The 55,577-nt window shown below is 40.8% G+C and carries 47 protein-coding genes; 22 read left to right on the forward strand and 25 right to left on the reverse strand.

The features are described from left to right. On the forward strand, positions 1–1,877 hold a 1,877-nt coding region (gene rpsA, locus JWR23_RS10525), incomplete at its 5' end, for a 30S ribosomal protein S1 (protein ID WP_299515908.1). A gap of 219 nt (positions 1,878–2,096) precedes the next feature. Here the strand turns inward: rpsA and JWR23_RS10530 are convergent. Next, on the reverse strand, positions 2,097–4,052 hold the full coding sequence (locus tag JWR23_RS10530; RefSeq protein ID WP_299515910.1) for a tetratricopeptide repeat protein: 1,956 nt from the start codon (positions 4,050–4,052) through the stop codon (positions 2,097–2,099). Between the two features lie 357 nt (positions 4,053–4,409). Here JWR23_RS10530 and pyrR point away from each other — a divergent pair, with 357 nt between their 5' ends. The 4 genes from pyrR to JWR23_RS10550 are packed head-to-tail and all read left to right on the forward strand — an operon-like array spanning position 4,410 to position 8,626. Further along, complete coding sequence (gene pyrR / locus JWR23_RS10535) at positions 4,410–4,955, forward strand: bifunctional pyr operon transcriptional regulator/uracil phosphoribosyltransferase PyrR (protein ID WP_299515994.1); 546 nt, start codon at positions 4,410–4,412, stop codon at positions 4,953–4,955. After that, positions 4,955–5,881, forward strand: a complete 927-nt coding sequence (locus JWR23_RS10540; RefSeq protein ID WP_299515912.1) for an aspartate carbamoyltransferase catalytic subunit — start codon at positions 4,955–4,957, stop codon at positions 5,879–5,881. Before pyrR ends, JWR23_RS10540 begins: the two co-directional genes overlap by 1 nt. 11 nt (positions 5,882–5,892) lie before the next feature. Then, on the forward strand, positions 5,893–7,323 hold the full coding sequence (locus JWR23_RS10545) for a serine hydrolase (RefSeq protein WP_299515914.1): 1,431 nt from the start codon (positions 5,893–5,895) through the stop codon (positions 7,321–7,323). A 1-nt stretch (position 7,324) separates the two neighbouring features. Then, positions 7,325–8,626, forward strand: a complete 1,302-nt coding sequence (locus JWR23_RS10550; RefSeq protein WP_299515916.1) for a BNR repeat-containing protein — start codon at positions 7,325–7,327, stop codon at positions 8,624–8,626. 8 nt (positions 8,627–8,634) lie between these two features. Here the strand turns inward: JWR23_RS10550 and JWR23_RS10555 are convergent, their stop codons facing one another. From JWR23_RS10555 to JWR23_RS10575, 5 genes are all read right to left on the reverse strand, one after another. Next, positions 8,635–9,765 (reverse strand): efflux RND transporter periplasmic adaptor subunit, encoded by a 1,131-nt coding sequence (locus tag JWR23_RS10555; RefSeq protein WP_299515918.1) that lies wholly within the window; start codon positions 9,763–9,765, stop codon positions 8,635–8,637. Further along, on the reverse strand, positions 9,746–13,000 hold the full coding sequence (locus JWR23_RS10560) for an efflux RND transporter permease subunit (protein WP_299515920.1): 3,255 nt from the start codon (positions 12,998–13,000) through the stop codon (positions 9,746–9,748). Before JWR23_RS10560 ends, JWR23_RS10555 begins: the two co-directional genes overlap by 20 nt. An 18-nt stretch (positions 13,001–13,018) precedes the next feature. Then, positions 13,019–14,422, reverse strand: a complete 1,404-nt coding sequence (locus JWR23_RS10565; protein ID WP_299515922.1) for a TolC family protein — start codon at positions 14,420–14,422, stop codon at positions 13,019–13,021. Positions 14,423–14,629: 207 nt separating this feature from the next. Further along, the gene (locus tag JWR23_RS10570; RefSeq protein WP_299515924.1) at positions 14,630–15,289 is read right to left on the reverse strand and encodes an MBL fold metallo-hydrolase; all 660 of its coding nucleotides are present in this window, start codon (positions 15,287–15,289) and stop codon (positions 14,630–14,632) included. Between the two features lie 87 nt (positions 15,290–15,376). Then, positions 15,377–16,021, reverse strand: coding sequence for an HAD family hydrolase (locus JWR23_RS10575; RefSeq protein WP_299515926.1), 645 nt, complete (start codon positions 16,019–16,021; stop codon positions 15,377–15,379). A 107-nt stretch (positions 16,022–16,128) separates the two neighbouring features. Between JWR23_RS10575 and JWR23_RS10580 the strand changes: the two genes are divergently transcribed. Together JWR23_RS10580 and JWR23_RS10585 are read left to right on the forward strand one after the other, a co-directional pair. Then, positions 16,129–16,800: a response regulator transcription factor gene (locus JWR23_RS10580; protein WP_299515927.1), complete on the forward strand. Its 672-nt coding sequence runs from the start codon at positions 16,129–16,131 to the stop codon at positions 16,798–16,800. 1 nt (position 16,801) lies between these two features. Beyond that, positions 16,802–18,082 (forward strand): HAMP domain-containing sensor histidine kinase, encoded by a 1,281-nt coding sequence (locus tag JWR23_RS10585; RefSeq protein ID WP_299515928.1) that lies wholly within the window; start codon positions 16,802–16,804, stop codon positions 18,080–18,082. A gap of 3 nt (positions 18,083–18,085) precedes the next feature. On the opposite strand, the gene JWR23_RS10590 is transcribed toward JWR23_RS10585, so the two are convergent. After that, on the reverse strand, positions 18,086–19,759 hold the full coding sequence (locus JWR23_RS10590; protein WP_299515930.1) for a glycosyltransferase family 39 protein: 1,674 nt from the start codon (positions 19,757–19,759) through the stop codon (positions 18,086–18,088). 144 nt (positions 19,760–19,903) lie between these two features. Here JWR23_RS10590 and JWR23_RS10595 point away from each other — a divergent pair, with 144 nt between their 5' ends. Further along, positions 19,904–20,761: an alpha/beta hydrolase-fold protein gene (locus JWR23_RS10595; RefSeq protein WP_299515932.1), complete on the forward strand. Its 858-nt coding sequence runs from the start codon at positions 19,904–19,906 to the stop codon at positions 20,759–20,761. Positions 20,762–20,827: 66 nt separating this feature from the next. Here the strand turns inward: JWR23_RS10595 and lpdA are convergent, their stop codons facing one another. After that, entirely contained in the window at positions 20,828–22,231 is a 1,404-nt protein-coding gene (lpdA, locus tag JWR23_RS10600; RefSeq protein ID WP_299515934.1) for a dihydrolipoyl dehydrogenase, read from the reverse strand. 187 nt (positions 22,232–22,418) lie between these two features. On the opposite strand from lpdA, the gene JWR23_RS10605 reads away from it, so the two are divergent. The 4 genes from JWR23_RS10605 (at position 22,419) to JWR23_RS10620 (ending at position 27,295) form a co-directional block, all read left to right on the forward strand. Further along, a complete protein-coding gene (locus JWR23_RS10605; RefSeq protein ID WP_299515935.1) occupies positions 22,419–24,314 on the forward strand; it encodes a CocE/NonD family hydrolase in 1,896 nt (631 codons plus the stop codon). 358 nt (positions 24,315–24,672) lie between these two features. Then, complete coding sequence (locus tag JWR23_RS10610; RefSeq protein WP_299515937.1) at positions 24,673–24,804, forward strand: hypothetical protein; 132 nt, start codon at positions 24,673–24,675, stop codon at positions 24,802–24,804. A gap of 25 nt (positions 24,805–24,829) precedes the next feature. Further along, positions 24,830–26,512 (forward strand): M1 family metallopeptidase, encoded by a 1,683-nt coding sequence (locus JWR23_RS10615; protein WP_299515938.1) that lies wholly within the window; start codon positions 24,830–24,832, stop codon positions 26,510–26,512. 60 nt (positions 26,513–26,572) lie between these two features. Continuing rightward, positions 26,573–27,295 carry a head GIN domain-containing protein gene (locus JWR23_RS10620; RefSeq protein WP_299515939.1) on the forward strand — a complete coding sequence of 241 codons (723 nt, stop codon included), beginning with the start codon at positions 26,573–26,575 and terminating at the stop codon, positions 27,293–27,295. A 108-nt stretch (positions 27,296–27,403) separates the two neighbouring features. Here the strand turns inward: JWR23_RS10620 and JWR23_RS10625 are convergent, their stop codons facing one another. Both JWR23_RS10625 and JWR23_RS10630 read right to left on the reverse strand, forming a co-directional pair. Further along, complete coding sequence (locus tag JWR23_RS10625; protein WP_299515940.1) at positions 27,404–28,438, reverse strand: hypothetical protein; 1,035 nt, start codon at positions 28,436–28,438, stop codon at positions 27,404–27,406. An 11-nt stretch (positions 28,439–28,449) separates the two neighbouring features. Next, a complete protein-coding gene (locus JWR23_RS10630; protein ID WP_299515942.1) occupies positions 28,450–30,165 on the reverse strand; it encodes a glycosyltransferase family 39 protein in 1,716 nt (571 codons plus the stop codon). Positions 30,166–30,269: 104 nt separating this feature from the next. On the opposite strand from JWR23_RS10630, the gene JWR23_RS10635 reads away from it, so the two are divergent. Further along, positions 30,270–30,725 (forward strand): DinB family protein, encoded by a 456-nt coding sequence (locus JWR23_RS10635; RefSeq protein ID WP_299515945.1) that lies wholly within the window; start codon positions 30,270–30,272, stop codon positions 30,723–30,725. A gap of 516 nt (positions 30,726–31,241) precedes the next feature. On the opposite strand, the gene odhB is transcribed toward JWR23_RS10635, so the two are convergent. The 3 genes from odhB to JWR23_RS10650 all read right to left on the reverse strand — a co-directional run bounded on the left by odhB (position 31,242) and on the right by JWR23_RS10650 (position 37,253). After that, a complete protein-coding gene (odhB, locus tag JWR23_RS10640; protein WP_299515947.1) occupies positions 31,242–32,495 on the reverse strand; it encodes a 2-oxoglutarate dehydrogenase complex dihydrolipoyllysine-residue succinyltransferase in 1,254 nt (417 codons plus the stop codon). An 80-nt stretch (positions 32,496–32,575) separates the two neighbouring features. Further along, positions 32,576–35,374 carry a 2-oxoglutarate dehydrogenase E1 component gene (locus JWR23_RS10645; protein WP_299515950.1) on the reverse strand — a complete coding sequence of 933 codons (2,799 nt, stop codon included), beginning with the start codon at positions 35,372–35,374 and terminating at the stop codon, positions 32,576–32,578. 586 nt (positions 35,375–35,960) lie between these two features. Beyond that, the gene (locus tag JWR23_RS10650; RefSeq protein WP_299515952.1) at positions 35,961–37,253 is read right to left on the reverse strand and encodes a DASH family cryptochrome; all 1,293 of its coding nucleotides are present in this window, start codon (positions 37,251–37,253) and stop codon (positions 35,961–35,963) included. Between the two features lie 143 nt (positions 37,254–37,396). Between JWR23_RS10650 and JWR23_RS10655 the strand changes: the two genes are divergently transcribed. Both JWR23_RS10655 and JWR23_RS10660 read left to right on the forward strand, forming a co-directional pair. Further along, positions 37,397–38,053 carry an HAD family phosphatase gene (locus JWR23_RS10655; RefSeq protein ID WP_299515954.1) on the forward strand — a complete coding sequence of 219 codons (657 nt, stop codon included), beginning with the start codon at positions 37,397–37,399 and terminating at the stop codon, positions 38,051–38,053. A gap of 35 nt (positions 38,054–38,088) precedes the next feature. After that, complete coding sequence (locus JWR23_RS10660) at positions 38,089–38,400, forward strand: Dabb family protein (protein ID WP_299515956.1); 312 nt, start codon at positions 38,089–38,091, stop codon at positions 38,398–38,400. 54 nt (positions 38,401–38,454) lie between these two features. Here the strand turns inward: JWR23_RS10660 and JWR23_RS10665 are convergent, their stop codons facing one another. Next, the gene (locus JWR23_RS10665) at positions 38,455–39,771 is read right to left on the reverse strand and encodes an FAD-dependent oxidoreductase (RefSeq protein WP_299515958.1); all 1,317 of its coding nucleotides are present in this window, start codon (positions 39,769–39,771) and stop codon (positions 38,455–38,457) included. Positions 39,772–39,822: 51 nt separating this feature from the next. Here JWR23_RS10665 and JWR23_RS10670 point away from each other — a divergent pair, with 51 nt between their 5' ends. The 3 genes from JWR23_RS10670 to JWR23_RS10680 all read left to right on the forward strand — a co-directional run bounded on the left by JWR23_RS10670 (position 39,823) and on the right by JWR23_RS10680 (position 42,668). Then, positions 39,823–41,499 carry an amidase gene (locus JWR23_RS10670; RefSeq protein ID WP_299515960.1) on the forward strand — a complete coding sequence of 559 codons (1,677 nt, stop codon included), beginning with the start codon at positions 39,823–39,825 and terminating at the stop codon, positions 41,497–41,499. A 17-nt stretch (positions 41,500–41,516) separates the two neighbouring features. Continuing rightward, complete coding sequence (locus tag JWR23_RS10675; RefSeq protein WP_299515962.1) at positions 41,517–42,050, forward strand: YfiT family bacillithiol transferase; 534 nt, start codon at positions 41,517–41,519, stop codon at positions 42,048–42,050. 180 nt (positions 42,051–42,230) lie between these two features. After that, entirely contained in the window at positions 42,231–42,668 is a 438-nt protein-coding gene (locus tag JWR23_RS10680; RefSeq protein WP_299515964.1) for a hypothetical protein, read from the forward strand. Between the two features lie 3 nt (positions 42,669–42,671). On the opposite strand, the gene JWR23_RS10685 is transcribed toward JWR23_RS10680, so the two are convergent. From JWR23_RS10685 to JWR23_RS10710, 6 genes are all read right to left on the reverse strand, one after another. Then, complete coding sequence (locus JWR23_RS10685) at positions 42,672–43,685, reverse strand: ferredoxin--NADP reductase (RefSeq protein ID WP_299515966.1); 1,014 nt, start codon at positions 43,683–43,685, stop codon at positions 42,672–42,674. 4 nt (positions 43,686–43,689) lie between these two features. Beyond that, positions 43,690–44,685 (reverse strand): zinc-binding dehydrogenase, encoded by a 996-nt coding sequence (locus JWR23_RS10690; protein WP_299515968.1) that lies wholly within the window; start codon positions 44,683–44,685, stop codon positions 43,690–43,692. A 121-nt stretch (positions 44,686–44,806) separates the two neighbouring features. Continuing rightward, the gene (locus tag JWR23_RS10695; RefSeq protein ID WP_299515970.1) at positions 44,807–45,418 is read right to left on the reverse strand and encodes a superoxide dismutase; all 612 of its coding nucleotides are present in this window, start codon (positions 45,416–45,418) and stop codon (positions 44,807–44,809) included. Between the two features lie 470 nt (positions 45,419–45,888). Next, entirely contained in the window at positions 45,889–46,356 is a 468-nt protein-coding gene (locus tag JWR23_RS10700; RefSeq protein WP_299515972.1) for a nucleoside deaminase, read from the reverse strand. A gap of 5 nt (positions 46,357–46,361) precedes the next feature. Further along, positions 46,362–46,730, reverse strand: coding sequence for an SdpI family protein (locus JWR23_RS10705; protein ID WP_299515974.1), 369 nt, complete (start codon positions 46,728–46,730; stop codon positions 46,362–46,364). Between the two features lies 1 nt (position 46,731). Beyond that, complete coding sequence (locus tag JWR23_RS10710; RefSeq protein ID WP_299515995.1) at positions 46,732–47,067, reverse strand: tRNA-binding protein; 336 nt, start codon at positions 47,065–47,067, stop codon at positions 46,732–46,734. A 126-nt stretch (positions 47,068–47,193) separates the two neighbouring features. On the opposite strand from JWR23_RS10710, the gene JWR23_RS10715 reads away from it, so the two are divergent. Further along, entirely contained in the window at positions 47,194–47,598 is a 405-nt protein-coding gene (locus JWR23_RS10715; protein WP_299515976.1) for a hypothetical protein, read from the forward strand. On the opposite strand, the gene serS is transcribed toward JWR23_RS10715, so the two are convergent. Next, on the reverse strand, positions 47,595–48,866 hold the full coding sequence (gene serS / locus JWR23_RS10720) for a serine--tRNA ligase (RefSeq protein ID WP_299515978.1): 1,272 nt from the start codon (positions 48,864–48,866) through the stop codon (positions 47,595–47,597). The two genes, JWR23_RS10715 and serS, sit on opposite strands and share 4 nt — an antisense overlap. A gap of 129 nt (positions 48,867–48,995) precedes the next feature. On the opposite strand from serS, the gene rsmI reads away from it, so the two are divergent. The 3 genes from rsmI to JWR23_RS10735 all read left to right on the forward strand — a co-directional run bounded on the left by rsmI (position 48,996) and on the right by JWR23_RS10735 (position 51,731). Continuing rightward, complete coding sequence (gene rsmI / locus JWR23_RS10725) at positions 48,996–49,676, forward strand: 16S rRNA (cytidine(1402)-2'-O)-methyltransferase (RefSeq protein ID WP_299515980.1); 681 nt, start codon at positions 48,996–48,998, stop codon at positions 49,674–49,676. A gap of 108 nt (positions 49,677–49,784) precedes the next feature. Then, positions 49,785–51,431 carry an apolipoprotein N-acyltransferase gene (gene lnt / locus JWR23_RS10730; protein WP_299515982.1) on the forward strand — a complete coding sequence of 549 codons (1,647 nt, stop codon included), beginning with the start codon at positions 49,785–49,787 and terminating at the stop codon, positions 51,429–51,431. A gap of 12 nt (positions 51,432–51,443) precedes the next feature. After that, positions 51,444–51,731, forward strand: a complete 288-nt coding sequence (locus JWR23_RS10735) for a GIY-YIG nuclease family protein (protein WP_299515984.1) — start codon at positions 51,444–51,446, stop codon at positions 51,729–51,731. Positions 51,732–51,811: 80 nt separating this feature from the next. On the opposite strand, the gene JWR23_RS10740 is transcribed toward JWR23_RS10735, so the two are convergent. The 4 genes from JWR23_RS10740 to JWR23_RS10755 all read right to left on the reverse strand — a co-directional run. Beyond that, positions 51,812–52,666 carry an N-acetylglucosamine kinase gene (locus JWR23_RS10740; protein ID WP_299515986.1) on the reverse strand — a complete coding sequence of 285 codons (855 nt, stop codon included), beginning with the start codon at positions 52,664–52,666 and terminating at the stop codon, positions 51,812–51,814. Continuing rightward, positions 52,663–53,043, reverse strand: coding sequence for a response regulator (locus JWR23_RS10745; RefSeq protein WP_299515988.1), 381 nt, complete (start codon positions 53,041–53,043; stop codon positions 52,663–52,665). Before JWR23_RS10745 ends, JWR23_RS10740 begins: the two co-directional genes overlap by 4 nt. 30 nt (positions 53,044–53,073) lie before the next feature. Continuing rightward, positions 53,074–54,393 (reverse strand): TolC family protein, encoded by a 1,320-nt coding sequence (locus JWR23_RS10750; RefSeq protein WP_299515990.1) that lies wholly within the window; start codon positions 54,391–54,393, stop codon positions 53,074–53,076. A 167-nt stretch (positions 54,394–54,560) separates the two neighbouring features. After that, positions 54,561–55,577 (reverse strand): efflux RND transporter permease subunit (locus tag JWR23_RS10755; RefSeq protein ID WP_299515992.1); only part of this gene is annotated, 1,017 nt, incomplete at its 5' end.

Genomic DNA, 55,577 nt, shown 5'->3' on the forward strand with positions numbered 1-55,577 from the left:
CAGAAGCTGATTCAATCTCTATCGAGGAGATCAAATCAAAGATCACAGCAGCAAACGAAGATTTCGATTGGGATGCTGATGAGAAAAAATTTGGCAATTACAGCGACAGCGACCGTGAGAAATTAGAGAAAATGTATGATGGAACATTCAGTTCTATCACCAAAGGCGAAATCATCACCGGTACAGTTGTAAATGTTAACAACAAGGATGTAGTATTAAACATCGGTTTTAAATCTGATGGTTTGGTATCTGTATCTGAATTCCGTGATACACCTGATCTGAAGATCGGTGACACCGTTGAAGTTTTTGTTGAATCGCAGGAAGATGCTAACGGACAGTTGGTACTTTCGCGCAAACGTGCAAAAACTCAAAAATCGTGGGAACGTATTAATTCTGCATTGGACAATGATGAAATCATCACTGGTTTTGTTAAGAGCAGAACTAAGGGTGGTTTGATTGTAGATATAATGGGCGTTGAAGCCTTTTTACCAGGTTCACAAATTGACATTAAACCTATCAGGGATTATGACATTTATGTGGGCAAAACAATGGAATTCAAAGTTGTTAAGATCAACCACGAGTTTAAAAACGTAGTGGTATCGCACAAAGTGCTGATTGAAGACGATTTGGAAAACCAAAAAACCGAAATTGTTGCCAAACTTGAAAAAGGCCAGGTATTGGAAGGCACAGTTAAAAATATTACCGACTTTGGTGTATTTATTGACCTTGGTGGTGTTGACGGCTTATTACACATTACAGATATTTCATGGGGCCGTATTGAGCATCCAAGAGAAGTTTTGGCATTGGATCAAAAAATCAACGTTGTTGTTTTGGATTTTGATGACGAGAAAAAACGTATCGCTCTTGGCTTGAAACAATTAACTCCTCATCCTTGGCAAAGCCTTGACGAAGGACTGCAAATTGGTTCTAAAGTTAAAGGTCGCATAGTTACCGTTGCTGATTATGGTGCTTTCTTAGAGATCATCCCGGGTGTCGAAGGCTTGATTCACGTGTCAGAAATGTCATGGTCTCAAAACCTGCGTAATCCTCAGGAATTCCTGAAAGTTGGTGACGAAATTGAAGCACAAGTATTGACATTAGATCGTGATGAGCGTAAAATGTCATTAGGCATCAAACAATTAACCCCTGATCCTTGGCAAAATGCTGCCGAACGTTATGCTGTTGGTACACAACACGTAGCTACAGTTAAAAATATGACCAACTTTGGTGTATTTGTTGAACTGGAAGACGGCATTGACGGATTAATTCACATCTCTGACCTTTCATGGTCTAAAAAAATCAATCATCCTAATGAATTCACTAAAGTAGGTGAAAAATTAAACGTGATTGTTTTAGAGCTTGATGTTGATAACCGTAAATTAAGCCTGGGCCACAAACAACTAGAAGAAAACCCTTGGGATACTTTTGAAACCATCTTCACTATTGATTCAATACATGAAGGTACCGTGTTAAAAGTAACTGATAAAGGTGCTATAGTTGCTTTACCTTACGGTGTTGAAGGCTTTGTGCCGACCAAACACCTTGTTAAAGAAGATGGCAAGAGCTTGAAAGGCGAAGAAGTTGCTGAATTCAAGATCATTGAATTTAACAAGGAAAACAAACGTATAGTTATTTCACACTCACGTATATGGGAAGAAGCTCGTGCCGATGCTCGTGTACAGGAATTTGAAAACCGTAAAAAAGAAGCAAAATCTGCTAACAACGCGGTTAAGAAAGTGAAAGAATCGGTTGAAAAATCAACTTTAGGTGATTTAAGTGTACTTGCCCAATTGAAAGAACAAATGGAAGGTGCAGAAACTAAAGCTGCTGTTAAAAAAGCAGCAGCAGCTAAAAAATCTGAAGAAGAAGCTAAATAAGCTTTAACCAAATATTTTTAAAAAGCCCTATCGATTGTTCGATAGGGCTTTTTTGTTTGACTTATCTTATCTTGCGCGACGACCTTGCCTAAACCTATAAGATTTACCGCTATCGCTCAAAAACAATACAGGTATTTTTTGATTTAGATTAACAACGTTCTTTTGTATTCATTTTGTAAATACCCAAATTAACGCTCGAAATAACAGTAAGGATTAACGTTATTGCTTTGCCGCTGGAAAAGAAAAATAAAAGGTAGTACCTTTTCCGGGCGTGCTTTCCAGCCATATGCGGCCATTGTTTGCCTCAAGAAACTCTTTGATTAGGCTCAAGCCAAGGCCACTTCCTTTTTCACCTTTAGTACCGTAAGAGACCTGGAGGTTTGATTTTAAAAACAGTTTTTGTTGATCTGGACCCATACCTATGCCTGTATCTTTAACAGAAAAAATTACTTCACCATTAGCTTTTTGTGCATCCAGATCTATACGTCCGGTTTCGTAAGTGAATTTAATAGCGTTGGATATTAGATTACGAATAATAAAATCAAAATGATTCAGGTCGCCCATAATTTCGGTTCTTTCAGGCACATGATTACTGACAATAATATTTTTCATCTCTGCCTGTCTTGAAAGCAAATGAATGTTCTTAGAGATTATAGATTTTGCATTCAACGTTTTAGGCTGTACTTTAATTCCCTGCAACTGGGCGCTTCCCCACTCAAACAAAGTTTGCAGCAATTCAAATGATGCCTCGGTTTGTTTTCGCAGGTCAGAGATCATGCTTTTTAATTCCGCTTCAGTAAACTCCTCGGTTTCCATTAAGGCAAAGAGTTGTGCCGCACTTCCCGCCGGGCCCTTTAAATCATGCCCTATTACAGAGAACAGGACATCCTTAACCTGATTAGCTGCTTTAAGCTCTTTATTTAACCGCCGTATCTTTATCAAATACAAATAGGCAAGTACCAATAACGCTAAGATCGCTATCAATATAGCCAGGCTCATATCCAGCTCTTTTTTTTCCTTTTTTGTAACTTGTTGCAAATTGCCTATCTTTTCCCTTGAACTTTCTAAAGCATAGCTGCTATCTATAGCTGCAATTTCTTTTGTAGTATCAGCATTCAGCAAACTATCCAGTAAGCGATGATTTTCTTCCAGGGCCACCATAGCTTCTTTATAATCCTTTTCCTGTTGATATACACCGGCCAGGGCCGCATAAATTGTAGCTTCTAAACGGGGTTGCCTAAGGCTATCGGCTATCTTAAGGGCGCGTTTCAGGTCATTTAAACTTTGGGTTGAGTTTCCCTTTTTTAATATCCCTGCAATATTTATTAATGCCTGTGCCTGTTCTTCCGGCTGGTTAAATTTTTTCGCTTCTGATAGTGCTTGTTTGTAGTAGGCTAATGCATGAGCTTTTTGTCCATCCTGCTCGTATATCTTCCCTTCTTCATTTAACATGGTGATCTGTGTATCGCGTTCAGAAGATGTGTTGCTATTTCGTATGCCCTCTTCTAAATATTTGAGTGCAGTATGGCTGTCGCCTTTTTTCAAATACAAATGGCCAATACGATCTAACAATATAAAATAAGCTTCCGGCTTTAGTTTCCGATGTTCATATTGCACCAATATCCGCAGGTAATAAGTAAGTGCCTTTTCTATATCCCCTTTTTCCTCATATACTTTTCCAAGCCCGTTATAAGTTTCCAATATGCCCAAACTATCATGGCTATCTCTATAAAACTCCATCGATCTGCCAAAGTCTTCTATAGCAGCGCTTATATTTTTTTGTTGCCCGTCAAGCAATCCTAATTGGTCATAAGCAAGGGTTATACCTTCAGACTGATGCAGGTTACGGAATATGAATAGCGCTTCGTTAATAAACCTCCTTGCCAATTCTTCGTGATGGTGCAAAATATTAATGCGGCCCAATTCAATAAGTAACAGGCCCTGGCTATTGCGGTCGCTCAGGCCCTCTGCCAGTTTCATAGCCTGGTTACAATAATGCACGGCGGAATCCGGCTGATCTGCTGCATAAATTTTACTTATCTCCAGATAGGTATTGATCTTTGCCGACTCCGATTCTGCGCGAAGACGAGAATGCAGAACCGAGATTGATTGCTGCGCAAAGGCAGCACAGCTTAAAAATAAAAATAATAAGAGTAAATATATAGCTTTAGGCATAACAGGGGGTATGTAAATAGGTATAAAGCTCATTGTATAATCTTAGCATATTTGAATGCTATATTTTAAAAAAAATAGCTAATTAAAAGACCGAAAAGTTTAATAATCACATTGCCAATAATTAATATAAGTATTAATCCAAACAAAAATTGTAATAAATTTTCGTAAAAACGGTTACGTACTGGCACAATGTTATTGGTTAAATAAGGTAAGCGCTATAAATTTATAAAATATTCCCAGAAGGAATAATACTTTATATTCTTACAAGTCTAATTTGGGAATAACTTATACACTAATATCTAATCACTATTCAACTAATCACTAAAATTATTACCTTTGCCCAAATCCACCCAAACGATGCAAAACCTTACGCTGCTCGACGGTCAAAAATTTCAAATCACAATTCAGCGTTTATGTCGTCAGTTAATTGAAAATCATAATGATTTTTCAGGATCTGTATTGATAGGCATTCAACCCCGGGGTATATACTTGGCAAAGCGTGTAGCCGAAGAACTTCGCAAAATATTACCGGATAATATCATTGAACAAGGCGACCTCGATATTACCTTTTACAGGGATGATTTCCGCAGGCGCGAATCGCCGCTGGTACCCAATCAAACTAAAATAGATTTTATTATTGAAGGCAAAAAAGTAATTATGATAGACGATGTGCTTTGGACAGGCCGTACTATACGCGCAGCAATGGATGCCATGCTTGCTTTTGGAAGGCCCGAAAAGATAGAACTATTAACACTGGTTGATAGACGTTACTCGCGCCACATACCGGTAGCTGCCGACTATGTAGGCATAGAGGTTGATTCAATTGCATCGCAAAAAGTGGTAGTTAGCTGGAAAGAAACAGATGGGGAAGATAAAATAGTTTTATTATCGGAAGTTAAATAATGGCAGGACTGAGCACACGACATTTATTAGGAATAAAGGATTTGAACACGACAGATCTTCAATTGATCTTTGAAACTGCCGATAATTTTAAAACGGTATTAAACCGGCCAATAAAAAAAGTCCCTTCCCTGCGTGATGTAACCATTGCCAATATATTTTTTGAAAATTCTACCCGCACCCGCTTATCATTTGAGCTTGCCGAAAAACGCTTATCAGCCGATGTGGTAAATTTTGCCGCGTCTTCATCATCAGTAAGTAAAGGCGAAACATTGATTGACACGGTAAACAATATACTGGCCATGAAGGTAGACATGGTGGTAATGCGCCACCCGTATGCAGGCGCGGCAACCTTTTTATCTAAACATGTAAAGGCCCAGATAGTAAATGCCGGCGACGGCGCCCATGAACACCCAACGCAAGCTTTGCTCGACGCTTTTTCTATACGCGAAAAATATGGAGATGTTGCCGGGAAAAAAGTTGTTATTGTAGGCGACATTTTGCACTCGCGCGTTGCACTGTCAAATATTTTATGCCTTAAACAATTAGGTGCCGAAGTTATGGTTTGCGGGCCAACTACACTTATCCCCAAATATATCAGCGCATTAGGTGTTAAGGTAGAAAACAACCTTATAAAGGCCCTTAACTGGTGCGATGTAGCCAATATGCTGCGCATACAGCTGGAAAGGCAGGACATTAAGTATTTTCCATCTCTGCGTGAATATACCATGTTGTACGGCTTAAACAAACAAATACTCGACTCGTTAGATAAAGAGATAACCGTAATGCACCCCGGCCCCATTAACCGTGGTGTTGAAATTACCAGCGATGTTGCCGACAGCAAGCAATCTATTATATTAGACCAGGTAGAAAATGGCGTTGCCATACGTATGGCTGTGTTATATTTACTGGCCGGGCAAACCCCATAAATTTGAGCGGTATGAAACCTATACGCAGTTTAGTATTTATTGTGTTTGGGATATTTGCATCTTTAAACATGTCTGCCCAAAGCCTGCGGCTACAAAAAACAGATTCTGTATTAACACTGGTTAAAAAACACTTCAAATCCAAAGATGCCGATGGGATATACGCTTTAACGGGCGCAAATTTCAGGAAAGCATTAAGCATGGCTGCATTTAGGGATATTTGCTCGCAGCAGTTGTTCCCATTGGGCGAAATAAAAAAGGATTCGCTGCTAAGCTTTGTAAATAACAAAACAGCCACTTACAAACTTCAATTTGATGCAGTAACTATGCAGTTGCTCATGAACCTTGATCAGGATGATAAAATAGAACTGTTCCTATTTCAACCCTATAAAGATGAATCGGCTACCAAGCCCGAACCGGTTGCCACCTCCAACCCCTTAAAGTCAGACATAGATAAAAAAATTAATGCAGAGGCAAGAAAGTATATACAAAAAGCAAATACCGTTGGCTTAAGCATCGGCATTATTAAAGATGGAAAAGTTAGCACCTATAATTATGGGGAAACAACAAGGGGCAATAAACGCCTGCCCACTACAAATACTATATTCGAAATAGGCTCTATTACCAAAACATTCACCTCTACCCTATTAGCTTATTATGTTAATGAAGGGAAGATAAGTTTAACAGACCCCATAACCAAATTTTTGCCGGATTCTGTAGCCCGCAACCCTGAGCTTAAAAACATCACTTTGCTAAATTTAAGCAACCATACATCAGGCTTACCAAGCTTGCCCGATAACTTTTCTGCACAACGGCCCTACAATAAAATAAATCCCTATAAAAACTACAATAAGCAGTTACTGTTTGCCTACCTGAAAAAATGCACCCTAAACAGCAGGCCCGGCGAACAATATGCCTACTCTAATTTAGCGGCAGGATTGCTGGGCACTATTTTAGAACAGGCAGGCGGCAAGGGCTTTGAACAATTAGTTTGGGAAATTATTTGCTCACCATTACAAATGAAAAGCACGGTACAGCATTTGACCCCCATGATATCCACACGCTTCGCTACAGTTTATGACGATAACGGGCAACAAACCCCTGCCTGGGACTTTGACGCGCTGGCTCCTGCCGGGTCACTAAGATCAACAGTTAACGACCTATTGCTATATGCAAAGGCTAATATGACAAAAAGCGACAGTAAACTATCCAAAGCTTTTGAGCTAACCCATCAGATCACCTTTAATACGGATACAAAACTGGGCCTGGCCTGGCATATAATTGAGGTGAATGGGGTTAGCTACTATTTTCATAATGGCGGCACTTATGGCAGTAGTAGTTTTCTTGCTTATAACATAGAGAAAAATATTGCCGTTATTATATTATCAAATGCCAGCCCGGGTACCGACGTATTGGGCGTTAGCATTTTAAAACAATTGCAATAAAATGGTAAAAGCACAACGATTGTTTCTGCTTGTATTTTTAATCTTATTTTCTGCGGTAAGCTTTGCTCAACATACCATTTATGTGGCTAATGGCTGGGCAAAAAATTCTGTAAATGCTGTTATAATGAGGCATAACTCATTAACCACCTATCGGGATACCCAGTTTATTGCTTACTATAATGGTCAGCAGCAGTTGGTATTAGCCAAACATAAAATAGGATCTGGCAAGTGGAAATTTCGCACAACGCCCTATAAAGGAGATGCTACTGATGCACATAGATCGATCAGTATTATAGCTGATGGCGAAGGTTACCTGCATGTTTCATGGGATCATCATGGTAACCAGTTAAATTATTGCAAAAGCCTGGGTCCCGGCTCGTTAGAACTAAGTGAAAAACTAAATATGACCGGGTTAAAAGAAACTAAAGTAACCTACCCCGAGTTTTACAATTTAACAGACGGTAACTTACTATTCCTGTACCGTACAGGCCAATCAGGCAATGGCGACCTGATGATGAATCGTTATGATGTAAAAACAAAAAAATGGGAACAAGTTCAGGATGCTTTTATAAATGGCGAGAACCAGCGCAATGCCTATTGGCAGTGCTGTGTGGATAATGCCGGCACCATTCATTTATCATGGGTATGGCGCGAAAGCGGTGATGTAGAAACTAATCATGACATGTGTTACGCAAAGTCAAAAGACGGCGGTAAAACCTGGGAAAAAAGCACCGGCGAAAAATACAGTTTACCTATTACTATCGCGAACGCCGAATATGCTGCCAGGATCCCACAGAAAAGCGAGCTGATTAATACTACCTCAATGGCTGCGGATAATTCAGGACATCCCTATATAGTTACTTACTGGCGCGCTGCAGATGCTACAGTGCCGCAATACCAATTGATCTATAATAACGGCGCCGGCTGGCTAACTCAGCGAATAACCAATCGTAAAACACCTTTTAGTTTGTCAGGAAGTGGCACTAAACGTATACCTGTTTCCAGGCCTGTTATATTACTAAACAATACAGGTAAAGCGCAGAAAGCTTATGTAATATATCGCGACGAGGAGCAGCAAAACAAAGTAACCGCTGCTATTTGCGATGATATAAAGCTGGGTAAATGGACTATAAAAAATATTAGCAAAGAAAGCGCAGGCATGTGGGAACCTACTTATGATACAGAGTTGTGGAAACAACAAAAAATGGTAAACTTGTTCCTGCAAAATGTTGAGCAAGGCGATGGTGAAAAAACAAAGGATATACCACCCAGCGCTATTAGTGTGCTGGAGTGGAAACCGTAACCTTTTTGTTAATTATCCTTCACCTGCTGGCCGTCCCTTATCTCGTCAGTAGCATTTTTAACTACTTTATCGCCGGCTTTCAGCTTACCGTAAACTTCCATTTTATCGCCTGATTGAAAGCCTTTTTTCACTTCAACCCACTCGGCATGATGATTAGTAACCTTTACCACAAACACTTTTTCGGTTGATGATACTACCGCGCTTTTTGGTACAATAAGGGTACTGTCATGTGATGGCAGTGGTACATTCACGTCAGCATACATATGTGGGAGTAGTTTGTTTCCTTTATTATAAACATCCATCTCCACACGTTCAGAACGTAGCCTGTCATCAAGCGCGCCGGCTAAGCGGGCAATTTTGGCAGTAAATTTTTCGCCGGGCAATTCGCGTACGGTAAATTTAACTTCGCTTTTATTGCTTAAACCGCCTATATAACTTTCGGGTACTGATACTACCAAACGTAAGCGGGTTTGATCTTGCAAAACAAACAACGGATCAGAATTTTTACCGCCCGGGCCAACATAAGCACCTAAATTTATATTACGTGTTGTTATTACCCCATCAAATGGCGCACGTATTTGTAAATACGCTAAGTTGGATGATATTTCTTTATATGCTGATTTTATAGATTCTACATTGGCAAAATCCGCATTTTTTTTCGCATCAGCCTGTTCAAGATCGTTTTGTGAAATTGTACCTGGAATTTTACTGGTGCTTAATAAACGATCGTAAGTTGCCTTACTGGCAAAGTATATAGCTTCCTGCTGCTTTATTCTTGATTGCGCCCCCGCTAATTGCGAATTGATCTCGGGAGCATCTAAAGTTACCAGCAATTGCCCTGCGTGAACTTGCGAGCCAAGATCAACCATTAGCTTTTTAACATAGCTATTTATTTTGGCATACAGATCAACCTGTTGATAAGGCAATAACTCGCCCGGTACAGCAATGCTCGAGCTTAGTTTACCTTTTTCTACCGGTGCTACATTAACGGATGGAAAATCAACCGCGTCTTGCTGTTCTTTTTGTTGTTTTGCCTCTTCTGTGCCTTTTTCTTCCGAATGGCAGGCGCCCAGTAATAAGCTTACGCTTACAGCCAATACGGCTATAGCTGTTGTTGATCTATGTTTCAATATGTTCATGATGGTGCTGGGGTACATAAAATTTACTTTCTTTATCTTCGGGATCTAAGGAAACAGAATCGGTGGTGGTATTACCTTGTACCCAGGCAAAAACCAGCGGCAATATTAACAAGGCTGCAAAGGTAGAGGCTAATAATCCACCAATAACGGCACGACCTAATGGTGATGTTTGGTCGCCACCTTCTCCTATTCCGGATGCCATCGGTATCATACCCACAATCATGGCTAAGCTGGTCATCAATACCGGCCTTAAACGTAAAGCTACTGCTTCACGGGCAGATTTTAGAGCATCACCATTATGCTTGCGTAATTCTTCGGCATTGGTTATTAATAATACGGCGTTGGATATGGATACACCAACGGACATAATCATACCCATGTATGATTGCAGGTTCAATGTGGCCCCCGTTAATTTTACCAGGAACAATGACCCAAACAGTACCGCGGGCACGGTTGATAACACCACGAATGACATTTTAAATGATTGAAAATTAGCCGCGAGCATTAAAAATATCACAATAACCGCAACTAATAATCCATTTTGCAAACTATCAAGTGTGTCAGTTAACGTTGTGCTTAAACCGCGTGGCTCTACAGTTAAACCGCGTGGTAGTTTACCTAATGATTTGATAGCCTTCTGCACATCATCCGTCGCGCTGCCTAAATCCTTATCATTTAAATTAGCGGTGACCGATAGCATAGGTATGGCACCAATATCATCATTTTCTCCATAAGTTGTGCCGATAGTTATATCGGCCACATCACTTAATACCGGTCTTGCCTGGTTAGCCAGTACAGGTATTTCGCGGATATTATTCAAACTGGCCATCTGGTATTCGGGTACCTGTACCTGTACCGCATAGCTTAAGCCTACTTTTTCATCCAGCCATACGTTTTTCTCGGTGTAGCGGGATGACGAGGTTGAAGCCACCAATGAGCGCGATATATCATTTAAGCTTACTCCGAGCTGAGCGGCGCGTTGCCTGTCGATATTAATATTTATGGTAGGATATTTAAAAGACTGTCCTATCTGTACATCGCGCAGGTAAGGTATTTTCTTTAACTTATCTAATACCTTAAAGGCAAATTCAACATTCTGTTTTTTATTTTTGCTGGATATAGCCACCTCAACAGGTGTTGGCGATCCCTGGCTCAAAATTTTATCAGTAAGCTCAATAGGCTCAAAAGAAAGCATTATACCCGGCTGCTCTTTTTTCATAGCGGCCCTGAATCTCTCTTTAAGTTCATCAAGGTCTACTTTATAATCTTCTTTTAAATTTACCTGCAATACCGCTTCCTGCGGACCAGCCATGAACAAATAAATAGGGCTGGTTGAAAATTGCCCCGGGTGCTGACCTACTATTGCAGATGTTACTTCAATGTTTTGCCTTCCAACCAACTCGCCCAGTATATGCAGTGCTTTAAGGGTAATGGCTTCGGTACGCTCTAAACGGGTACCATCTGCCGCACGCAAACGTACCTGAAACGTGCCCGAATTTACTTTTGGCAATACATCCCGCCCTATGATATTTAATAGCAGGAGTGCTAATCCGCAGGCTGCAACCGCATAAATTATTACTATGATCTTCCGGTTAGGCATCATCCTATCCATCAGCCGCAAAAAGCGAAGCCTGAATTTATCAAACCGGCTTAATTTTTTATTTGTTTGTGTAGCATTTTTTATGGCGAGTTCTTTTTGTTCCCATGCTTCACCCTCATCATCCAAAGCAAAACCATCAGCATGGCTTTTATCTTCATGCTCATTCTTCATTATCCAGTTGGCCATTACGGGTACAAAGGTTTGGGCCAGCAGGTATGAAGTTATCATGGAAAAACCAATTGCCAATGCCAAAGGCAGGAATAACGCGCCCGGAATACCCTTCATGGTAAAGGCAGGCGCAAATACTGCAAGGATACAAAACAGAATCAACAACTTAGGGAACGCAATTTCTTTACAGGCATCCCAGATAGCCAAAGCCTTGGGTTTACCCATATCAAAGTGCTGGTGAATATTCTCAATCGTCACCGTCGATTCATCCACCAGGATACCAATTGCCAGCGAAAGCCCGCTTAGCGTCATGATGTTTATTGTTTGATGGAAAAGCGACAAGAAGAATATACCCGCTATAATAGCTATTGGTATAGTTAATATTACAATTAGCGCACCGCGCTTATCTCCCAGAAACATCAAAACCATTAAGCCGGTAAGTACCGCGCCTATAGCACCTTCTTCGGCTAAACTTTTTACGGCGTTTATAACATAAACAGATTGATCGAATACGTAAGATATCTTAACATCCTCAGGCAATAAGGCCTGGAAACGTGGTATGGCTTTCTTTAAATTTTGTACCACATCCCAGGTAGAAGCATCAGCAGATTTGGTAATAGGCAAGTAAACAGAACGTTTGCCGTTGATAAGGGCATAGCTTGTAGTTATATCAGCCCCATCCTCAATAGTTGCTACATCACGTAAAAACACGGTTTGTATGCCATTCTTATAGATAGCAATATCGCCAAAATCTGCCACCTTTTTCATACTGGTGTTAGCAGGTGCCAGATAATTATAATCGCCTATACGCACGTTACCCGCCGGTGTATTTTGATTGTTATCGCGCAGGGCTGTAACTATTTGATCGGGCGTTAAATTATGTGAGCGCAATAGTTCGGGGTCAATCTTTATTAAAACTGTACGCTGGTTACCACCAAACGGCGCAGGCGCAACTAAACCAGGTATAGAGGTAAATGATGATCGAACATAAATATTGGCCAGATCCAATAACTCATTATTAGTTTTTGTAGCACTGGTCAACACCAACTGACCTACCGGAAGTGTAGAAGCATCAAATCTTAATATAAATGGTGGCTGCGAGCCGGGCGGGAAAGAGGCCTGCGCCCTGTTGGTATAAGCCGTCACCTCCGCAGCGGCCTGGGCCATATTGGTACCTTCGTAAAAGGTTAGCTTAATAAGAGTTAACCCCGTTATGTTACGGGTTTCGATACTTTTTACGCCCGATACATATAGCAGTAAGTTAACATACTGCTTACCAAAGTACGACTCCATTTGGTTAGGTGTATAACCGCCATATGGGTGCGAAATATAAATTACAGGCAAATTAAGATCGGGGAAAATATCTATCTTAATACTTCGTATCGCGCTAATACCGAAGAAAAACAGCCCCGCTACTATAACCAGTACGGTAATTGGTCTTCTAAGCGCACTTTTTATCATTCCCATTGTTATACCTGTATCTTATTAAAAATTATTCATAAACACACTAAAATCGCCGGTTGCCGCAGCTTTTGATAATACCGCCTGCCAAACGTTGTTTGACACTATGTCCCTGTCAACTTCGGCGCGGTTCAGTACATATAACGCCTGCGTAAAATCAACAATGTTGGATAAACCGTTTTTATATAAAGCAAACTTTTGATTGTATGCATCTGTAGCGGCTTTTACTTCAACCGGTGCTTCATTGTAGTTTTTCAGGGCATTGTTTATCCGGATTTCGGCAAGCAGTTGCTGGTCGCGTAATTGCTGGCCAACCAGCTCATATTCGTTCCGGTATTGATCTGATGTGTATTTTTGTGATTGTACCTGGTAATGCACCCTAAACGGATTGGTGATATTCCAGATTACCGCAGCGCCTAATAAATAATTATACCGCGTAGGCTGTATACCGGCGCCATAACTTGTGCTGTAATTGCTCAGGTTAGTGCCATAATCTGATTTAAAACCCGACCCCCTGCCCTGGTAAACACCAAATAAACTGAATGTAGGATAGCTGAATGTGCTTAAATATTTTGCCTGCTCATCGCTTACACCAATGCGGTTACGAAAGTAGCGTAATTCGGGATGATCATCTAAACTTACCGTTGAGATTGCATTAGGTTTTGGCGGCGCCTTGCTTACAAAGGTACTGTCTAACACAAAATCTTGCGGTGTAATACCTAAATACTGCGCTAACTGGTTACTTTGATTTTGTACTATTTGCTGTGCATTGGTTAAAGCAATTTTGGCGTTTGATACCTCGGCATTTGCCAGAGAAGAATCAACACCCGGATTTAGACCATTACGTACACGGGCAATCACAACCTTTTGTAATTGCATGGAGCGGTACAAATTATCTTCTTGTGCCTTACTTAATTGTTGTGCTACCAATAAGTTTAAATATGTACTTGCTACCCGTACCTGGTGCTGAAACTGTTCCTGTACCAGGTCGGTTTCATTAAGGGCCACCACAGCTCCCTGCACTTTAACCCTTTCTTTGGCTTTACCAAACGCGAAAACGTCCCAGTTAATGTTGCTTACGTATAGCGAACCAAAGGCAGCATTATAATTTTGATTAGGTAAAGTTGGCCCAGATGAAGATACGGCCAAACCATGATACCCAAAAAGGGGCCCGGTTGTGCCATTAACGGTACCATAATCCTGTTGCAGCGAAACGTTCAGATCGGGCAGGGCTTCGGTACGTGTTTCTTTTAAAAAAGCTTTTGACGCGTTTAACTGGCTGGCTTTAGCTTTTATAGTGCCGTAATTAGCAAGCGCTATCTGTTCTGCTTCTTTAAGGCTTAATACCTTTTGCTGACCATTTACCTTGAATACAAAAAAAATACAAAAAATACCTAATAAGGCATATTTAGAAATAGTGTTGAACATACCGTGGTGTTACGTGCAACAAATTTAAAAATTAGTTGATTGTATAAACTAAATTTTCGCCATGTAACAAGATTATCGCTATAAACTGACGGATAAGTGAGATTTTTACCCAATTTTATGGGAATTTAACATGACAGGTAATTAAATGAACTAAATTCCGGATCGGTATTTGGTATTAATACAGATCAAAATGTGAAATTAGTTATGTTAAATAGTAATACTATCACCTAACTTATAGATCTCATTAAATTTTATACCCTGTTTATCAAAGTGCTTCTTGTAGGCTTCATACCGTTGCTTAATAAAGAACTCTTTAGCGTAGCCGTCATGAACAGGCAGTATTTGTTTGGGTTGTAGTTTATCGGCAAAACCGGTTATGCGCAGTTCGTTGGCAAAAGGCGCCATGGTTACCATTATTAATAGTTCGATTCCTTTATAATTTAATAGCGCGTCTTCCATTGAATCCACTGGGTGCAGCACTTTATCATTAATTATAAAACCTGTCATTTGTGGTAACGGGTTATCTAATATAGGTTCATGAATAACTGCTATTGCCTCTAATTTAAAAGGCCCGGCATAATGTATACCGTCGTGCCAAACTGTGTGTGCAATACCTGCTTTTTGCAAAACCTCACCTACTTGCGAATTGGTATAGATGGGCGCGCCGCTGAGGCTGGCAATTTTTTTAAGATTTTCGGCATCTAAATGGTCGGGGTGTATATGGGTAATAATTATGCTGTTTACATCAGCAAACATATCAGGCGTTACCATACCTTCGGCAAAAGTAAACTTACCCGGATCGAATAATAGCTTGTGCCCGTCCAGCTCAAACACCAAACAGGAGTGCAGATATTTTGAAATTTCCATAACCGTATATGATTTATAAAATAACTGTAGGTATCAGGAAATGTTTTCTATCGACGTTTTTGCTCCTAACGGAGCATCAATTTTCAATCACAGTATTTCTACCAGCTCACTCAACTTAGAAATCGTCGCTACCTGATCCTCCTCAACCACACCAAATCCATAATCCGCGAAAATAAACGGCACACCTGCTTTTGTGGCAGCATTATAATCACCCATTGTATCACCTATATAAATCGGGGCGCTAAGGTTATGGCCGGTTATAATATCTCTTATATTATCGGCTTTAGGCATATTTTTAGTACCGTAACATTGGTGACCAATAAAGTAATGCTCCAGACCGCTTATTTTAAAAAACACCTCAATGTACCCGCTTTGGCAATTACTAACTATAAATAGCTTGTATTTATCAGCCAGGTATTGCAGAGCTTCTTCCAGGCCCGGGTAAAGCTCGCCGCCTTTTTCATATAAAATTTCCAGTTCTTTTTTTGAAGCTATAGCTTTAAAATCCTCGCGCTGTTCGTTGGTAAGATACGGAAGCAGGGTTTCAAAAATAGCCTTGTAAGTCATTCCTGTAATGGAATGTATCATAGGCTGGGTAAAATCTTCTTTAATATAATCTACTTGTTCTTTGGCTCCTTGCCAGGCCAGCACAACATTTGCCGAGCTATCCCAAAGTGTACCATCCAGGTCGAAAATAATGCTGTCGTATTTGTTTTTTAGTGTAATATCCATAGAGCGGCAAAAATAGAATTTATTTATTAACGGGCAGTTTTTCTATCATCATGTTTACTTCAAATTTTCCTCAAATTCAATTGCTATATTTATAAAAAAATATATTTTTGAAGCTGCTGATAATAGAAGACGAGCAAGGTCTTAGGGAAAGTATAGAACGGTATTTTACCGTTGAGGGAATTATATGTGAAAGCTGCAGCAGCCTGGCAGCTGCCATCAGTAAAGTTACACTTTATCAATATGACTGTATATTGCTGGATATTGGCTTGCCTGATGGCGAAGGTTTTACTTTATTGGAGCATTTAAAAGCGAATGGTAAAAATGAAGGTGTATTAATAATTTCGGCACGAAACTCGTTAGACAATAAAATAAAAGGGTTAAACCTTGGGGCTGATGATTACCTGACCAAACCGTTCCATCTGGCCGAGTTAAAAGCAAGAATAGATGCCATCTTCAGGCGAAAGGCTTTTAATACAACAAACACATTAAACTACGACCTAATTAGTGTAAACTTACTTGCACGCGATGTTGAAGTTAATTCAATAAACATCATACTTACCCGTAAAGAATATGATATGCTATTATATTTTATAGCCAATAAAGGAAAAGTTATATCAAAAAACGCCATTGCCGAACATTTATGGGGCGATGAAATTGATTTGGTTGATAGTTTTGATTTTATTTATACCCATATTAAAAACATCCGCAAAAAATTGATGGAAGCCGCGCAAAAGGATTACATAAAATCTGTTTACGGGGTAGGCTACAAATTTTTATAAAATGAAGTTAGCTTCACAATATAATAAGGCTACGTTGATTATTACTTTTTTAGTATTGTTTATTGCGGGTTTTATTTATTACACTACAATAAATTATATTGTTAACAAACAGCTTGACCGCGATCTGACAGAAGAACTGGATGAGATAACAGATTATATAAATCTTAATCAACGCCTGCCCAAACAGCTTGATTTTAACGGAGATCAAACTACCCTTACTAAAACAGATCAAAAATTAATTGAAAAGAGCTTTTATGATATTCCGTATCATGTGGCGCAAAGAGACACTGATAGCGAAAACAGGGGCATAAAATATAAGATTAAACCCGGCAGAGCAGTAAAGGCGCTAATTTCAGTAAAGGGTAATAACTATATATTAACTGTAGCTCAATCTAAAGAAGGCTCAAAGCACTTAACCCAGTTAATTATTATTATTACATTAGGGCTTACTGTATTTTTATTGATTATACTGGCTATAACCAATAAATATATGCTTAATGGTTTATGGAAACCTTTTTACCATATTTTACAGCAATTAAAAGCATTTAATGTTGCTGATACCAACACCCTTAATTTAAGTAAAACTAATATAGATGAATTTAAGGAATTAAATGATGCGGTGATAACTATGTCATCAAGGGTTAAAAATGATTATCAAAACCTTAAAACTTTTACTGAGAATGCATCGCACGAAATGCTTACCCCTATCGCGGTGATTACTTCGAAACTGGATACTTTAATACAGGATGAAAAATTAAAGGCCGAACAGTTTGCCCAGATTACTGATATATATGCAGCAACCAATAAGCTTTCGCGCTTAAACCAATCACTTTTATTGCTGGTTAAAATTGATAATGACCTGATACAGGACAATGCTACCTTTAACTTGAAAGATGTAATACTTGAAAAAGAGCACCAGTTCCAGGAGCTTACTCAAAATAAAGGTATTGAATTAATACATGTGCTTGAGGACAAGGAAATTACTGCAAGCAGGTATTTAATTGAAATACTAATTAATAACCTGTTTAACAACGCCATAAAACACAACCAAACAAATGGCAAAATATCTATAAAGCTTACCAATAATAAGCTCATATTTCAAAACACCGGCGAAAGCGGCGCGCTAAATAATGCTGAGATCTTTGAAAGATTTAAAAAAGGCAAAAGTTCTGATGGTACCGGCCTGGGGTTAACTATAGCTAAAAATATTTGCAGCCAGTATAATTATAACCTCGAATATGTTTTTGAAGCACCTTTTCACACTTTTAAAATAGCGTTTTAGGATTTATTTAATTGGTGTTATAATAACTACTTCCATTTCTGTTAATTCTTTCTCCCTTGTGGCTCTATTTAAAAATGCGGGTTTTAACCGGCTTATCCAATAGCGCTTAAATGTTTTAAGCGGTTGTACTCCCCATCTTGCGGTTGAAATACTTTTAACAAAATCAGCGGTAGCATATAGCATAAATGGTTTTGTTGGATATAGCGCAGTACCATCGGTAATTGTTGTTATTGGCCCTTCAATATAAAAATTCATCGCCGATACATAATCATCATTTACCTGTACCACCGGCATTTTTTGCGGATTATGCTGGTTAATCCAAACAGCGGCTTCGCTGCCTGACTGGTAGTGCAATAACGAAGTATAAAACACCTGATTCAGATATATATTAATCAGGAATGATGCTAATAGCGTTTGTAAAACTATCCTGCGGATAACATCTCCAGTAATAACCTGTGGTAAAAAAAGCAATGTAATAAACAGTATCATTAAACAAGCACCAATGGTAACTGTAAATGTATCGGGTTGATAAAAATAGTGCAGCGCCCCTATCACCAACAACAGCAAAATTATAATGATGATTTGAGTAATACGGATAGCCTTTACACTTTTTGGAAGCCGCGCATTATATAAATACTGCGCTGTTATAATAGCGAAGAATGGGTATACAATATTTAAATAATGCGGCAACTGAAACTTTGAGGCAGAGAATAATAAGAACGTTAATAATGATCCGCATAAGCAATACCACTCTGTAGTCTGTACATGTTTAATACCGGTTTTTATGAACCGGAATATCGCCACAAACAATAAAACAGACCATGGCAAAAACGCCCATAGCGTAGTATGCACAAAAAATGTCGGGTCGCCATTGCCTTTAATGGGTCCGGTATTAAAAAACCGGCCAAACTGGCTATCCCAAAAAAAGAACCTTATGCCTGATACATTATGCTTATCAAATATTAACTTTTCCGGGTGTAGGTCAAATTGCCGGTTAAGGCAATAAAGTTCGGGCAGGATAAAGATCAATATCAATATAGCGGCAATGAGCCATCGTAAATTAAAAAGCTGTTTCCATTGTTTGGTTATTATAAATTGCCCTGCAATGGCCCCGCCTATTGGTATTAGGGCAAACATGCCTTTGGTCATGATGGCACAGGCAGTAAACAGGCAGCCGAATAATAAATGCCAATAATTATTACCGGTATGTGCCCTGTAAAAATGATAAACGGCAGCTATAATAAGCCCGGTTAAATAAGGCTCTGCACGTACATCGTTGTTAGACAGGATAATATGCTGCGCGGTAAGCAATATCAGTACGGCCCATAAGCCAATTTGTTTATTATATAGCGCCTTGCCAAACAAATAGGTATAAACCGCACCCATCAACAAAAAAAGTATAGCAGGCAGCTTATAGGCCCAGGTTTTAAACCCGAAACATTTAAAGAAAAACGCGGTTACCCAAAACGGAAAATGCGGCTTATCCAGCCAATCCTTACCATATGCAAACAGCTCCACATAATTATTGCGCTGCACCATAGTTTTGGCTATTGAGGCATATAATGTGCCATCCGGGCCGGTTATGGGGACAAATAATGCGCTAAAATTTACAGCAACCGCAATGCCTATAAAAATGTACAGCCAGCGGATATAGAGTGCATCGGTTTGTTTAGCCATTTATAGCGTAAAGGTAATGAGATTTTGAATATCCGCTAATGTCAATTCTAACGATAGGGAGAGATGACTTGGTTAAATTTAATTTTTTATATTAAATTTATCGGGTCAATGATCCTCAACTATTGGCCTAACCAATTAAACACAATGAAGAAATCACTTGTATTAATAGCATTGCTACTTCCTTTTATAACTTTTGCGCAAACCGGTAAAGTTTTTGACAACCTGAGCTTACCCAGCAAAATATTAAAAAGCGACCGCAAATTCGCCATTTACTTACCACCCGATTATGAGACATCTAACCGCACCTATCCCATGTTATATTTATTGCATGGATCGGGCGATGACCAAACCGGGTGGGTGACCTTTGGCGAGGTGTTAAATATTACTGATAAAGCCATTGCTGATGGCACAGCCACACCTATGATAATTGTAATGCCTGATGGCAATACCGGTCGCCGTGGCTACTTTAACGATATTAAAGGCGATTGGAACTATGAGGACTTCTTTTTTCAGGAACTGATACCTTTTATAGAAAAGAAATATCGTGCTAAAACTGACAAACGCTCGCGTGCGGTAGCTGGTTTGTCTATGGGTGGCGGCGGCACATTTATGTACGCTTTGCATCACCCTGAACTATTTTCATCTGCATGTCCGTTAAGTGCGTCAGTCGGGCCATTTACTTTGGACGAAGCGCGTAAAACTTACACAAAAAACAATCCTAACCTGGCAGATTCAACCATAACTAATTATTATAACCGCCATAGCGTATTAGCACTGGTAAACAACATGCCCGATAGCCAAAAGAAAGCTGTGCGCTGGTATATTGATGATGGCGATGATGACTTTTTATATGAAGGGAATGCGCTGGTACATATCGCTATGCGCAAAAAAGAAATACCACATGAATTCAGGATACGTGACGGCGGCCATACCTGGACCTACTGGCGCACATCATTACCGAAAGTATTAGAGTTTGTGTCCGACGCTTTTCATCAGTTTTAGGCCTTACCTTATGATTATTAGAAATCGAAATTTCTAATAATCATAAGTCTCTCACAAATTTCAAATTTAAATATGTATCGGTCTGTTATCTGTAGCGGCTAAACAAGCTTCGCGCATGGCTTCGGTATAGGTTGGATGCGCGTGGCTAATGCGTGATATATCTTCGGCGCTGGCACGGTACTCCATGGCAACAACAGCTTCGGCTATCATATCCGCGGCCCGCGGGCCAATCATGTGTACGCCTAAAATTTCGTCAGTAGCGGCATTAGCCAGTACTTTTACAAAACCATCCAGGTCGCCGCTGGCTACCGCCCTACCGCTTGCCCGGAATGGGAACGAACCTGTTTTATATTTTACTCCCTTTTCTTTTAACTGCTCCTCGGTTTGGCCCACTGCCGCAACCTCCGGCCAGGTATAAACTACGCCCGGTATCAGGTTATAATTAATGTGTGGTTTTTGTCCTACAATGGTTTCGGCTACGTAAGTGCCTTCATCTTCGGCTTTGTGAGCAAGCATTGCGCCTTGTATCACATCGCCAATGGCATAAACACCTTTAACGCTGGTTTGCATATGCCCATCAACAGTAATTTTACGGCCGCGCTCTTCAACGGTGATGCCAATTTTATCTAATCCTAAACTATCGGTATAAGCAATACGGCCAACAGCTACCAGGCAATAATCGCCTTTCAGCTCTTTCTTTTCGCCCTGCGGCGAATCGAACGTAACGGTTACTTCTTTACCTTTTACCGTAGCGCCGGTAACTTTATGGCCCAGGTAAAACTCCATGCCTTGTTTTTGTAATACCTTTTGTAATTCTTTACCCAGGCTTTTATCCATAGTTGGAATAATGCCATCCATAAATTCAATTACAGACACCTTTGCACCTAAACGCGCATAAACAGAGCCCAATTCTAAACCAATAACACCGCCGCCAATTAATATAAGGTGTTTAGGTATTTCGGGAAGAGACAATGCCTCTGTCGAGGTTATAATACGTTTCTTATCTATCTTAATAAATGGCAGGCTTGATGGTTTTGAACCGGTTGCAATAATGATGTTTGTGCCGGTTATTTCCTGGATAGTACCATCTTCTTTAGTAATGATGATGGTATTTTTATCTTTAAAAGACCCCATGCCCTGATAACCGTCTATTTTATTCTTCTTAAATAAAAAGCTGATGCCCGCAGTGTTTTTGGCTACTACATCTACCTTACGCTTCATCATCTGGGCTATATCAACCTTTAAATTGCTTAGATTGATGCCATGTGTTGCAAAAGCATGGCCGGCGTTGTAGAAATGTTCGGACGAATCCAATAACGCTTTTGAAGGAATACAGCCCACATTTAGGCAGGTGCCTCCATAAGTAGCGTATTTTTCAATACAAGCTGTTTTTAAACCAAGCTGGGCACAACGTATAGCGGCTACATAACCACCCGGACCAGAACCTATAACGATAACATCATATTGCATAGTAGTACTTTTTTGTGGCGCAAAGTTAAGTAAAATAGCAATTAGAGATTGGTTTATTAGTGATTAGTTGACTTAGTAATTATAAAAAAAGCCGCTTATCGCACAGAAATAATAAAAAACATTACATCTTATTATTTAAATGCATCAGTTTAATTAAATTAGCCTTTCAAACTGATCTCTTAAAACAATGAAAAAACTACTTCTCGCTATTTGCCTGGTAACGTGCTTTACCGGTATTTATGCCCAACGCGGCTCTCAAATGTCTCCCACTGCTACAGCTGAAGCTGCCTACATTAAAGACCATTACGTTAAAACAGAACAAATGATACCCATGCGCGATGGCGCAAAACTGTTTTGCACCATTTATTCACCCAAAGACAAAAGTCAGAAATTTCCTATCCTCATGACCCGTACGCCTTATAGCGCGGGCCCTTATGGTGCTACTTATAAAACCTCGTTAGGGCAAGACACTGCCTTAACCCACGAGGGTTTTATTTTTGTTTATGAGGATGTGCGCGGCCGCTATATGAGCGAAGGCGATTTTATAAATGTGCGCCCGCAAATAGATGCTGCTGCTAAAAAAGCAGGCGTAAAAACAGACGAAAGTACCGATACTTACGACACCATTGACTGGCTGGTAAAAAATCTGCCAAATAATAATGGCCGTGTAGGTATAGAAGGTATTTCCTACCCGGGCTTTTACTCGACCGCTTCTTTACCAAATGCCCACCCGGCTTTAAAAGCAGTATCGCCACAAGCGCCGGTTACCGAATGGTTCAAAGGTGACGACTTTCACCATAACGGTGTATTTTTTGAGATGGATGCTTTTGCGTTCCTGACCAGCTTTGGTGTACCAAGACCAAAACCAGTGCCCCGTTATTTGAACGGGATACCTAATGCTTATAAGGACAATTATAAATTTTACCTTGAAATGGGTGCCCTGCCTAATTTTAAAAAGAAATACCTGGGCGACTCGGTTAAGTTTTGGGATGATATGATGAACCACCCTAACTACGATTCGTTTTGGCAACGGATGAGCATATTGCCACATTTAACCAACATTAAGCCAGCCGTATTAACAGTCGGCGGATTTTTTGATGCAGAGGATGCTTATGGTGCACAAAAGGTTTATAAAGCGATAGAAAAACAAAACCCCGGAGCCAAAAACATGCTGGTATTGGGGCCATGGTACCACGGTGGCTGGGAACGCAGCGAGGGCCGTTACTTTGGCGACCAGGATTTTGAATCGAACGCCAGTTTGTGGTTCCAGGAAAATGTGCAGTTGCCATTTTTTAATTATTACCTAAAAGATAAAGGCAAAATGGATCTGCCTGAAGCTACTATATTTATCAGCGGCGAAAACAAATGGCATAAGTTTGCTACATGGCCGCCAAAAAATACGATCGAAAAAAGCTTATACCTGCAGGCTAATGGCAAACTGTCATTTACCGCGCCAAAGGCGGCAACAAGTTTTGACGAATATGTAAGCGACCCTGCCACACCGGTACCTTACCAGGATGGCGTGCAGCGGGCTCGTACCCGCGAGTATATGCTGGACGATCAGCGCTTTGCATCGCGGAGGTCTGATGTTAAAACTTATCAAACAGATGCTTTGACAGAAGATATCACTTTAACCGGCCCGGTTATGGCAAACCTATTCTCGTCAACCACAGGTACTGATGCGGATTATGTAGTGAAACTGATTGACGTTTTCCCGGATGATTTCCTTAATACCGATCCAACCCCATACACCAAAAACCCGGTTATGGGTGGTTACCAGATGCTTATACGCGGTGAAATATTCAGGGGCCGTTTCCGTAATTCGTTTGAGCACCCGGAAGCATTTGTACCGGGTAAGGTTACTAATATTAAGTATGATCTGCCCGATGTTGGCCATACCTTTAAAAAGGGCCACCGCATTATGATACAGATACAAAACACGTGGTTCCCGCTTGGCGACCGCAACCCGCAAAAATTTGTAGATATTTATAAAGCTAAGGACTCGGACTTTCAAAAAGCTACCATCAGGATTTATCATGATGCAGCTGCGCCGTCAAGCGTAAAGGTTACCGTGTTACAATAGTCGCAACTTAAAAAGGCGATGGGCTTTACCCATCGCTTTTTTAATTATCTTTAAACATATTATTTTAACAATGAAACTACACCGATCATTGCTGGTATTGCTGTCGGTATATTTCAATTGCGGTCATGCTCAAAATATCATCGCTAAATACCCTTTTAATCTGGATATTTTAGAGCATTTTTCCGTCAACTTGACCAACGATACTATTATCCCAATATATAAAAAAAGGCCATGACTGGCATTATTTCCGAGGTTCAAAAGAACTGTTTAAATTAATATTAAACCTGATCTAATGTTTTACAATAACGTTTTGTTATTCAAAATCGGCGATCTTTATAATTACTTTAATAATCAAGGAATGAAAGTTCTTCCCTTTAATTATAAATGGATCTATCAAAATGGAACTATAGCTATCAATTTAAAAGATGAGGTTGTTCTGTTCAATAAAAACAAAGAAGAGTTTATTTATTACAAACCCAACGACAAATAATACATATTACAATAAAATAAAATTCATGAAACTTCGCTACTCACTATTCATCCTTTTAGGGGTCATCACATTTAGCGCGAAAGCGCAACTCATGGCGCCTAAGGACAAATTTACCCGCGCTGATTCTTTGCGCGGCTACCTTACGCCCTTGCGTACTTGCTATGATATTAATTATTATCATCTGGATGTGAAGTTTGATATCGATAAAAAATTCATCAGCGGCAGCAACCTGTTTAAGTTTACTGCTACGCAGGATTTTACCAAGTTGCAGTTTGACCTGTTTGCCAATTTTACGGTTGAAAAAGTTGTTTATAAAGGAAAAGAACTGCCCTATACCCGCGAGTTTAACGCGGTTTTTGTAACATTCCCCCAAACCATAACAAAGGGTAGCAAAGATGAGTTTACCGTTTACTATTCGGGCAACCCAACCATTGCTAAAAATGCCCCATGGGATGGTGGTGTAGTTTATAAAACAGACTCGCTGGGCAAGTCATGGGTGGCTACAGCCTGCCAGGGTGTAGGTGCAAGTATCTGGTGGCCCAATAAAGACCAGCAGGCTGATGAGGTTGACAGTATCCTGATAAGTATTAGTGTACCTAAAGGTTTGACGGATGTATCAAACGGTCGCCTGCGTAAAAAAACCGACCTGAAAGATGGCTATACACGGTTTGATTGGTTTGTGGCTAACCCTATAAATAACTATGATGTAGCTGCCAACATTGCAGATTATGCACATTTCTCTGACGTTTACAATGGCGAAAAAGGCAAGCTGACAACAGATTTCTGGGTATTGTCATATAACCTGGAGAAAGCTAAAAAACAATTTGCTGCAAACGTACCGCGTATGCTAAAAGCATTTGAGTATTGGTTTGGCCCGTATCCGTGGTATGAAGATGGTTATAAACTGGTTGAAACACCGCACCTGGGCATGGAGCATCAAAGCGCTGTGGCTTATGGCAACCATTACGTTAACGGCTATTATGCCGGTAACCGGGGTAATCCAAGCGGCATTGATCTTTCAGGTACCGGGTTAGGTTTAACCTGGGATTATATCATCGTGCATGAAAGCGGGCATGAGTGGTTCGGTAATAATATAACATCAAAAGATATTGGCGATATGTGGATACATGAAAGCTTTACCGATTATTCTGAATCGTTATTTATTGAGAGCACATCTGATAAACAGAAGGGCCAGGAATATGTTAACGGCTTACGCAGAACCATACGAAACGGCACCCCGATTGTTGGGCCATATAACGTGAACAAGGAAGGCTCTGGCGATATGTATAATAAAGGCTCTGTGATTTTAAATATGACAAGAACCATTATTAATGATGATGAAAAATGGCGTGGCATATTGCGTGGCTTAAACAAAACCTTTTATCATCAAACGGTTACTTATGATGATATTACCAGGTACATAAGCGATAAGGCCGGCATAAATTTACTACCTGTGTTTGACCAGTACCTGCATTATCCTCACCTGCCGATAGTGGAGTTTGCCACTATTAACGGCAAATTAAACGCTAAATATATTGCTGATGCATTTGGATTTAATATGCCGTTAAAAGTAAGAGCTAAAGGCGGCGAGTATAAATTTATTAAACCCGGGAAAGGAGTTTTTACCCCGGTAGGTATTGACGGTATTACTAAAGATAATTTAGAGGTTGATACATTTAATTATTATGTTGGTGTAATTGTTGATTAATTTTTAATGTAACGTTTTTTATAAATCTAACGTCCTATACAAAAACTAAACATAGCTATCATGAAACTGATCAAAATTTTTATCGCGCTGATACTGGTTACAGGTGCAGGGCAAACATTTGCAAAATCTAAAGCAAACAGTAACGATATCGAAGATCGCCACCTTACAGGCTTCCACGCAGTTGATGTTGCCGGCTCATTTAATGTATATATCACCCAGGGAGCAACAGAATCTGTTAAGGTGGAAGCACCCGCTAATATAATACGCCATATTGTTACCGAAGTTAAGGGCGGCACATTAAAGATTTTTAATAAGGACCACTTTAGCTGGGGTAGTCTTTTTGGCGGTGGTAACAGAAAGATAGTTATTTATGTTACCATTAAAGACGTTAACAGCATAGCCCTTACCGGGTCTGGCGATGTTTATTTTAAAGACGGCATCAATGCTAACACTTTGCGCCTGTCGTTAACCGGGTCAGGTGATCTTTATGGCAAAATAAACGTAAAAACCTTAGTTAGCGATATTACCGGATCTGGTGATATTAAAGTTTCGGGCCGTGCCGACAACTCAAAAATAAGTATAACAGGCTCTGGCGATTATTCGGGCCGCGATCTTGTTACTGTAAATACAGTGGCACATGTTGGCGGATCAGGCGATGCCTCTGTAGATGTAAACGGCAACCTTGAGGCCAGCGTTACCGGCTCGGGCGATGTACATTATAGCGGCAACCCAAAGAGTGTCTCCAAATCAAAAACAGGTAGCGGGAGTATCGAGAGGAATTAAACTATCTCAACCCTCTCCTTTGGAGAGGGACCTTAAAAAAGAGCGCTGACCTTCGCTAGCGCTCTTTTTTATTACTCTACGTCATTGCGTTAGCGTAGCAATGACAGATTATCTATCCGCACTAAACCTCTTCAATACCTTCCTCCCTAAATCATAACTTATTCTAAAAGCTTCCTGGTTATCATTTAAATATCCCGGCGAGAAATGGAAGCTGGCTATAAATTGTCCCTGAATGTTTTTGAATTTAAAGGGGGTGTAAATAATATCTATACGGTTATAGGTTGGTTTGGAATAGTATGAATCACCATAATCAATATGGCTGCCTTTCCCATGGTAAAACTCTTCGTATAACGCTATTTTATGATAGCTTAGGTAAGCATTAAATACAAACCCTGCCGGGGTTTTAAAGCCATTTACACCACGCTCACGCTCTAAAGAGAACAATCCCCCTGCTTCAAACGACAGGGAATCAAAAACCGTTTTATGACTAAAATCTAATCCCAGTTTTATTATGCCACCGCCGTTATCGCTAATATGATCGTTAGGTAATAACACCTCTGCCCCGGCATCATGCATCAGCAAAAAATAATGCGATATATAAAACGGCCCGTAAGCATTTGGCTTGTACCTGCCTGAAAAACCGAATAAAAACTGCTCGCGCTGGGTAACTGTTTGCCTGCTTACCCAATCTATCCAGCCTGTTTCTGTAAAGTTTTCGTTTTGGTAGCGGGCCAGTAAGCCTTCTACATTGGGGCGGTAATAGCGCAGGGTATCATTTAATAAAGCACGGGGATAATCGCTTATCAATCCTTCGCGCGGAAATTCGCCGGCATAAAAATTCCAGTTTTTACCGGTGTATTTATAGTATGCTACCGGGTCTACCTTACCAAAAAACGGAATGGCACCAAACTCATGCAGCGCATTGGCACCAACAATAAAATGGTTCAGGCTATCCAGGTTCAATCCAAAATCAATAGTAGTACGCGTGCCGGAAAAGGTATGCGAACGCGGTATAAAAGCTTTATACTCCCGGTTATCTAAAAACCCAAGTCCGTTAAAATTAATGTCCAGGCTTTGTTGTGCAATAGCCGCTGTACTTGTTATAGCCGAAATTATAAGGAGTATGTAAACCTTTTTAAACATAAATATCTTTTTTATTCAACTTCCAGATCAATGACCCGGCTATTCTTGCTCCCCTCAAACGGTGTGGTACGTATAGAAAACATCATTTCGTACTTGCCTTTTTGCGGCGCGATTAAATGGAACGTGAAATGCGTGCTTTCACCGGGTTTTAAACTGATGTTATTAAAACTATCATCGCCCCGTTGCAATAATATCTCACCATCATTCCTAAAAAAACAAGCGCCAAACACTACTTCATGCTTAACCCCAATATTACTGAAATTTATGCTGTAAGGATATGGATTTGTAATGGTTAAATCAATATCCTTTTTTTCGCCTGAATGTAATTTTAATTGATGGATGGTCGTCTCGACCTTTACCTTTTGATAGGTACGTACATCATCTACCCACTCAACATACCAGCTCCAGTTTTTTGTTTTTATTGAATCTGTGGTAGCTGTATTGGGCGAATCAATTAAATGCAATACACGCTGGTGCCGCATTTTCTCTTCGATGGGCCAAATATCAAACTGGGTTAAACGATAGTACCTTGAATCGTATGAAAAACCTTTTAGCGTATTGGTGTAATAATCATACTTAGATGGATCCTGGAACCCGTTATCCATAATAACATAGGCATTACCGGCTTTTTGTTGTACCACATGCGCCCATTTTTTAAAACCAAAATAACTTTTTATCTGCCCTATCTGTAAAACAAACGGAAGAGAAAATATAATGCTTACCCTGAACAATACAATTATGGTCATGTTAATTAACGCGGCCCTGTAAAACCATGTCAAACTTGTATTTGCCTGTTTGAATTTTATTAATGCCAGCATAACCAGCGGCGCGAAAGCTATCAGGGTCCAGTGCGGTTGGGCTTCTCCCCTAAAGGTGGATAGGAAAAAGAATATAAATGTGCCAATGCCATTTACCAGCAAACACCTGGTAAAGGCATCCCTAATTTTAATGCTGAAAGCACTGTAAAGTACAAACCAGCTGATGATAGGTCCGGCCATTAGCAGCTGCCCCGGGATATATAACCAGCTGTTGGAAGGATTATACCTGGCTGCCGATCGTTCATACAGATGATAATTGATGGATGGATATCCATGATTTACCTGCCATAAAATATGTGGCATATATAATACAAGTGCTAATACTGCAATTAAATAAAACGATGGTCGCTTTAATAACTTAATGTTACTTATAACGGTAAATGCAACCAGTAATACCGCATGATATTTACTGTATAACATACATGCTATAATTACGCCTAATATCAGCGCCAGCGACCACTTATCCTCATCAATATATTTTTGGTAGAAGTAGTAAAACAGCACCGCGAAAAAGAACAGCGGCGCATCCGGCGTAGTAGTAAAGCCATAAATATGAAATATGAGCGTACCCGATACCACCAGTATAAACGCCCAGGCATCAACTGCATATTTTTTAAGGATGAGCCATAATATATAGATGGACGCGCTGCTGGTTAATATCGTAATAAGGCGCAAACCCAACTCATTATGCATTATACTATCGCCTGCGCGGATAAACAGGGCCACCATGGGCGGGTGATCAAAATAACCCCAGTCTAAAAAACGGGAATATACCCAGTAGTAAGCCTCGTCGGCATGCAGTTCAAGAGTATAGGCTTGTATAAGATTTAAAACTGTCCAGCATATTAAAAAAAACCAAACGGGTTTATCAGATTGTACAGAATTTTGCTGTTGCGACGACAATGGCATTTAAAAGCTAAGTTCAATAAACGCAAATGTATATAAATAATTGCTGTGCCAAGACAAATGTATTTAAGCAGATTAGCTTACATTAGCCCGATATTTTATAACTCATGTTCAAATCAATCGAAATAATAAAAATGCCGAGGCTTAGCTTGGTTAAGCTTACCGAAGGGCTTACTATTGAACAACTAAACAAAATTCCCGCAGGTTTTAATAATAACATTATCTGGAACCTGGCGCATATGATTGCCGCGCAGCAGGGTTTGTGCTATAGGCGCGCCGGTATAGATACCATAGTTGATGAAACCTTTTTCATGACCTATAAGCCCGATACCAAACCCGAAAAGTTTATTAATGCTGCCGAACTGGAGACTATAAAAGCGCTATTGATATCAACCGTTGATCAATTAGAAACAGATATTAAAAATAACCTGTTCACCAACTATACGCCCTGGACAACCCGCTATGGTGTCGAAATAAATAATATTAGCGAAGCGGTTAATTTTTTGCCGTTTCATGATGGATTGCATGTAGGATATATTATGGCGCTGAAGAGGGCTTTGTAAAATAAGTGTAGGTACCTACAAGTGCCTACATCCATATACACTGGCAAAATGGTGTCACCATTTTTTTGTTTTTAATATATAAAGACCCACTTCCAATGCGTCATTGCGAGGAACGAAGCAATCTCTACGTAGGACAGTTAAAAAGAATATTGTTTTTGATAGCACTTCAAACAAACGTTTTTCTGATTGATTAGCGTATGTAGAGATTGCTTCGTTCCTCGCAATGACGTGATTATAAGTTATTGATTATCAATACAATTAAAATTTACATCTCGAACATAGTAAGAGATCTATACACGCGCTAAGCAGACGGATTGAAATGCATAGATTTCTCGCTACCGCTCGAAATGACAACGAGTTTTATATAGTTTCCCTTTCTTCACACGTCATAACGATTTTTTTCAGGGTTGGCTCTGATGGGTACTCGGAATGACGTGGTGATAAATATTGAAGGCCCGGAAAAACCGGGCCTTCAATATTTAAAAGTCTCCCCTACCGGGGGAGATTTAGAGGGGACTACACGCCCAACAACAATCTCGCAGGATCTTCCAGCAACTGTTTAACCCTTACCAGGAAGCTTACCGATTCACGGCCATCAACAATGCGGTGGTCATAAGATAAAGCTACATACATCATCGGGCGGATAACTACCTGGCCGTTTACGGCAACAGGGCGCTCAATAATATTATGCATACCCAAAATAGCCGATTGCGGCGAGTTAATTATAGGTGTAGACAGCATAGAACCAAACACACCACCGTTGGTGATAGTGAACGTTCCGCCAGTCATTTCTTCTAATGATAGTTTATTGTCGCGAGCCTTTCCGGCTAAAGCTACTACCGCTTTTTCAATTTCGGCAAGGCTCATGCCATCCGCGTTACGGATAACAGGCACTACCAATCCTTTAGGGGCAGACACCGCTATAGAAATATCGGTAAAGTTGCTATATACCACTTCTTCGCCTTCTATGCGTGCGCCAACCGAAGGCCATTCTTTTAACGCCTCGGTAACCGCTTTGGTGAAGAACGACATAAAGCCTAAGCCAACACCATGTTTTTCTTTAAATTTATCTTTGTATTTACTGCGGATCTCCATTATTGGCGACATATCCACTTCGTTAAAAGTAGTTAACATCGCTGTTTCGTTTTTAACGGCAACCAGGCGCCTGGCAACTGTTTTACGCAACGGCGACATTTTTTCGCGGCGCTCACTTCTTTCGCCAACCTTTACAGGGGCGGCAGGAGTTGGTACCGGCGCGGGAGCCGGTGCAGCAGCTGCTGCGGTCCTGTTTTGCGGATTTTCTGAAGCCTTATCTATTGATAATGCGTCCTCTTTAGTAATACGGCCATTAACGCCTGTACCTGTTAGAGCAGCCGGGTCGACACCTTTTTCGGCTAATATTTTTGCAGCAGCAGGCGATGGTGTGCCCGACGCATAGGTAGTTCCTTTTTCGGCAGTGGCAGCAACCGGCACGGCCTCTGCTTTTGCGGCAGGTGCAGCTTCAGCCTTAGGTGCAGGTGCCACGGCAGCTCCTCCTCCATCCTCAATACTGCAAACAACAGCGCCGATGGCTAAAACATCACCCTCTTTTGCTATTGTTTTTAATACGCCCGCTTTTTCGGCAGTAAGCTCAAAAGTAGCTTTATCAGATTCCAGTTCGGCAATGGCTTCATCCATCGCTACGGTATCGCCGTCTTTTTTTAGCCAGCTTGATAAGGTTACCTCTGTAATTGATTCGCCTACCGGCGGAACTTTAATTTCTAAACTCATTTTTGGTTAGTTGTAAGTTTTATATATGAAAGATTTGACAACTCCTAAAAAGTTGTCAAATCTTTATAAGTTGTAAGCTATTAATCAGCTCCGGCAACAGCCATTTTTTCGGCTGTTTTTTTAACTGTATCTTTTAATTTTTTGCCTGCAGGCGATTCAAACGCTTTCGATATAATATATAATTGCTGCGCCGCATGCTGTTTGGCGAAGCCGGTAGCTGTACTGCTGCTTTCATTACGTGATATAATATCAAATTTCAAAGCTTCCTCTGTACGCGATTTACGATACAGGTATGGCCATGCACCCATATTCTCAGGCTCTTCCTGTACCCATATGAAATCTGTCGCTTTAGTGTATTTGGCCCTGATTTTGGCTAACTGCTGTACAGGAGTTGGATACAATTGCTCCAAACGAACTATGGCTATATCTTTACGCTCATCAACCTGTTGTTTCTCTAACAGGTCATAATACACCTTGCCAGAGCAAAACAATACGCGTTTAACTTTTTTAGCATCAGCGTAAGTATCATCTATAACCTCTTTGAAAGTGCCATCAGTAAAATCTGCCAGAGGCGATACACATTTAGGATTACGCAATAAGCTTTTTGGTGTAAATATGATTAATGGCTTGCGGAAATCGCGGGCCAGCTGGCGGCGCAATATGTGGAAGAAGTTAGCCGGGGTGGTACAATTTGCTACCTGGATATTATTCTCAGCACAAAGCTCCATAAAGCGCTCAATACGTGCTGATGAATGCTCAGGCCCCTGGCCCTCATAACCATGAGGCAATAACATTACCAGGCCATTACCACGCTGCCATTTGGTTTCGGCACTTACTATGTATTGGTCAACAATGGTTTGCGCGCCGTTAAAGAAATCGCCAAACTGTGCTTCCCATATAGTTAAGGCGTTAGGGTTTGCCAGAGCATAGCCATATTCAAAACCTAAAACACCATATTCTGATAATAATGAATTATATATGCTGAATTTCCCGCCGCCTATAGTATCCAATGGCGTGTATTCGTCTTCCGAATCGGCCAGTGTTAGTACCGCGTGGCGATGCGAGAAAGTACCCCTCTTCACATCCTCACCGCTTAAACGCACCGGGTGGCCATCTTTTAATAAGCTACCATAAGCCATTAACTCGCCCATGGCCCAATCAAAAGTTTGGGTAGTGTTAACCATTTTGCTGCGCTCTTCAAACAGCTTTTCAATTTTCTTGAAAAACTGTTTGCCTTTAGGCAGGTCTGTTATTTTTTTACCGATAGTTAATAGTTCTTCTTTAGATACAGCTGTATTTACAGGCACGTTAAAATCCGCGTCGGTAGCTAAGTGCAATCCGTTCCAGGCACCTGCAAACATTGGTATAGATTCTGTAAACTTGTCCTCCGCTTTTGATTCGTTCAGTTCTTCCTGCAGTAAGCTGCGGAAATCCTTTTCCATTTCCTTCACCTCGGCATCATTAATAACACCTTCGGCCATTAGCTTGCTCAAATAAACCTCACGCGGGTTGGGGTGTGACTCAATGGCTTTGTACAATATAGGCTGGGTAAACTTAGGCTCATCCGCCTCATTATGGCCATACCTGCGGTAACATAATATATCTATAAACACATCATCATGAAAAACCTGGCGATATTCCATAGCCATGTTAATTACATAAGCCAAAGCCTCAACATCATCACCATTAACATGAAAAACAGGCGATAAAACCGTTTTTGCCACATCAGTACAATAAGTACTTGAACGGGCATCAATAAAGTTGGTGGTAAAACCTATCTGGTTATTAATAACCAGGTGAATGGTGCCGCCTGTGCGGTAGCCATCCAGTTTTTCCATTTGTAAAACTTCGTATACAATACCCTGGCCTGCTACAGAAGCATCACCATGTATCAATATCGGCGCTATTTTGGTATGATCGCCGTTGTATTTAAAATCAATTTTTGAGCGGGTTAAACCTTCAACAACCGGATCAACCGCTTCTAAATGCGATGGATTAGGGCATAGGCTCAAGTGTACTTTTTTACCATTTTCGGCCTCAACATCTGTCGAGAAACCTAAGTGATATTTAACGTCACCACCCGCGGTCGAATCTTCGTCATAATTTTTACCTTCAAACTCAGAGAATATTTCTTTGTAGGTTTTCTTCATGATATTAGCCAGCACGTTTAAGCGTCCGCGGTGAGCCATACCTATGGTAAATTCTTCAATACCTAAAGTTGCTCCCTTTTGGATAACAGAATCCATTGCAGGTATTAAAGCCTCGGCACCTTCTAACGAGAAGCGCTTTTGCCCAAGAAATTTTGTGCCCAGAAAATTTTCGAAAATAACGGCTTCGCTCACTTTGCGCAGCATCAGCTTTTTCTCTTCTGCAGAAAACGACGGCTTGTTACGCTGACTTTCCATCCTGTCCTGGAACCATTTAACCTTTATAGGGTTACGTATATAATGGTATTCTGTGCCTATTGTACCACAATAGGTTTCTTCAAGCATTTGAAGAATATCGCGCAATTTAGACGGACCCATTCCAACTTCAACACCTGCATTAAATACAGTGTCAAGATCTGATTTAGCCAGGCCAAAGGTCTCCAGTTCCTTCCCCGGAAAATATTGACGACGATCACGTACAGGGTTGGTTTTTGCAAACAGGTGCCCCCTGCCGCGGTAGCCATCTATCATGTTGAGTACGTTGATCTCTTTTAAAAAATGATCGGGTGTTTCAGCACTTACTATAGGAGCCTGTGCCCCTCTGCCAAAATCAAACCCTTCAAAGAATTTTTGCCAACCAAAATCAACCGATTGGGGGTCTTGTTTATAAGCTTCGTATAGAGAATCTATAAAAGCTGCATTGCCATTATTTATATAATTGAGGCTATCCATTGTAAAGCAGTCTTAAAACAGTGCAAAAGTAAGCATAACGTATTATAAACTTTTAATTTAATTGTAAATGATTTACTACGTTTCCCACAAAAAAGCGCATTTTTTGTACTACCCGGGCAGATAGCAAATTTTAACAACAAATAAATGGTAAGATTAATGCAGAATTTTCTTGAGGAAAGCCCCCAGGTAACCCAAGCCTTCAAAAAGCATGGCCAGCAAGCCAATGATTATTGTAAATTGTTCAAATGGGTTCATATATCAAATATACAATGGTTTTAACAGCTACCCCATTATTACCTTATAGTATTTTTTAGACGATGGATTGGGTTAATTGTTACAGGACGGCGGTTACTTGATTTGAGACTATGCCTTGGTTTCGATGGATTGAAAATACAAATAATTCATCATACTACAAGCGGTAATAAACGTGCGCCGGTAACTCACCCGGTCATCGCTACGCTCGACCACCCTCTCTTCGCCTTTGGCGGAAAGAGGGTTATTTTATTTTTTTGATTATCCCAACCCTCTTTCCGCGCAGCGAAGAGAGGGTCGCGCATGAAGTGCCGCGGGTGAGTAACCGGCGCGCCTACCCCGCCGCCACCGTCTCCGGCAGCCAGGTACTTATAAAATCACTCTTGGTTTCCAGTTCGGTTGCTTGTTTGGTAATATTAAAATACCGGTTATCGCGCGGGTCATGGCCCAGGCCGGCAACAAAGGCCCAGTTGCCCCAGTTACTTGCCGGTGAATAGTCTATCAGTTTTTCTTCAAAATAAGCTACTCCTTTTTTCCAGTCTATACCCAAATCGCGCACTAAATAACCTGCTACCATTTGCCTGCTAAAATTGCCAATATAACCCGTGGCATTTAACTCATGCATGCTGGCATCAATAAATGGGATCCCTGTTTCACCATTTTTCCAGGTTTCAAAAAGTGCATGCTGCCTGGCAGATGGTTCGGTTTCTGCATCATCATTTGCAAAAAACTTTTTTCCATGCTTCTTGAACATGAACCTGAAGTAATCGCGCCATAATAACTCTAACAATAATGCACCCGTATGGATATGTGTTTCCTGTTCATGCTTTATAACCGCCCAATATACCTGCCGCATAGATATACAACCCAACGATATCCAGGGCGAAAGTTTAGAAGAATGATCGGCAGAGACATTACGCCCCTTGCCTGTAGTAACTGCATTACTGCTTTCAAAATATTCCTGCAAACGGGATAAAGCGGCTGTTTCTCCGCCTGTAAATTTTATTGCGGCACGCGGGTCATCAACAGGTTCATCCAAACCTAATTGCTGTAAGGTTGGCAATTCACCCGCATCAGCAATTTCCGGCGTATTAATATTTTCGGGAGTGTCAATACAAGGGCGCACATTACTGTCGCGCTCTACTTTTTTCTTGAAGGTAGCAAAGCTATCGGGTATGTCTTTTATCGGGAAAGGCAGGTCTTCTTTATGGTATAAAGTATGCCCTATAAAATGTTTAAGATTTAATCTTATTTTCCAGAGAGCGGTTTCTACCTGTTCAGATATATCGGTTTCTTCATAAGCTACCTCACGATGGTGATATACCTCGTTCACCTGATATTCTTCTGCCAATTGCGGTAATATTTCGGCAGGATTACCTATGCGGATAATTAATTCGCTGCCAAGGGCACGTAAGTTTTTTCGCAGATCGGCTACGGATTCTAAAAGGAAACGCGCCCTAAAATTGCCGGTCTTAGGAATCCCATCAGCAGTCTTTTGGAAATAATAAGGATCAAAACAATACACAGGCAATACTTTATCAGCTTTACGGATAGCCTCTAACAATATTTCATTATCATGGATACGCAAATCATTCCTAAACCAAACCAGTATTATTTTTTCACTCATATTGCTACCTACAAATTTGCAATTTATTTACTTTAATGTACGTTATATATCCAATATTTGACATGAAGCCAACATTTTTACTGTTGGATGAACAAAACTCTGCCCTAATATTCTAATTTAGCCGACTACAAAAACAGACCAGCTTGAAAAAATTCGCGGCGATTTTTGACATGGACGGCACTATGGTTGATAATACCCCTTATCACCTAAAATCATGGCAAACGCTATTTAAAAAATACAGCATGGGCGACCTTAGCCCTGAAACTTATTATACCCAAATAAGTGGCGTACCCATTATGGATACCTTAAAAAGGCTTTTTGCCGACGCTGATGAGTCCCGGTTAAGAGAACTGCTTAAGGAAAAGGAAGGACTTTATAAGCAACTATATGGTCCGTTTGTTACACCCATAAATGGACTGGAAAACTTTCTTATCGAATTAAAAAACGACGGTATAAAGTTGGCTATGGCATCATCAGCAACGATTGATGATATAGATTTTATATTGAGCCACGTACCTGTAAGAAAATATTTTGACGCTATTATTGATGGTAACCGGGTAAGCAAATCAAAACCCAATCCGCAGATATTTTTAAAGGCCGCCGATGATCTGGGCGTTAAACCCGAAGATTGCGTGGTGTTTGAAGATTCATTGGCTGGCATTAAAGCAGCCAACGCCGCGGGCATGAAAGTAATAGGTATAACAACCAGCCATCCGCCGGATAAACTACAACCGGCTGACCTTATTATAACTGATTTTACAGAACTTGATTTTCAAAAACTGGCTGATCTGTTCAATTAGCTTTTATATATTTAACCGCTATTAAAAATAAACCCATGCAACTAAAAAACACCTTTGTACACCATGTACATTTTTGGCTCAAAGATAAAGCCGACCTGCAAAAGCTAATTGAAGGTTTAAATATATTGGCACCCATTAGCCATGTGCGCGATATACATATCGGCATACCTGCCGACACACACCGCAGCGTTGTAGAGCGATCTTATGATGCTTCGTTATTGATATTGTTTGATAACCAGGCCGGGCATGATGCTTATCAAATACATCCCATACATGATGAGTTTGTAGCCAAATATGCGGGGCCGCTTTGTGAAAAGGTTGTGGTTACAGATGCGGTGAATGTGTAGTTAAATACTCATCAATTCAGCACCAGGCGTACGTGAGCGATTGGAAGTATATACCTAATTCACCATTCTCCCATCCAGATCAACAACCCTTGCAAACGGGTTAAGAAACTGGTTGGCCAGTATAGCAAACTCACGGCGGGTAATGGGCCGGTTCATATCAAAATCCGAAGCGAACTTATACGTTGTTTTCCATTCCTTTTGTATAGTGGTTTGAAATGTCTGAGGTTCTGTAAGTGTGATCTCACCGATAAAAGATAACAGGTTGCCCACGGTAAACTGTTCGCCCGGTTTATTCTTATTAAACCATATAAACGCGCGGCTGTATATTTCTGTTAAAACAGGTTTTATTTCTGTAGTATTAACTATCGCGTCCGGCAAAAAAACAAATTGCAAAGTATTACCATTTGTTTGTTGTATACCTTTAAGTAATCCTGTTGCGCTTATTTGCTGTATCGCCCTAAAATAACGGTCGGTTGTGTTAACATCGTCAAAAGGTAAAATGTAACCCTTAAAATCTAATAACTCGCCTTGTATCAGCCTTACTTTTAAATTTTTCTGAGTAGTTTTAAAAAACACGCAAAAGGCCGCCATTGTTCCGGCGCCCTGTCCTGCTGCCATTTGCATTGATAAATTTTGCAGGTCCGGCGCAATCCCCAGGGCTTTGTCAGCAATAAATAAGTTATCAGCGTCTTGCGCTACCAGCGCTTTAACAGGAAGATAATATGCCGGAGGTGGCGGGTACCCCGGTTTCAACAACTCATCCGCTTTTTTTAAAAAATCACCCGAAACAATAGCAGTGCGGTATAATTTATCGCTGTATGCCATTGCTGCCGGCAATTTAGCGCCTGCAGTAGTTACTACCTCGCCCGTTTCGGTAGCGTCAATTATTACTTTTGCTTTAATATAATCTGTTTTGCCATTTACGGTTATACTAACATTCCAGCCTGTTCCGTCTTTTTTAATAGCTGTATAGGATGTATTTAATTTTATGGCGAGATTTTTTGTGGTATCCGCTGTTTTTTTCAGGATAGCCGCACCTGTATAGGGTTCAAATTTTAAAGGCGCGTTGTAGGTAGTATCATAGCCGGGAATTTTTTTATAGAAGTTTTGTACATCTTTTCTAAACTGCCCCCAAATTCCGGAAGGTAAATTACTACCTGTAGTTATAACTTCCATCTTTTGCGACTGCATGCTTTCCAGCCAGCCGCCTTTAACCAGTAATATTGTTTTTACCTTGCTGTGCGCGCATTGCATAGCCGCGGCTACTGCGCCGGCACCGCTGCCAATAACCAGCACATCTGTTTTAATAGTTTCGGCATAGGTGAAATAGTAATTAAAAAATAGAATTAACAGGAATAATTTTTTCACCATTTGCTAAATAAACACATATCAAAACGCTAATTTAGTGCAAACCTTTTACTCATGATAAAAAATTCTGCGCGAAAGTATTTAATCCTATGCGCCACCTTCGTATTTAGCTTTGTTTTTGGTGCTTTTGTGTGGCACAAGGTAGAATTAAATCCCATAACTATTGGTATAGTGGGCGAAGCTCAAAAAATTATCGGGCTAACGTTTACACCTGCCCAAAGCGACTCCATGTTGACAATGCTTGATAACCAGGCAAAACAATACCAGGAATTGCGAAATCTTAAACTCCCTAACAGTATTGTACCTGCTTTAAATTTCAACCCCGTTCCAATTGGTTTTGCCGCACAGGATAAAACTAATGGCTTTAAATTATCAAAAGTTAGCGGGGTAAAATTCCCTGCAGATAAAAACGACCTGGCATTTTACTCTATAAGGCAATTAAGCGAATTGATCCGCACTAAACAGATCACATCGGTAGCGTTAACTCAATTCTTTTTAGATCGTTTAAAAAAATATAATTCAAAATTACTTTTTGTAGTAAGCTATACCGAAGAGCATGCACTTAAACAAGCGGCACAGGCTGATGCCGAAATAAAAGCGGGCAAATATCGCGGCGTTTTGCATGGCATTCCGTTCGGGGTAAAAGATCTGTTATCATCAGCCGATTCAAAAACCACCTTTGGCGCCGCGCCTTATAAGGAACAGGAATTACATATTGATGCCACTGTAGTTAAACGTCTGGAAGATGCAGGAGCAATATTGGTAGCCAAATTAAGTTTAGGCGAATTAGCCATGGGCGATACCTGGTTTGGCGGAATGACCCGCAATCCATGGAACATGACCCGCGGTTCCAGCGGGTCATCGGCAGGGCCGGCATCAACCGTTAGCGCGGGTTGCCTGCCATTTGCCATTGGTTCAGAAACGTTAGGTTCTATTGTATCCCCGTCTACCGAATGTGGCGATACCGGCTTGCGTCCCTCTTTTGGCCGTGTAAGCAAATATGGCGCAATGGCGTTAAGCTGGAGCATGGATAAACTGGGCCCCATAACACGCGATGTTGAAGATGCCGCTATTGTTTTTAATGCTATACAGGGTACCGACCCTAACGATTTAAGCACTATTGCCGCTCCGTTTAATTATGATGGCACCGTAAAGGACCTTAAAGGGTGGAAAATTGGTTATGTAAAAGCAGCCTTCGACAATAAATATGCTAACGCGACCAACGATTCGCTTACGCTTGTAAAACTAAAGGAGCTGGGTGCCCAACTTGTGCCTATTGATTACCCTGATATGCCTATAAGTGCTATAGGGCTGGTATTGGATGCCGAAGCCGGCGCCGCTTTCCAGGAATTGGTATTGAACAACAAAAGTGATATGCTGGCCCGTCAGGGTAAAAATGCATGGCCCAATATATTCCGCTCGGCGCAGTTTATTCCGGCGGTTGAATATGTCCAGGCCAATCGTGCCCGCACCCTGCTCATACAACAATGGTATGAGAAACTAAAAGGGTTGGATATATATATTGCACCGTCAATGGGTACTAATTTAAGGCTCACCAATTTAACCGGTAACCCTTGCGTAGTATTACCTAACGGATTAAATAAAAGAGGTTTACCCGCCAGCATTACTTTTATGGGCCAGCTTTTTGGCGAGGGCAAAACTTTAGAGGCTGCAAAAATTTACCAGGATGCGACCGACTTTAATAAAAAACATCCTACTTTGATCTTTTAATCAACATCAAGTACTATATGAGCACCACACCAAACGAGCAATTAAAATACCCTATCGGCAAATTTGTTCCACCCGCATCATACACCAACGAAGATATCCGTGGCTGGATAAATGATATAAAAGAACTGCCAGGCAAACTACGCCAGGTTATAATTACACTTAATGAAACACAACTGGATACCCCCTACCGCCCCGGAGGCTGGACGCTGAAGCAAGTAGTACATCACATGGCCGATAGCCACATGAACTCGTTAATTCGTTTTAAATGGGCGCTAACTGAAGATAAACCGGTAATAAAAGCCTACGAACAAACCGATTGGGCCATGCTGGCCGACTATCGCCTGCCGGTTGAACCTTCGTTAAAAATGCTGGAAGGCATACACCAACACCTGGTAGCCTTATTTGAAAGCTTTAGCGAAGAACAATGGGACAAGTATTTTGTGCACCCGGAAACAGGTGCTAACGTCACTTTAAAAAGAAATTTGGGTATATATGCGTGGCATGGCAAACATCATTTGGCGCATATAACGGAGACTATAAAGAGATTTTAATAAACCGGAATTGTTTAAATAAAATAATAGCTTTGATTTATAAACCTAAGTCAAACCTATGACACCACGCTCCTTCTGGACCATCCTGATAAAGTTATTGGGTATCTATATTATTTTACAATCATTAATTGCCATACCTCAATTTTTAGGCATTTATATGTTTTCACTACCCAGGCTAATATGTCGGGTAGTAACACTTTTTTATTTATTGAAGGTGCTTATTATATAACAATAGTTATTGTATACATAACTATTCTTGGTTTATGCATTTTCAAAACGGATTGGATAATTGATAAACTGCAATTAGACAAAGGCTATAATGACGAGCGCTTCGAGTTTAATATCCATCGCTCAACAATCTTAAAAATAGTTGTAATGGTAATCGGCGGCTTATTGATAGCCGATAGCTTTCCTTTATTTTGTCAGCAGCTATTAGCCTATTTTCAGCAATCTAACACGCTTGTATATAAGAAGTTTACAGATAGCCCCATATCAAAGTATATAGTGTTCTATTTGCTAAAAACATTTATCGGGTTCTTTATGCTTACTTGCAGCCGAATGATAGTAAATTATATAGAGTTGAAGCGAAAGAAAGCTGATCTTGAAACAGCAGTATAAAATTCAGATAAACGTTATCACCACATCATCGCTAACCGGGTGGCCGGTGCAGGTAAGTACCAGGCCATGAGCAAGATCAATATCGGTTAGTACATCGTTAACGGCCATTTCTATTTTGCCACTGGTGCAGGTGGCCGTACATGCCGAACAAACACCTGCCCTACAGCTATAAGGCAGCTTAATGTTGTTTTGCAAAGCGGCTTGCAGAATAGATTGATTTTCGCCAACAACCAGGTCATGCATCTCATTATTAAACAGGATGCGGATATTTTGGGGCGGATAATTAACAGCGCTGCTGCTAACTGCAACCGTTTGCAGTACAAAGTTTTCTTTGCGTATCTGGCTGCTCTCTAACCCCATATATAAAAGCGTTAGCCGTACCATGCGCATATAGGTAAACGGCCCGCACAGATAAAACTCCGCGTTAGCAAGGTTATAATATATATTTTGCTTTACCAGTTGCTCAACACTAATATTATTGAGCCGGTTGCCCTCGTTGCTCAACAGGTAAATTATTTTTAGCCTGTCGGGATGTTTAACCTGCAACTCATCCAGTTCTGTTTTAAATAAAACAGAAGCATTATCCTGACTGCTATAAATCAGGGTAACGCGGCTTTCGCCGGAGCGATTAAACATATATTTTAATTGCGAAAATACCGGCACTATCCCGCTGCCTGCCGCAAACAGCAGAATATCTTTAGGCGCCTTAAAATTTTTAATGGTAAACCGGCCCGCGGGTTCAACGGCGTTTATAATATCGCCTTGCTTTATCTTTGTTAACAGGAAACGTGATATCTCGCCGTTAGCAATGCGCTTTACGGTTATGGCCAATAACTTTTCATCGGGCGATGAGCTTAACGAGTACGACCTTCGGATCTCTTCCTCATGGTGCATAAATACCAGCGTAATAAATTGCCCGGCTGTATAGGTAATTTTTTTGCCCGATACCTCAGCAAAATAAAACGTAGCTGTATCTGCAGTTTCCCATTTTATAACCTCAACCCTTAACTGGAGCATACTATCAGGCCCTCAATACAATTTTACCGAATTGCAATGACTTGTCCATTTTTTCAACCGCTTTTCCCGCATCTGCTAACGAGAACACTTCATCAATTACCGGAACTATTTGATGTTGGGTCATAAAATCAAGCATATTCTTAAAATCTGTCGGTGTGCCCATTGTGGTACCCAACAACTGCAATTGCTTCCAGAATATTTTGCGGCCGTTAATAGCGGGCAAGTCGCCTGCGGTACCACCAAAAAACACAATACGGGCACCGGGATTACACAGGTCGGGGAATTTAGCAAAGCCCTCGCCAAGCGCGCTGTCTATAATAACATCAAAGCCCCCGGCTAAATGCTTTAATTCTTCGGCCCAATCCTGCGCCTTATAGTTTACGCCTGCCAAAGCACCCAATTGCCGCGCCATTTCAATCTTTTCGCCCTTGCCCGACGTTACAAACACCCTGCAGCCCGCGGCAACCGCCAATTGTAAGGCAAAGGCACCTGTGCCGCCACCTACCCCACTTATCAATACAGTATCGCCTTTTTTGGCTTTGGCTTTAGTGAATAACGCACGGTAAGCGGTTAAACCGGACAGCGGGGTCGCTGCTGCCTGTTCCCAGCTTAAATAAGTGGGTTTATTATACAGGTATTCTGCACGGGTTTTAACATATTCTGCAAAGGTGCCATCATCCGGCAGTCCCAATATTTTGAAATTTGCTGATTGGAATTCTTCATGTTCACCCCAATTATTAGCAGGGTTAATTATTACTTCTTTATTCAACCAAGTTGATTCAACGCCCTCACCTATTTCGGTAACAACACCTGCACCGTCTGAACCTAATATGGCTGGATATTTTAACCCCGCGTATTTGCCTATAGTTATCCAGTAATCGCGGCGGTTTAATGCAGCGGCTTTTATTTTTATTAAAACTTCGCCGGGGGCGAGGATTGGCTTTTCAACCTCTTTCCATACTAATGGCTTATCGGGTGCTTCAAGGACGTTGGCTTTCATAAAAAATTTAATAAAACTGTCATTGCTGTAAGCGATAGCGTGGCAATGACGCGAGGGTATGTTATTTTAAACAAAAAAAGGCAGCATATTGATTGCTGCCTTTTTAAATTAGTTTATCTGCTTAAGCTATTGCTTTTGCATATAACTCGGCAACGTGGTTCCAGTTAATCACGTTCCATATAGCCGCTAAATAATCAGGGCGACGGTTTTGATATTTTAAGTAATAGGCATGCTCCCAAACATCAATACCTAAAATTGGTGTGCCTTTTACTTCGGCAATATCCATTAATGGATTGTCTTGATTTGGGGTTGATGTTATTGCAAGTTTCTTATCGGCAGTAACAATTAACCACGCCCAGCCAGATCCAAAACGGGTAGCGCCCGCGTCAGACACTTTAGTTTTAAATTCGGCAAACGAACCGAAAGTACTTTTTATAGCATCGGCCAAAGCACCTGTTGGCTCACCGCCTCCGCTTGGAGAAAGCAAGGTCCAAAACATGGTGTGGTTATAATGACCACCACCGTTATTACGTACAGCCGCCGGAAATTTAGAAATGTTTTTAATAATATCATCAATGCTGTGATCAGCCTCAGGTTTACCTTCCAGCGCTTTATTTAGGTTAGTAACATAAGCCTGGTGGTGCTTACCATGGTGAATTTCCATGGTTAGTTTATCAATGTGCGGTTCTAATGCATCAGTAGCATAGGATAACGCCGGTAGTGTAAATGCCATAATTTTATATTTAAAAAGTTTAAAGATTGTGCAACAAATATAATGCGTGAATATGGTTTTTGTTCTAAATGAATGTCAATTTATATTCTTTCTTTTAGAGTGGCGTTCCCTACAGGTCAGGCTTTCCATTCATACTTCACGGGCTATTAATCACAGGCCGGTATACCAATGTCATTAAGTTAAGAGAGCCCCATCGGGGTTCAAGGTCGGTAGCAGAATAAATACAAAGAAATACCGTGCCGTCAGGTACGAAACTTTGCCGATTGTTGCGTACCTGACGGCACGCTAAATGATTTATATCACGTTTTCCTACCGACGTTTTGCACCTACGGCGCATTTTTTAAAATGATCGCCCTTAACTTAATGGACATTGACCAGTATCCGCTGCAATCCTTAACGCGTCGACTCACCCGGTCCACGCTTCGCTGGACCACCCTCTCTTCGGCAAGCCGTAAAGAGGGTTTGTAAATTTATCGTTTACTTTTAAAAAAAATTCTCACCAGTTCCGCACATTCATTTTCTCTTATACCACCAGTTATAATTGTTTTAGGATGGGTTATTTTTTGATTGATGCGGCCAAAACCCAGCCGGGTATCATAAGCGCCAAAAACTATTTTCCCTACCTGGAACCAGTAGGATGCACCGGCACACATTACGCAGGGTTCCAGGGTTACATATAGTGTACAGTCTTTTAAATATTTACCACCCATAAAATTGGCAGCCGCGGTTAGCGCCTGCATTTCTGCATGGGCAGATACATCATTAAGCCGCTCGGTTAAATTATGACCGCGGCCAATAATTTTTCCCTGGCAGGTAACAATGGCACCAATGGGTATTTCATCTTCCGCCAAAGCAAGCTTTGCTTCTTTTATCGCCTCGTTCATAAAAAAATCATCAGGCGATAAAGCGGGTTCATCACCGAAAGTAACGTATCTCATTCTGCTTATTGGGAAAATGTTCTTTTTAAATGTTTCTCGGTAGTTACAATTAATAGGATAGCCGATAGTATAATCGGACCTATCATTAACAGGGGCCTTAGCCCATTTTCTATACTTTTGGGGATAATACTGTTTTGATAAGCTATACCCACCACCAGACCTGTTAACACTAATACCGCTCCATGTTTTACCATCAATCTCGCCGAAAAGCGGTTAGCCTCATCCCAGGTCTGCTGGTTTTTCATTGATGCATTGGTACGATAGCCGTACCCATTATTTATATCTTTAGACGGATATTTGATCATAACCCATCCTACTATCAGCCAAATGAGTCCTATCATTTGGGGTCCGGCTATCAGTTCATCAAATTTCATTCTATATCAATTTACTGCCGTTAGGCACTTGTTTATCAATTGCGGTTAATACAATATCGCCATTCTCATCGGCAAAGCCGGTTACCAGAAACTCCGACATGAAATTAGCTATCTGCTTTTTCGGGAAATTTATTACACCCACAATTTGTCTGCCGATAAGTTCGTCTTTAGTATAATGCTTTGTGATCTGCGCGCTTGACCATTTTATACCAAATTCGCCAAAATCAACCCTGATCTTATAAGCCGGCTTGCGTGCGCCGGGAAAATCTTCGGCTTCCAGGATAGTCCCTACACGTAGCTCTACTTTTTCAAAATCGTTCCAGGTTATGGTTTCCAAAGTGTTTTCCATTGATTCAAACAAAGATAATTTATTTAAAATACAGGCTGCCTGATAATTTTTAAATCAAATGGAAACAAATTGATTCTTAGTGTCGTATAATAGTTTTGTTACAATATTCTGAAGATGCAAATTAAACCTAAACCTTTACTTGTAGTAGCCGAAGCCGCAACCAGTATTAGCATTCCTGTTAAAAGAAACATCGTCCGTGTTACCAATCTTAACCGAATTTTTCCGGCTATACATGAATTACAACCATGCGGTATTGTGCTTGATTATAATTATATGGGTAACGAAGTTGAAAAAATATTGCGCCGTATCCGGTCCAATCCGTTTTACAACAATTTAAAGATATATTGCTATAAAACCAGTTCGCACACCAAAGTAGATGGCTTGTTAAGAGCATTAGGTGTACAGGAATTTATTTACGCTGAAGATAAGCAGCCGAAAGTAAGTGCTACTGTTAAAATGTTAAGCACCATATTCGAAACTGTTTCTACTACTAAGCTTGCCGAAGCAAGTTATAACTAATCTATCCACTCAAATTTGGTATAGGGCACTAATACTTCAGGTATTTTAATGCCTTTGTCTGTTTGATTGTTTTCTAATAACGTTGCCACTATACGCGGTAAAGCCAAAGCACTGCCATTAAGCGTATGTGCCAGTTGAGTTTTCCCCTCTGCGTTACGAAAACGCAGCTTTAAACGGTTACTCTGAAAAGTTTCGAAGTTTGATACCGATGATACCTCCAGCCAGCGTTGTTGCGCAGCGCTCCAGGTTTCCATATCATAAGTAAGGGCCGAGCCAAAACCCATATCACCACCACAAAGACGAAGTACGCGGTAAGGCAAACCCAATTTTTGCAACAGGCTTTGTACATGCGCGCTCATTTGCTCTAAAACATCGTATGATGTTTCGGGATTTACTACCTGTACAATCTCTACCTTATCAAACTGGTGCAAACGGTTCAAGCCACGCACATGTGCGCCGTATGACCCTGCCTCGCGACGGAAACAAGGTGTATGCCCGCAATTTTTAACAGGCAGCTCATCCGCCTTTAATATTACATCGCGATATAGGTTGGTAATAGGTACTTCGGCAGTAGGAATAAGGTATAAGCTATCCTCATTAACAAAATACATCTGCCCTTCCTTATCCGGCAGCTGGCCTGTGCCAAAGCCTGATGCTTCGTTAACCATTAATGGTACGCTTACTTCTTTATAGCCTGCTTTTTCGGCCTCATCAATAAAAAAATTAATAAGCGCGCGTTGTAGTTTGGCACCTTTATTTGTGTAAACAGGAAAGCCGGCGCCGGTTATTTTAACGCCCAGCTCAAAATCAATCAGCTTATATTTAGCAGCCAGCTCCCAATGTGGTAAAGCGTTAGCGGGCAATTCAGGAACTGCCCCGTTTTCGAGTACCACTTCATTGTCCTCAGGAGTTAACCCCTTTGGTACTGATGAATGTGGCAGGTTGGGTAGTAATACCAGTTTTTGATATAGCTCCTCTTCAATTACAGCCAGTTCTTCGCTGTATTTTTTTATGTCTTCTTTCCAAACGCCGGTTTTGGCTTTAATGGCTTCGGCTTCCTCTTTTTTGCTGTTGCGCATTAACTCACCTATTTGTTTTGCTGCCGAGTTTGCTTCTGCGGACGTATTATCCAATTTAGCCTGGGTTTGGCGACGAGCATCATCCAATTGGATAACTTCATCGACCAAATTAGCCTGTTTAAAATTTTTTACAGCTAAACGTTCTAAAACCTGTTCCCTGTTATCGCGGATATAACTAACTTGCAGCATTGATATTATTTTTAGGCAAAGATATAAATAAGTCGATAGTCCATAGTCTATGGTCCATAGTTATTTGAGTTTAGTAAATTCATATTGCTATGGTCTATCGTCCATGGAGTATGGACAACATCACAACCCATGAACCAAACCGGCAAACTATACCTTGTACCCACCCCAATAGGCAACCTGGAGGATATGACCTTCAGAGCAATACGTGTATTAAAAGAGGCCGACCTGATATTGGCTGAAGATACCCGTACTTCGGCACCTATGCTGAAGCATTTTGATATTCATCAGAAAGTTTTTTCGCATCACCAGCATAATGAGCATCAGTCGTCTAACGAGATCGTTAAGTTTTTACTGGAGGGCAAGAACATTGCTTTAATATCCGACGCGGGTACACCTGCCATATCCGATCCGGGTTTTTACCTGGTGCGCGAGGCTTTGAAGTATAATATAGCGGTAGAATGCCTGCCCGGCGCTACGGCCTTTGTGCCCGCGTTGGTTAACTCGGGTTTCCCTACAGATAAGTTTTGTTTTGAGGGATTTTTACCTTTAAAAAAGGGCCGCCAAACCCGCTATAAATTTTTAGCGGACGAGGAGCGTACCATTATACTTTACGAATCGCCGCACCGTTTGTTAAAAACACTTGATGAAATGGCTACTTATTTTGGGGCAGACAGGCAAATATCCGTATCGCGCGAATTGACCAAGATGTTCGAAGAAACAGTACGCGGCACAGTTGCTGAAGTTAAAACCTATTTTGAAACCCATCCCGTAAAAGGTGAATTTGTGATTTGTGTTGCAGGGAAAAGTTAAACTATGTCATTGCGAGCGTAGCGTGGCAATCGCGAACCTTGCTTAACCGAATTACATCCTTGCGATTGCTTCGTCGTTCCTCCTCGCAATGACAAATTAATAATTTATATGAAAAAAAATATCCTTCTATCTATATTCTCCGGCTTGTTATTGTGGTTAGCGTGGCCGCCCATGCATTATACTACCGTGTTTTTATTTTTTGGCCTGGTGCCGATGTTGATAGCGATAGAAAACATCATCAACTCCACATCAACCAAAAAAGGGAGGCGAATATTCAACACCGCTTTCCTGGGATTTTTTATCTGGAACACGCTAAGCATTTATTGGGTATATAACTCTTTGAAGATAGTAGGACCGTTAATAGCTATCCCCATCTCTCTTATACCCTATACGTTAGGACCATTGCTGATGGCCACCGCGTGTTGGTTATATTACCGTTTAAGGTTAGCCACTAACCGTTGTTGGGGCTTAGCAGGATTGGTTTGCTTTTGGATAGCCTACGAGTACCTGCACCAAACCTGGGACCTTAGCTTCCCGTGGATGACTTTGGGTAATGGGTTTGCCGTAGCGCACCAATGGGTGCAATGGTATGAGTACACCGGTGTTTATGGCGGCACAATCTGGATATGGGCCATTAATATCCTAATCTTCTTAATTTATATTGGGTTCCGCGAAGCGCAAATCAAACCGGTACGGCAGAAATTACTTATTGCATTTATTGCAGTATTGATATTGCCATTGAGTTTTTCTTTATATAGATATTATTCTTACCGGGAGCAGCCCAATCCATCAAATATAGTTGTAGCGCAGCCTAATATTGATCCCTATGCTAAAAGCGGCGGGATACCTCCTTATGAACAGGTTGCGACGCTCACGCGCTTATCCGATTCATTGGGGCAGGTTAATACTGAGTTTTTTATATGGCCCGAAACCGCTATTCCCGACCCGGTTGACGAGGCTCATATTCGTACCAACAGCTACTTTACACAGGCGCAGCATTTTTTAAATAAATACAAAAACGGCACCATTATAACCGGTGCCGAAACCTATAAAATATTTAACACCCGCCAAACCCAAACCGCCACTCCTTATTATGATAGCAAGCAGTTTTTTGACCGGTATAATACGGCGGTTAGTATTGAAAATTCGGCCGAGGTGCATTTTTACCATAAATCTAAACTGGTGCCGGGTGTAGAGTCGTTGCCGTTTGGTGATGCCTTATCATTTTTAAAACCAGTATTTGATCATTTGGGCGGTGCAACCGGAAGCTATGCCGGGCAGCAACAGCCAAGCGAACTATACGCGCAAAGCGGTATAGGGGCAGCGCCGGTTATTTGTTATGAGTCTATCTGGGGCGAGTGGGTTGCACAGTCGGTACTTAACGGAGCACAATTTATTGCTATTATTACAAACGACGGCTGGTGGGAAAACACATCGGGCAAGGACCAACACCTGGATTATGCCAAGCTACGCGCCATTGAGACCCGTCGCTGGATATGCCGGTCGGCTAATACGGGTATTAGTGCTTTTATTAACCAGCGCGGTGATATTGTGCAGCAAACCAAATGGTGGGTTAAAGCCGCGCTAAAACAGAATATCAACCTAAACTCTGATCTTACCTTTTATGTAAAGCATGGCGATTATTTGCCTAAAACGGCAAGCTTACTGGCTATTTTACTGGCTTTGTTTTTATTGGTTAGGGTGCGTTATAACCGCCCTGTCATTTCGAAACGAGGTACGAGTGAGAAATCTTAAACGTGCGATAGGATGTGGAACTATAATTTCTATGTTTATATCACAACCAACCCTGAAATGACCGTTTTGTATATAGGCGTCACAAACGATTTAAGCAGGCGGCTATTTGAGCATACCGAGAACAAAGGAAATCCTAAAACATTTGCAGGGAAATATTACTGCTATAATCTTGTCTATTTCGAGCATTTTACTCATATCGTCTTCGCTATAGAAAGAGAAAAACAACTAAAAAAACTCCGTCGCGAAAAGAAAGATGCATTAATTGATTCTTTCAATCCCAATTGGAGGTTTTTAAAATAGATGTGAGCGAATGATTTGCGAAGTGTATAAGATTTCTCACTCGTACCTCGTTTCGAAATGACACGGGATAGGGTTACTTACTACCCTTCTTCCCTGCTCAAAATAAATGCCAGCAGATCATGTATGGGTTGCTTAATAACCTTGCCAATATTGATGTTCTGGGCTTTGCAAAGGGCAGTAAGCTCGGTAGCGAAAACATAGGCTATGGAGCCTACAAAATGGCATTTATATTTATTGTACTCGGGATATGATCTAATATTGGTGTCTATAAACTCCTGTAACCCTCTTTTAATGAGCAATTGCCCGTATTCGTTTCTGCGGATAACATTTAAAAACCGCGCGAACGATGCCAGGTAGGCGTTTGCGCCAGGTCTTTGATAAACGTTTTGAATAACCTCTTCTTTGGTTAGCTGATAAGTATTGTTAAATATGGTATTTACCTCATCGGGCATCATGCCGTATAAAAAATCGGTTATAAGGGCTTTGCCAAACCAGGTGCCTGAGCCTTCATCGCCCAAAATATAACCCAGGCCATGTTTGCCCGAGTGAATTTCTTCTCCATCAAAAAAAGATATGTTAGAGCCGGTGCCTAATACACAACACAACCCTTTATCATGCCCACAGGTTGCGTAGGCCGAACCTAACAGATCACTGTCAACACTTATGTAAGCTTTGGTAAATAACTGGCTCAGCGCGTTTGATAGTATCTCATGCCTGTCCGGACTGGAGCAGCCGGCGCCAAAAAAGTATATTTCTTTAATATCTGCATTAAAGGCCATCATTTCTGGCGCCTGATCCTGCAGTATTTTTACTATCTCTTTTTCCGTTAAAAAATAGGGGTTAAGACCGGGGGTTCTAAATTCCCTTGCATCATGCCCGGGTTGCTTAAGCAACCAATCTGTTTTTGATGATCCGCTATCCGCAATTAAGATCATGGAGCCAATTCGTCGAGTATTTTTTTGGTAAGAGGTTTATGAATAAACTGGGTGATGTATTTGTTATCAAATGATTTCTTTATATCTATCGGATCAAGCGATGATGACAGCATAAATACTTTAATCTTATTCTTATCAATATCAAGCTTATCAAACTCCTGCAAAAACTCAAAGCCGTTCATTACCGGCATGCGCAGGTCCAGGAAAATAACATCGGGTTTAACGCTGCCGTCGCGCAGGGAATCAATAGCCTCGGCAGGTGATTGCCTAACAACTATATTTTGGGCGAAGTTACTATTGGCCAATAGCTTGCTGGTGACAAAATTATCTATGTAATTGTCATCAATCAGCAAACAAGTATTGTAAGATTCAGCCATTTTATATCCCAAAAATAACCAAATATTTGATTATTGGATATTAATGTTGTTAGTAATTTGCTTTAATGTTACTTCGGCTACTTTTGCCTGGTATTGCGCAGCAAAAAAAGTTGATTGCGCCTGTAGGTAATTTCTTTGTGCTTCGCGTATTTCTAATGGTGTAATAGTACCTATTTTATACTTATCTAATGATATATCAAGGTTGCGTTTAGCTATTGATACATTTGACTGTCCCAGCTTCACCAGGTCTAATCCAGACAGGTAAGTTACGTATAAATTATTTATTTGCGCATCAACATTTAAACGGGTTTGTTTAATATCAATAGCCGCATTATCTATTTGTATCTTAGCGTTATGTTCTCTGCGCGATTGGTTAAAACCATCAAATATATTGATAGACGCGGTTAAACCATAGTTTAATCCATGCGCGTTTTGCTGCTTGGTAAAACCTGCCGGCGTTTTACTATTGGTCCACGTATAGCCGCCCAATAACCCTACCGTTGGGTAGCGTATAGCCTGTACTTGCTTAAGGTTAATCTCGGCTATACGTTTATAAATTTCTGATGACAGGATTGCCGGGTTTTGTGATTGCGCGTTATTAATTATATCGCCTAAAACCAGTTTTTCATCAACTACAATAGTATCTGTTACAGAAAAATCGGTTTGCAGATCGCGAACCAGCAATTGATTCAATCTTATTTTTGATGCTTTAAACTGCTGTACCTGCGTTAATAAGGTTGCTGTATCTGTATTAAGGTTAACCTGAGCATTCAGCACATCCAAACGCGAGGCGCGGCCCACGCTAAATTTATCGTTAGCATAACGCAGTTGAGTATGTGATATTTCAATGGCTCCATTTTGCGCCCTTATTTGCTCGTATTGGTTAATAAGGTCATAATAAGTTAATATTACATTGGCAGTGGTACTTATAATTGTATCCCGCAGGCTTACATCACTTAATTGTTTTATCTGTCTAAGCTGATCAAGATTTGCAAACATGGCAAAGCCGTTAAAAATGGTCCAGTTAAGACTTGGCCCGTAACTTAAATTGCTGTTTTTAGCACTTGGGATATTGTTTACAGTACCGTCACTCCGCGTTTGCTGTATAGTTTGTATACTGTTATTTTGGGTTAGGTCGCCGGTAACTACGGGTAAAAACCCTGCATTACCTATAGTGTTATTATTTTGCGATATGGTGTTATAGTTTTGCGCCAGTTTAATGTTATAATTATTCTTTAACGCTATTTCAACGGCATCTTTTAAAGATAATAACGGCGCACTCTGTGCTTTAACAGTAGCAGTGAACGCTATACAGCAAAAAATGAAGCAGGCTAATCTTTTAAGTTTCATCTGTTTTTATTTTCCAGTGGTATTAAATCAATTATAATATGTCATGGGTAACGATAGAGAGAACTGTCTCTTGAGCGACAGCAAAAAAATCTTATACTACTTTACATGGTGTATAAGAAATTGCCCTCGTACCTCGTCGAAATGACATTCATCTTTTATTAGTCCTTCTATTCAATCAGTTTTATTTTTTTTCTGCTGCCTTTATCAACATCACCGGGTTGCACTTCATCCGGGTCATGGCGTTCATTTGATGCAATAAGCATATACATCATTGGTATAATATATAAAGTTAATACCAACGAAAACAACATACCGCCTATAATAACTATACCTAATGATACCCGGCTTTTTGCACCTGCACCTAATGCAAATGCAATTGGTACAGAACCCAATACTACGGCCAAACTTGTCATCAAAATTGGGCGCAGGCGCGAAGTTGCCGCTTCAACCACCGCATCATATTTGGCCAGGCCATGTTCCATGCGTTGATTGGCAAACTCAACAATCAATATACCGTTTTTGGTTACCAACCCCACAAGTGTTATTATACCTATCTCGCTAAATATATTAAGCGTTTGATCAAACAGCCATAATGATAAAAACGCGCCCGCAATAGCCAGCGGTACGGTAAGCATTACGATGATAGGGTCTAAAAAGCTTTCAAACTGTGCAGCCAGTACCAGGTATATTAATAGTAATGCAAAGGCAAAGGCAAACAAAATGTTCGATGAGCTTTCGGCATAATCACGCGATGGGCCGCTAAGCGCTGTACTAAATGTATCGTCAAGCATGCTCTTGGCTATACGGTTCATCTCGGTAATACCATCACCTACCGTATGGCCCGGTGATAAGCCTGCCTGTATAGTTGCAGATTTATACCTGTTAAAGTGATATATAGCCGGCGGCGTAGCATCTTCGCTGATATGTACAACGTTATCTAATTGTACTAAGGTACCCTTGGCATTACGCACATATATAGCTTTCAGGTCAAGCGGCTGATCGCGGTTGGCCCTGTCGGCCTGTGCAATTACCTGGTATTGTTTACCGTTAATAAGGAAATATGCTAAACGCCCGGCGCTATAATACAATTGCAGCGCCTGCGCAATATCTGATACCGATACCCCCATATCACGTGCCCTGTCCCTATCGGTAATTACTCTTAACTCTGGTTTAGTAAATTTTAA

Origin of the sequence: Mucilaginibacter sp., from assembly GCF_028288205.1 — a bacterium.
Classification (GTDB): Bacteria; Bacteroidota; Bacteroidia; order Sphingobacteriales; family Sphingobacteriaceae; genus Mucilaginibacter.

Excerpts from the sequence above, each read along its gene's own strand:
- JWR23_RS10530 (WP_299515910.1), bottom strand. The coding sequence starts at position 4,052 with ATGCCTAAAGCTATATATTTACTCTTATTATTTTTATTTTTAAGCTGT.
- pyrR (WP_299515994.1), top strand. The coding sequence starts at position 4,410 with ATGCAAAACCTTACGCTGCTCGACGGTCAAAAATTTCAAATCACAATT.
- JWR23_RS10540 (WP_299515912.1), top strand. The coding sequence starts at position 4,955 with ATGGCAGGACTGAGCACACGACATTTATTAGGAATAAAGGATTTGAAC.
- JWR23_RS10545 (WP_299515914.1), top strand. The coding sequence starts at position 5,893 with ATGAAACCTATACGCAGTTTAGTATTTATTGTGTTTGGGATATTTGCA.
- JWR23_RS10550 (WP_299515916.1), top strand. The coding sequence starts at position 7,325 with ATGGTAAAAGCACAACGATTGTTTCTGCTTGTATTTTTAATCTTATTT.
- JWR23_RS10555 (WP_299515918.1), bottom strand. The coding sequence starts at position 9,765 with ATGAACATATTGAAACATAGATCAACAACAGCTATAGCCGTATTGGCT.
- JWR23_RS10560 (WP_299515920.1), bottom strand. The coding sequence starts at position 13,000 with ATGGGAATGATAAAAAGTGCGCTTAGAAGACCAATTACCGTACTGGTT.
- JWR23_RS10565 (WP_299515922.1), bottom strand. The coding sequence starts at position 14,422 with ATGTTCAACACTATTTCTAAATATGCCTTATTAGGTATTTTTTGTATT.
- JWR23_RS10570 (WP_299515924.1), bottom strand. The coding sequence starts at position 15,289 with ATGGAAATTTCAAAATATCTGCACTCCTGTTTGGTGTTTGAGCTGGAC.
- JWR23_RS10575 (WP_299515926.1), bottom strand. The coding sequence starts at position 16,021 with ATGGATATTACACTAAAAAACAAATACGACAGCATTATTTTCGACCTG.
- JWR23_RS10585 (WP_299515928.1), top strand. The coding sequence starts at position 16,802 with ATGAAGTTAGCTTCACAATATAATAAGGCTACGTTGATTATTACTTTT.
- JWR23_RS10590 (WP_299515930.1), bottom strand. The coding sequence starts at position 19,759 with ATGGCTAAACAAACCGATGCACTCTATATCCGCTGGCTGTACATTTTT.
- JWR23_RS10595 (WP_299515932.1), top strand. The coding sequence starts at position 19,904 with ATGAAGAAATCACTTGTATTAATAGCATTGCTACTTCCTTTTATAACT.
- lpdA (WP_299515934.1), bottom strand. The coding sequence starts at position 22,231 with ATGCAATATGATGTTATCGTTATAGGTTCTGGTCCGGGTGGTTATGTA.
- JWR23_RS10605 (WP_299515935.1), top strand. The coding sequence starts at position 22,419 with ATGAAAAAACTACTTCTCGCTATTTGCCTGGTAACGTGCTTTACCGGT.
- JWR23_RS10610 (WP_299515937.1), top strand. The coding sequence starts at position 24,673 with ATGAAAGTTCTTCCCTTTAATTATAAATGGATCTATCAAAATGGAACT.
- JWR23_RS10615 (WP_299515938.1), top strand. The coding sequence starts at position 24,830 with ATGAAACTTCGCTACTCACTATTCATCCTTTTAGGGGTCATCACATTT.
- JWR23_RS10620 (WP_299515939.1), top strand. The coding sequence starts at position 26,573 with ATGAAACTGATCAAAATTTTTATCGCGCTGATACTGGTTACAGGTGCA.
- JWR23_RS10625 (WP_299515940.1), bottom strand. The coding sequence starts at position 28,438 with ATGTTTAAAAAGGTTTACATACTCCTTATAATTTCGGCTATAACAAGT.
- JWR23_RS10630 (WP_299515942.1), bottom strand. The coding sequence starts at position 30,165 with ATGCCATTGTCGTCGCAACAGCAAAATTCTGTACAATCTGATAAACCC.
- JWR23_RS10635 (WP_299515945.1), top strand. The coding sequence starts at position 30,270 with ATGTTCAAATCAATCGAAATAATAAAAATGCCGAGGCTTAGCTTGGTT.
- odhB (WP_299515947.1), bottom strand. The coding sequence starts at position 32,495 with ATGAGTTTAGAAATTAAAGTTCCGCCGGTAGGCGAATCAATTACAGAG.
- JWR23_RS10645 (WP_299515950.1), bottom strand. The coding sequence starts at position 35,374 with ATGGATAGCCTCAATTATATAAATAATGGCAATGCAGCTTTTATAGAT.
- JWR23_RS10650 (WP_299515952.1), bottom strand. The coding sequence starts at position 37,253 with ATGAGTGAAAAAATAATACTGGTTTGGTTTAGGAATGATTTGCGTATC.
- JWR23_RS10660 (WP_299515956.1), top strand. The coding sequence starts at position 38,089 with ATGCAACTAAAAAACACCTTTGTACACCATGTACATTTTTGGCTCAAA.
- JWR23_RS10665 (WP_299515958.1), bottom strand. The coding sequence starts at position 39,771 with ATGGTGAAAAAATTATTCCTGTTAATTCTATTTTTTAATTACTATTTC.
- JWR23_RS10670 (WP_299515960.1), top strand. The coding sequence starts at position 39,823 with ATGATAAAAAATTCTGCGCGAAAGTATTTAATCCTATGCGCCACCTTC.
- JWR23_RS10675 (WP_299515962.1), top strand. The coding sequence starts at position 41,517 with ATGAGCACCACACCAAACGAGCAATTAAAATACCCTATCGGCAAATTT.
- JWR23_RS10680 (WP_299515964.1), top strand. The coding sequence starts at position 42,231 with ATGTCGGGTAGTAACACTTTTTTATTTATTGAAGGTGCTTATTATATA.
- JWR23_RS10685 (WP_299515966.1), bottom strand. The coding sequence starts at position 43,685 with ATGCTCCAGTTAAGGGTTGAGGTTATAAAATGGGAAACTGCAGATACA.
- JWR23_RS10690 (WP_299515968.1), bottom strand. The coding sequence starts at position 44,685 with ATGAAAGCCAACGTCCTTGAAGCACCCGATAAGCCATTAGTATGGAAA.
- JWR23_RS10695 (WP_299515970.1), bottom strand. The coding sequence starts at position 45,418 with ATGGCATTTACACTACCGGCGTTATCCTATGCTACTGATGCATTAGAA.
- JWR23_RS10700 (WP_299515972.1), bottom strand. The coding sequence starts at position 46,356 with ATGAGATACGTTACTTTCGGTGATGAACCCGCTTTATCGCCTGATGAT.
- JWR23_RS10705 (WP_299515974.1), bottom strand. The coding sequence starts at position 46,730 with ATGAAATTTGATGAACTGATAGCCGGACCCCAAATGATAGGACTCATT.
- JWR23_RS10715 (WP_299515976.1), top strand. The coding sequence starts at position 47,194 with ATGCAAATTAAACCTAAACCTTTACTTGTAGTAGCCGAAGCCGCAACC.
- serS (WP_299515978.1), bottom strand. The coding sequence starts at position 48,866 with ATGCTGCAAGTTAGTTATATCCGCGATAACAGGGAACAGGTTTTAGAA.
- rsmI (WP_299515980.1), top strand. The coding sequence starts at position 48,996 with ATGAACCAAACCGGCAAACTATACCTTGTACCCACCCCAATAGGCAAC.
- lnt (WP_299515982.1), top strand. The coding sequence starts at position 49,785 with ATGAAAAAAAATATCCTTCTATCTATATTCTCCGGCTTGTTATTGTGG.
- JWR23_RS10735 (WP_299515984.1), top strand. The coding sequence starts at position 51,444 with ATGTGGAACTATAATTTCTATGTTTATATCACAACCAACCCTGAAATG.
- JWR23_RS10740 (WP_299515986.1), bottom strand. The coding sequence starts at position 52,666 with ATGATCTTAATTGCGGATAGCGGATCATCAAAAACAGATTGGTTGCTT.
- JWR23_RS10745 (WP_299515988.1), bottom strand. The coding sequence starts at position 53,043 with ATGGCTGAATCTTACAATACTTGTTTGCTGATTGATGACAATTACATA.
- JWR23_RS10750 (WP_299515990.1), bottom strand. The coding sequence starts at position 54,393 with ATGAAACTTAAAAGATTAGCCTGCTTCATTTTTTGCTGTATAGCGTTC.